At 66.9% G+C, this 55,328-nt stretch carries 57 protein-coding genes and 1 riboswitch (2 of these 58 only partly in view); of the genes, 23 read left to right on the plus strand and 34 right to left on the minus strand.

Translation table 11 applies throughout. The features are described 5' to 3' along the window. The 7 genes from metH to cobO form a co-directional block, all read right to left on the minus strand. A protein-coding gene (gene metH / locus SPMU_RS10025) for a methionine synthase (RefSeq protein WP_088333764.1) crosses the window boundary here: on the minus strand, positions 1-1,109 show its 5' end (the start). The gene continues 1,600 nt to the left of window position 1, outside the view; only the first 1,109 of its 2,709 coding nucleotides appear in the window; the start codon lies at positions 1,107-1,109; its stop codon lies off the left edge, out of view. A 100-nt stretch (positions 1,110-1,209) separates the two neighbouring features. Beyond that, entirely contained in the window at positions 1,210-2,283 is a 1,074-nt protein-coding gene (locus tag SPMU_RS10030; protein ID WP_088334084.1) for a homocysteine S-methyltransferase family protein, read from the minus strand. Between the two features lie 46 nt (positions 2,284-2,329). After that, a complete protein-coding gene (locus SPMU_RS10035; RefSeq protein ID WP_088333765.1) occupies positions 2,330-3,082 on the minus strand; it encodes an ABC transporter ATP-binding protein in 753 nt (250 codons plus the stop codon). Next, entirely contained in the window at positions 3,073-4,041 is a 969-nt protein-coding gene (locus SPMU_RS10040) for a FecCD family ABC transporter permease (RefSeq protein ID WP_088333766.1), read from the minus strand. Before SPMU_RS10040 ends, SPMU_RS10035 begins: the two co-directional genes overlap by 10 nt. Continuing rightward, positions 4,038-4,847: an ABC transporter substrate-binding protein gene (locus SPMU_RS10045; RefSeq protein ID WP_088333767.1), complete on the minus strand. Its 810-nt coding sequence runs from the start codon at positions 4,845-4,847 to the stop codon at positions 4,038-4,040. Before SPMU_RS10045 ends, SPMU_RS10040 begins: the two co-directional genes overlap by 4 nt. A gap of 148 nt (positions 4,848-4,995) precedes the next feature. Then, positions 4,996-6,843 (minus strand): TonB-dependent receptor plug domain-containing protein, encoded by a 1,848-nt coding sequence (locus SPMU_RS10050; protein ID WP_088333768.1) that lies wholly within the window; start codon positions 6,841-6,843, stop codon positions 4,996-4,998. Between the two features lie 120 nt (positions 6,844-6,963). Further along, positions 6,964-7,160: riboswitch (cobalamin riboswitch) on the minus strand. A 20-nt stretch (positions 7,161-7,180) separates the two neighbouring features. Further along, entirely contained in the window at positions 7,181-7,795 is a 615-nt protein-coding gene (cobO, locus tag SPMU_RS10055) for a cob(I)yrinic acid a,c-diamide adenosyltransferase (RefSeq protein WP_088334086.1), read from the minus strand. 119 nt (positions 7,796-7,914) lie between these two features. On the opposite strand from cobO, the gene SPMU_RS17230 reads away from it, so the two are divergent. Together SPMU_RS17230 and SPMU_RS17235 are read left to right on the plus strand one after the other, a co-directional pair. Continuing rightward, on the plus strand, positions 7,915-8,949 hold the full coding sequence (locus SPMU_RS17230; protein ID WP_245833040.1) for a DUF5117 domain-containing protein: 1,035 nt from the start codon (positions 7,915-7,917) through the stop codon (positions 8,947-8,949). Further along, entirely contained in the window at positions 8,895-10,358 is a 1,464-nt protein-coding gene (locus SPMU_RS17235; RefSeq protein WP_245833043.1) for a zinc-dependent metalloprotease, read from the plus strand. Before SPMU_RS17230 ends, SPMU_RS17235 begins: the two co-directional genes overlap by 55 nt. 3 nt (positions 10,359-10,361) lie before the next feature. Here the strand turns inward: SPMU_RS17235 and SPMU_RS10065 are convergent, their stop codons facing one another. Then, positions 10,362-11,027, minus strand: a complete 666-nt coding sequence (locus tag SPMU_RS10065) for a Crp/Fnr family transcriptional regulator (protein ID WP_088333769.1) — start codon at positions 11,025-11,027, stop codon at positions 10,362-10,364. A gap of 65 nt (positions 11,028-11,092) precedes the next feature. Here SPMU_RS10065 and SPMU_RS10070 point away from each other — a divergent pair, with 65 nt between their 5' ends. Further along, complete coding sequence (locus tag SPMU_RS10070; protein ID WP_088333770.1) at positions 11,093-11,941, plus strand: TauD/TfdA dioxygenase family protein; 849 nt, start codon at positions 11,093-11,095, stop codon at positions 11,939-11,941. 17 nt (positions 11,942-11,958) lie between these two features. Here the strand turns inward: SPMU_RS10070 and SPMU_RS10075 are convergent, their stop codons facing one another. Then, positions 11,959-12,360, minus strand: a complete 402-nt coding sequence (locus SPMU_RS10075) for a hypothetical protein (protein WP_088333771.1) — start codon at positions 12,358-12,360, stop codon at positions 11,959-11,961. Positions 12,361-12,478: 118 nt separating this feature from the next. Here SPMU_RS10075 and SPMU_RS10080 point away from each other — a divergent pair, with 118 nt between their 5' ends. Continuing rightward, a complete protein-coding gene (locus SPMU_RS10080) occupies positions 12,479-14,845 on the plus strand; it encodes a hypothetical protein (RefSeq protein WP_245833046.1) in 2,367 nt (788 codons plus the stop codon). 15 nt (positions 14,846-14,860) lie between these two features. On the opposite strand, the gene SPMU_RS16905 is transcribed toward SPMU_RS10080, so the two are convergent. Further along, positions 14,861-15,022 carry a hypothetical protein gene (locus tag SPMU_RS16905; RefSeq protein WP_169715683.1) on the minus strand — a complete coding sequence of 54 codons (162 nt, stop codon included), beginning with the start codon at positions 15,020-15,022 and terminating at the stop codon, positions 14,861-14,863. Between the two features lie 201 nt (positions 15,023-15,223). Here SPMU_RS16905 and SPMU_RS10085 point away from each other — a divergent pair, with 201 nt between their 5' ends. Genes SPMU_RS10085 through aroC form a run of 5 tightly spaced genes read left to right on the plus strand, consistent with a single transcriptional unit; the run spans position 15,224 to position 19,553 of the window. Further along, positions 15,224-16,150 carry a DnaJ C-terminal domain-containing protein gene (locus SPMU_RS10085; protein WP_088333772.1) on the plus strand — a complete coding sequence of 309 codons (927 nt, stop codon included), beginning with the start codon at positions 15,224-15,226 and terminating at the stop codon, positions 16,148-16,150. Between the two features lie 40 nt (positions 16,151-16,190). Next, positions 16,191-17,159: a YihY/virulence factor BrkB family protein gene (locus SPMU_RS10090; protein WP_245833059.1), complete on the plus strand. Its 969-nt coding sequence runs from the start codon at positions 16,191-16,193 to the stop codon at positions 17,157-17,159. Continuing rightward, positions 17,156-17,959, plus strand: a complete 804-nt coding sequence (fabI, locus tag SPMU_RS10095) for an enoyl-ACP reductase FabI (protein ID WP_088333774.1) — start codon at positions 17,156-17,158, stop codon at positions 17,957-17,959. The genes SPMU_RS10090 and fabI overlap by 4 nt, the downstream gene beginning before the upstream one ends. Before the next feature lie 5 nt (positions 17,960-17,964). Beyond that, a complete protein-coding gene (locus SPMU_RS10100; protein WP_088333775.1) occupies positions 17,965-18,489 on the plus strand; it encodes a GNAT family N-acetyltransferase in 525 nt (174 codons plus the stop codon). Beyond that, a complete protein-coding gene (gene aroC, locus SPMU_RS10105) occupies positions 18,486-19,553 on the plus strand; it encodes a chorismate synthase (RefSeq protein ID WP_088333776.1) in 1,068 nt (355 codons plus the stop codon). The genes SPMU_RS10100 and aroC overlap by 4 nt, the downstream gene beginning before the upstream one ends. 102 nt (positions 19,554-19,655) lie before the next feature. Here the strand turns inward: aroC and SPMU_RS10110 are convergent, their stop codons facing one another. Beyond that, positions 19,656-19,961: a hypothetical protein gene (locus SPMU_RS10110; RefSeq protein ID WP_088333777.1), complete on the minus strand. Its 306-nt coding sequence runs from the start codon at positions 19,959-19,961 to the stop codon at positions 19,656-19,658. A gap of 114 nt (positions 19,962-20,075) precedes the next feature. Between SPMU_RS10110 and SPMU_RS10115 the strand changes: the two genes are divergently transcribed. The 3 genes from SPMU_RS10115 to SPMU_RS10125 all read left to right on the plus strand — a co-directional run bounded on the left by SPMU_RS10115 (position 20,076) and on the right by SPMU_RS10125 (position 21,807). Further along, complete coding sequence (locus SPMU_RS10115; protein ID WP_088333778.1) at positions 20,076-20,426, plus strand: hypothetical protein; 351 nt, start codon at positions 20,076-20,078, stop codon at positions 20,424-20,426. Positions 20,427-20,439: 13 nt separating this feature from the next. Beyond that, a complete protein-coding gene (locus tag SPMU_RS10120; protein WP_088333779.1) occupies positions 20,440-20,652 on the plus strand; it encodes a hypothetical protein in 213 nt (70 codons plus the stop codon). 129 nt (positions 20,653-20,781) lie between these two features. Then, a complete protein-coding gene (locus SPMU_RS10125; RefSeq protein ID WP_245833061.1) occupies positions 20,782-21,807 on the plus strand; it encodes a cell wall hydrolase in 1,026 nt (341 codons plus the stop codon). A gap of 17 nt (positions 21,808-21,824) precedes the next feature. On the opposite strand, the gene SPMU_RS10130 is transcribed toward SPMU_RS10125, so the two are convergent. The 3 genes from SPMU_RS10130 to SPMU_RS10140 are packed head-to-tail and all read right to left on the minus strand — an operon-like array spanning position 21,825 to position 23,466. Further along, positions 21,825-22,460 (minus strand): heme exporter protein CcmB, encoded by a 636-nt coding sequence (locus SPMU_RS10130; RefSeq protein WP_088333780.1) that lies wholly within the window; start codon positions 22,458-22,460, stop codon positions 21,825-21,827. Then, positions 22,457-23,059, minus strand: coding sequence for a heme ABC exporter ATP-binding protein CcmA (ccmA, locus tag SPMU_RS10135; protein ID WP_088333781.1), 603 nt, complete (start codon positions 23,057-23,059; stop codon positions 22,457-22,459). The genes SPMU_RS10130 and ccmA overlap by 4 nt, the downstream gene beginning before the upstream one ends. Continuing rightward, positions 23,056-23,466 carry a metallopeptidase family protein gene (locus SPMU_RS10140; RefSeq protein ID WP_245833063.1) on the minus strand — a complete coding sequence of 137 codons (411 nt, stop codon included), beginning with the start codon at positions 23,464-23,466 and terminating at the stop codon, positions 23,056-23,058. Before SPMU_RS10140 ends, ccmA begins: the two co-directional genes overlap by 4 nt. A gap of 59 nt (positions 23,467-23,525) precedes the next feature. On the opposite strand from SPMU_RS10140, the gene SPMU_RS10145 reads away from it, so the two are divergent. Then, on the plus strand, positions 23,526-23,819 hold the full coding sequence (locus tag SPMU_RS10145) for a 4a-hydroxytetrahydrobiopterin dehydratase (protein WP_088333783.1): 294 nt from the start codon (positions 23,526-23,528) through the stop codon (positions 23,817-23,819). Between the two features lie 55 nt (positions 23,820-23,874). Here SPMU_RS10145 and SPMU_RS10150 read toward each other — a convergent pair whose 3' ends face one another. Continuing rightward, positions 23,875-25,095, minus strand: a complete 1,221-nt coding sequence (locus SPMU_RS10150; protein ID WP_088334090.1) for an MFS transporter — start codon at positions 25,093-25,095, stop codon at positions 23,875-23,877. A 163-nt stretch (positions 25,096-25,258) separates the two neighbouring features. Between SPMU_RS10150 and SPMU_RS10155 the strand changes: the two genes are divergently transcribed. Together SPMU_RS10155 and SPMU_RS10160 are read left to right on the plus strand one after the other, a co-directional pair. Further along, positions 25,259-27,040 carry a DEAD/DEAH box helicase gene (locus tag SPMU_RS10155; RefSeq protein ID WP_088333784.1) on the plus strand — a complete coding sequence of 594 codons (1,782 nt, stop codon included), beginning with the start codon at positions 25,259-25,261 and terminating at the stop codon, positions 27,038-27,040. A 169-nt stretch (positions 27,041-27,209) separates the two neighbouring features. After that, positions 27,210-28,214, plus strand: a complete 1,005-nt coding sequence (locus SPMU_RS10160) for a zinc-dependent alcohol dehydrogenase family protein (RefSeq protein ID WP_088333785.1) — start codon at positions 27,210-27,212, stop codon at positions 28,212-28,214. 9 nt (positions 28,215-28,223) lie between these two features. On the opposite strand, the gene SPMU_RS10165 is transcribed toward SPMU_RS10160, so the two are convergent. Next, entirely contained in the window at positions 28,224-29,324 is a 1,101-nt protein-coding gene (locus SPMU_RS10165) for an NAD-dependent epimerase/dehydratase family protein (protein WP_088334092.1), read from the minus strand. Positions 29,325-29,455: 131 nt separating this feature from the next. Between SPMU_RS10165 and SPMU_RS10170 the strand changes: the two genes are divergently transcribed. The 3 genes from SPMU_RS10170 (at position 29,456) to SPMU_RS10180 (ending at position 35,440) form a co-directional block, all read left to right on the plus strand. Beyond that, positions 29,456-32,707: an amidohydrolase family protein gene (locus SPMU_RS10170; RefSeq protein ID WP_088333786.1), complete on the plus strand. Its 3,252-nt coding sequence runs from the start codon at positions 29,456-29,458 to the stop codon at positions 32,705-32,707. An 84-nt stretch (positions 32,708-32,791) separates the two neighbouring features. Next, positions 32,792-34,618 (plus strand): DUF885 domain-containing protein, encoded by a 1,827-nt coding sequence (locus tag SPMU_RS10175; protein ID WP_088333787.1) that lies wholly within the window; start codon positions 32,792-32,794, stop codon positions 34,616-34,618. 141 nt (positions 34,619-34,759) lie between these two features. Further along, positions 34,760-35,440 (plus strand): nitroreductase family protein, encoded by a 681-nt coding sequence (locus tag SPMU_RS10180; RefSeq protein WP_088333788.1) that lies wholly within the window; start codon positions 34,760-34,762, stop codon positions 35,438-35,440. 1,062 nt (positions 35,441-36,502) lie between these two features. Here SPMU_RS10180 and SPMU_RS10185 read toward each other — a convergent pair. Both SPMU_RS10185 and SPMU_RS10190 read right to left on the minus strand, forming a co-directional pair. Then, positions 36,503-37,507 carry an alpha/beta fold hydrolase gene (locus SPMU_RS10185; protein WP_245833065.1) on the minus strand — a complete coding sequence of 335 codons (1,005 nt, stop codon included), beginning with the start codon at positions 37,505-37,507 and terminating at the stop codon, positions 36,503-36,505. Beyond that, the gene (locus SPMU_RS10190) at positions 37,504-38,679 is read right to left on the minus strand and encodes a zinc-binding dehydrogenase (protein ID WP_245833067.1); all 1,176 of its coding nucleotides are present in this window, start codon (positions 38,677-38,679) and stop codon (positions 37,504-37,506) included. Before SPMU_RS10190 ends, SPMU_RS10185 begins: the two co-directional genes overlap by 4 nt. Positions 38,680-38,747: 68 nt before the next feature. Here SPMU_RS10190 and SPMU_RS10195 point away from each other — a divergent pair, with 68 nt between their 5' ends. Continuing rightward, a complete protein-coding gene (locus SPMU_RS10195) occupies positions 38,748-40,271 on the plus strand; it encodes an FAD-dependent oxidoreductase (protein ID WP_088333789.1) in 1,524 nt (507 codons plus the stop codon). 183 nt (positions 40,272-40,454) lie between these two features. Here SPMU_RS10195 and SPMU_RS10200 read toward each other — a convergent pair whose 3' ends face one another. The 3 genes from SPMU_RS10200 to SPMU_RS10210 form a co-directional block, all read right to left on the minus strand. Continuing rightward, entirely contained in the window at positions 40,455-40,844 is a 390-nt protein-coding gene (locus SPMU_RS10200) for a hypothetical protein (protein ID WP_088333790.1), read from the minus strand. A gap of 377 nt (positions 40,845-41,221) precedes the next feature. Beyond that, the gene (locus tag SPMU_RS10205) at positions 41,222-42,067 is read right to left on the minus strand and encodes an SDR family oxidoreductase (protein WP_245833069.1); all 846 of its coding nucleotides are present in this window, start codon (positions 42,065-42,067) and stop codon (positions 41,222-41,224) included. Continuing rightward, entirely contained in the window at positions 42,064-43,281 is a 1,218-nt protein-coding gene (locus SPMU_RS10210; protein ID WP_088333791.1) for an LLM class flavin-dependent oxidoreductase, read from the minus strand. Before SPMU_RS10210 ends, SPMU_RS10205 begins: the two co-directional genes overlap by 4 nt. Positions 43,282-43,436: 155 nt before the next feature. On the opposite strand from SPMU_RS10210, the gene SPMU_RS10215 reads away from it, so the two are divergent. Next, positions 43,437-44,108 (plus strand): TetR/AcrR family transcriptional regulator, encoded by a 672-nt coding sequence (locus SPMU_RS10215; RefSeq protein WP_088334097.1) that lies wholly within the window; start codon positions 43,437-43,439, stop codon positions 44,106-44,108. Between the two features lie 53 nt (positions 44,109-44,161). On the opposite strand, the gene SPMU_RS10220 is transcribed toward SPMU_RS10215, so the two are convergent. The 9 genes from SPMU_RS10220 to SPMU_RS10260 form a co-directional block, all read right to left on the minus strand. Beyond that, positions 44,162-45,484 (minus strand): cystathionine gamma-synthase family protein, encoded by a 1,323-nt coding sequence (locus tag SPMU_RS10220; RefSeq protein WP_088333792.1) that lies wholly within the window; start codon positions 45,482-45,484, stop codon positions 44,162-44,164. Positions 45,485-45,559: 75 nt separating this feature from the next. After that, positions 45,560-45,979: a hypothetical protein gene (locus SPMU_RS10225; RefSeq protein ID WP_140418447.1), complete on the minus strand. Its 420-nt coding sequence runs from the start codon at positions 45,977-45,979 to the stop codon at positions 45,560-45,562. 39 nt (positions 45,980-46,018) lie between these two features. Further along, positions 46,019-46,756: a hydroxyacylglutathione hydrolase gene (gloB, locus tag SPMU_RS10230; RefSeq protein WP_088334098.1), complete on the minus strand. Its 738-nt coding sequence runs from the start codon at positions 46,754-46,756 to the stop codon at positions 46,019-46,021. Further along, positions 46,740-47,156 carry a VOC family protein gene (locus SPMU_RS10235; RefSeq protein ID WP_088333794.1) on the minus strand — a complete coding sequence of 139 codons (417 nt, stop codon included), beginning with the start codon at positions 47,154-47,156 and terminating at the stop codon, positions 46,740-46,742. The genes gloB and SPMU_RS10235 overlap by 17 nt, the downstream gene beginning before the upstream one ends. Beyond that, positions 47,156-47,611: a VOC family protein gene (locus tag SPMU_RS10240; RefSeq protein ID WP_088333795.1), complete on the minus strand. Its 456-nt coding sequence runs from the start codon at positions 47,609-47,611 to the stop codon at positions 47,156-47,158. Before SPMU_RS10240 ends, SPMU_RS10235 begins: the two co-directional genes overlap by 1 nt. Positions 47,612-47,624: 13 nt before the next feature. Beyond that, the gene (locus tag SPMU_RS10245; RefSeq protein WP_088333796.1) at positions 47,625-48,338 is read right to left on the minus strand and encodes a tetratricopeptide repeat protein; all 714 of its coding nucleotides are present in this window, start codon (positions 48,336-48,338) and stop codon (positions 47,625-47,627) included. Then, on the minus strand, positions 48,335-49,051 hold the full coding sequence (locus tag SPMU_RS10250) for an alpha/beta fold hydrolase (RefSeq protein WP_088333797.1): 717 nt from the start codon (positions 49,049-49,051) through the stop codon (positions 48,335-48,337). The genes SPMU_RS10245 and SPMU_RS10250 overlap by 4 nt, the downstream gene beginning before the upstream one ends. Before the next feature lie 62 nt (positions 49,052-49,113). Continuing rightward, positions 49,114-49,368, minus strand: a complete 255-nt coding sequence (locus SPMU_RS10255) for a DUF6356 family protein (protein ID WP_088333798.1) — start codon at positions 49,366-49,368, stop codon at positions 49,114-49,116. A gap of 31 nt (positions 49,369-49,399) precedes the next feature. After that, positions 49,400-50,809: a glutamate ligase domain-containing protein gene (locus SPMU_RS10260; RefSeq protein WP_088333799.1), complete on the minus strand. Its 1,410-nt coding sequence runs from the start codon at positions 50,807-50,809 to the stop codon at positions 49,400-49,402. A gap of 71 nt (positions 50,810-50,880) precedes the next feature. Here SPMU_RS10260 and SPMU_RS10265 point away from each other — a divergent pair, with 71 nt between their 5' ends. Next, positions 50,881-51,702 carry an LD-carboxypeptidase gene (locus tag SPMU_RS10265; RefSeq protein WP_088333800.1) on the plus strand — a complete coding sequence of 274 codons (822 nt, stop codon included), beginning with the start codon at positions 50,881-50,883 and terminating at the stop codon, positions 51,700-51,702. A 239-nt stretch (positions 51,703-51,941) separates the two neighbouring features. Here SPMU_RS10265 and ygfZ read toward each other — a convergent pair whose 3' ends face one another. Next, a complete protein-coding gene (ygfZ, locus tag SPMU_RS10270; RefSeq protein ID WP_088333801.1) occupies positions 51,942-52,652 on the minus strand; it encodes a CAF17-like 4Fe-4S cluster assembly/insertion protein YgfZ in 711 nt (236 codons plus the stop codon). A gap of 50 nt (positions 52,653-52,702) precedes the next feature. Here ygfZ and pyrC point away from each other — a divergent pair, with 50 nt between their 5' ends. Then, positions 52,703-53,740 carry a dihydroorotase gene (gene pyrC / locus SPMU_RS10275; protein ID WP_088333802.1) on the plus strand — a complete coding sequence of 346 codons (1,038 nt, stop codon included), beginning with the start codon at positions 52,703-52,705 and terminating at the stop codon, positions 53,738-53,740. Between the two features lie 161 nt (positions 53,741-53,901). Here the strand turns inward: pyrC and SPMU_RS10280 are convergent, their stop codons facing one another. The 3 genes from SPMU_RS10280 to SPMU_RS10290 form a co-directional block, all read right to left on the minus strand. Continuing rightward, the gene (locus SPMU_RS10280) at positions 53,902-54,195 is read right to left on the minus strand and encodes a hypothetical protein (protein ID WP_088333803.1); all 294 of its coding nucleotides are present in this window, start codon (positions 54,193-54,195) and stop codon (positions 53,902-53,904) included. Positions 54,196-54,214: 19 nt separating this feature from the next. Beyond that, positions 54,215-54,553, minus strand: a complete 339-nt coding sequence (clpS, locus tag SPMU_RS10285) for an ATP-dependent Clp protease adapter ClpS (protein WP_088334100.1) — start codon at positions 54,551-54,553, stop codon at positions 54,215-54,217. A 99-nt stretch (positions 54,554-54,652) separates the two neighbouring features. Beyond that, the gene (locus SPMU_RS10290; protein ID WP_425442169.1) at positions 54,653-55,240 is read right to left on the minus strand and encodes a J domain-containing protein; all 588 of its coding nucleotides are present in this window, start codon (positions 55,238-55,240) and stop codon (positions 54,653-54,655) included. A gap of 39 nt (positions 55,241-55,279) precedes the next feature. Between SPMU_RS10290 and SPMU_RS10295 the strand changes: the two genes are divergently transcribed. Continuing rightward, positions 55,280-55,328: the beginning of a BolA family protein gene (locus SPMU_RS10295; protein WP_211275764.1), read on the plus strand. It continues 242 nt past the right edge of the window; 49 of the gene's 291 nt are visible here — the first part of the coding sequence; it begins with the start codon at positions 55,280-55,282; the stop codon falls past the right edge of the window.

The raw sequence follows: 55,328 nt of genomic DNA on the forward strand, positions 1-55,328 counted from the left end.
CCCGATCCGAAGAGGTCGCCGACGACGTTCATGCCGTCCATCAGCGGGCCCTCGATCACCTCGATCGGCTTCGCCGCCTGCTGCCGCGCTTCCTCGGTGTCCTCGACCACGAAGGCGTCGATGCCGCGCACCAGTGCATGTTCCAGCCGCTTGGCGACCGGCCAGCCGCGCCATTCCATCGCCGCCTTGTCGTCGACGACGGCACCCTTCTGCCCGCGGAACCGCTCGGCAAGGGTGGTCAGCCGCTCGGTCGGCGTCTCGTCAGGCGACCGCGCGGGGCGGTTGAGGATCACATCCTCGCATGCCTCGCGCAATTCAGGGTCGATCTGGTCGTAGACGTCGAGCTGACCGGCGTTGACGATCGCCATGTCGAGGCCCGCAGGAATCGCATGGTAGAGGAATACCGAATGCATCGCGCGGCGCACCGGCTCGTTACCGCGGAAGCTGAACGACAGGTTGGACAAGCCGCCGGAGAAATGGACGTGCGGGCAGCTCGCCTTGATGCGCTTCACCGCATTGATGAAGTCGACGCCGTAATTGTTGTGCTCCTCGATCCCGGTCGCCACTGCGAAGACGTTGGCGTCGAAGATGATGTCCTCGGGCGGAAAGCCAATGCCGGTCAGCAGCTTGTACGCGCGCTGGCAGATCTCGACCTTGCGATCCTCGGTGTCCGCCTGCCCGACTTCGTCGAACGCCATGACGACGACGGCGGCGCCGTATGCCATGCACTTGCGCGCCTCGGCGAGAAACTTCTCCTCGCCCTCCTTCATGCTGATCGAATTGACGATCGGTTTGCCCGAAACGCACTTCAGCCCCGCCTCGATCACCTCCCATTTGGAGCTGTCGATCATCACCGGCACGCGCGCGATGTCGGGCTCGGCGGCGATCCGCTTCAGGAACGTGGTCATTGCCTCGACCGCGTCGAGCAGACCTTCGTCCATGTTGACGTCGATGATCTGCGCGCCGTTTTCGACCTGGTTCAGCGCGACAGTGACGGCGGCGTCATAGTCGCCCGCCATGATCAGCTTCTTGAATGCCGCTGATCCGGTGACGTTGGTACGCTCGCCGATGTTGACGAACTGGGTGGAGGAGGTCGCTTGAGAAGCCATGATACTTGCAAAATCCGTTCGTGCTGCGCGTGTCGAAGCACGTGCCCGGAACTCGCCCTTCGACTAGCGCGGGGCGAGCGGGCGTGGGTGAGGTCGTGGTCTAGGCAGCCATCGTGAACGGCTCGAGCCCCGCAAGGCGCGTGCGAACCGGCGGCACCGGAATGCGGCGCGGGGCGAGGCCGCGCATCGTATCGGCGATCGCCTTGATATGCGCCGGCGTCGATCCGCAGCAGCCGCCGAGCACGTTGACCTGACCTGCGTCGGCCCATTCCTTGACCAGCGACGCCGTCGTCTCGGGCGCCTCGTCATAGGCGCCAAGCTCATTCGGGAGCCCGGCGTTGGGATAGACCATGATCAGCGTGTCGCAAATCTCGCTCAGCGTCTTCACATGCGGGCGAAGCTGCTGCGCGCCGAACGAGCAGTTGAGCCCGATCGTCACTGGCTTGGCATGGCGAACGGCGTGCCAGAACGCCTCCACCGTATGCCCCGACAGGTTGCGCCCGGACAGATCCGTCAGCGTCATCGACAGCATGATCGGCACGTCACGGCCAAACGCCGCCGCGGCCTCCTGCGCTGCCATCACGCCAGCCTTGGCGTTCAGCGTATCGAACACCGTTTCAATCAGGATGAAATCCGCCCCGCCCTCGATCAGTGCGTCGGTCTGCTCCCGATACACCTGCTTCAGGTAATCGAAGTCGATCTCGCGATAGCCGGGGTCGTTGACGTCGGGCGACAGCGACAGCGTCTTGTTGGTCGGGCCGATCGCGCCGGCGACGAAGCGGCGGCGGCCATCACGGGCGGCGAATTCGTCGGCGATGCGGCGCGCCATGGCGGCGCTTTCCATGTTGATCTCGCGCACGAGGTTCTCGGCACCATAATCGGCCTGGCTGATGCGGTTGGCGGAGAAGGTGTTGGTCTCGGCGATGTCCGCGCCCGCCTCGAAATAGGCGCGGTGGATCGATTCGGGCACCTCCGGCTTCGTCAGCGCGAGGATGTCGTTATTGCCCTTTTGATCGTGAGAGAGCCCGAGCGAACCGGCGTAATCCGCCTCGCCGAGCTTCCAGTTCTGGATCTCGGTGCCGAATGCGCCGTCGGTGACGAGAATACGCTCGCTCGCGGCAGCGAGCAGGGCATCGCGGGCGCCCTCGGGCGCAAGTTTGGCGTGGCTGGGCATGACGCGCATGCATATAAAGATATCTTTATATGTTCAAGCCAGCCGCTCAGACGGGTCCGAGCGGGAGAATGATCCTCCTTCCGTCACTACGCACGACCATGTCGACCCGCACGCCATACGCTGCGGCAAGATGGTCCGGCGTCATCACTGCCTCAGCGGGGCCTTGCGCCAGCACCTGCCCGTCCTTCAGCAGCAGGACATCGTCTGCGATGGCCGCCGCGAGCGTCAGGTCGTGCAGCACGATGACCACGCCCATGCCCGCCATCGCGGCGTTGCGCAGCAGTTCCAGTGTTTCGAGCTGGTGCTGCGGGTCGAGGCTGGCAAGCGGTTCGTCTGCGAGCAGCCAGCGCGGCTCACCCGCCAGGACGCGCGCGAGCAGCACCCGCGCGCGCTCGCCGCCCGACAGGTTGCGCGCCGAACGGTCAGCAAGGTCCAGCGTGCGCGTGGCGGCTAGCGCCTGCTCGATGGCGTCCGCGCCTGCATCCCCGTGCGGCAGGCGGCCCAGCGCCACCAGATCGCGGACCTGCATGTTCCAATGCACCACGGCATCCTGCGGAAGGTAGCCGATCGTGCCGGCGCGTTCGCGTGGGGGCAATCGCGCGACATCGCCGCCGTCGATCGTCACGGCTCCGGCCTGGATCGGCACCAGCGCAGCGGCGGCGCGCAGCAGCGTGCTCTTGCCCGCGCCATTGGCGCCGAGCACGACCGTGACACGCCCCGGCTCGAAGGCGGCAGAGACGTCGCGCAGCACCGTTCGGCGACCAAGCTTGACGGTCACGCCGCTGGCGATCAGCCCCATGATCGCCCCCGTTCACCCAGCAGCAGCGCCAGAAAGAAGGGCGCGCCGATCAGCGCCATGGCGACCCCCAACCGCACCTCGCCGGGACCGGGCGCCAGCCGGCATAGCGTATCCGCGCCGAGCACCAGCGCGGCGCCGCCAAGCGCGCTGGGCACCAGCAAGGCGGAAGGCCGCGCACCGACCAGTGGACGCAATAGGTGCGGTACCACCAGCCCGACGAAGCCGATCACCCCCGTCACCGCCACGCCCGCACCAACCGCCAGTCCCGTTCCCGCAATCACCAGCGCCTGCAATCGGCGAAGGTCGATCCCGAGCGAGCGCGCGGCGTCGCTCCCGAGCGTCAGCGCATCGAGCCCGCGCCCCGTCAGCAACAGCAACGCCGCCCCCGCGAGCATAAAGGGGGCGGCATAGCCGAGATCGGCGAAGCTCCGGTCGGTCAGCGCACCCATCAGCCAGTCGAGCACCTCGGCGACGACATAAGGATTGGGCGCGATCGAGATGAGAAACGCGGTGAGCGCCGCGGCGAGGCTGGCCAGCACCGATCCGGCGAGGACGAACGCCGCTGCGCTTTCCGCGCGCCACGTCAGCGCCGCGAGCAGCGCCATCGCGCCGATCGCCGCGCCCATGGCCGCTGCGAACACGCCCCATTGGCTCGCCACGCCAAGCACCAGCGCAGCGACGGCGCCGAGCGCGGCGGCGGAAGAGACGCCCAGCACGCCGGGATCGGCGAGCGGGTTGCGCAGCCAGCCCTGCAGCACCGCACCGGACAGGCCCAGCACGCCGCCCAGCACCGCCGCCAGTAAGGCGCGCGGCAGCCGCAGCTCGGCAATGATCATCCAGCGCGGATCGCCCGACCACCATGCGTCAACCGGCACCCACGCCTTGCCCGCCATCAGCGATCCGACGAATAGCAGCACGGCCAGCATCAGGAGCGCGAGCTTCAGGCGCGAGCGGCTCATGCGCCGAGGCTCCGGCGAATGGCCGCGAGGCGCGCCAGCGCGGCTGGAATGGTCGGCCCGCCACAGTTAACCAGGTTGCGGGGAAACACCGCCTCGCGCGTGGGTGCCCCACTCGCGGCGAGCAGGCTCCGCCGCGTGGCGGCCGTACGCCCACCCTGATCGGGGGAAAGGATCACCGCAGGCGGATCAGCCACGATTGTCTCCACCGGCAAGCGGCCCGTCATCGCCAGCCCGTAATCGGCCGCCGCATCGCGCAGCCCGGCATGAGCCATCATCTCGTGCAGCAACGTGCCATCGCCGTTCGCCAGATCGCCGCCAATGAACAACAACGCGGATGGGCGCCGCCCGCGCCGCTCTGTGGTTTGCAGCGCCTGGGCGATGCGGGCGTCGAGCGCACGGCCGCGATCCGCGGCGCCGACCGCCGCCGCGACCTGCGCGATCTGCGCGCGGCTGGCCGCGATCGTGACGGGTGAATCGAGGTACAAGGTGTTGAGGCCCGCGCGTTCAAAGGCGGCGCGCGTGGCCGGCGGCGTGAAGCTGGTGGCGACGACGAGGTCGGGCGCCAGGGCGATGACCTCCTCCGCCGTGCCGGCGGTGGTGCGGAAGCGTTCCGCGACCTCCAGCGGGATCGAGGAAGCGCGCGGGTTCTGCGAATAATGGCTGATTGCCGCGATCCGCTCGGGCGGGACCAGCGCCAGCAGCAACTGATCCGCGCACGGGTTGAGCGAGACGATCCCGCCTTGGCGCACCGGCTCGCCGGCCGAACAGCCGGCGAGTAGCAGGGCGAGGAGCAGGATCGCGCGCATCGGTTTTGTTCAACTACCTCAACCCAAACCACCACCGTCATGCCGGGTGTGTCCCGAGATCCGCCGCGCCGCGTATTCTCACACCCGCGAGTGTGCGGCTCGGTGGACCCCGGCACAAGGACGGGCTGACGGCATGTTCCCGATGGCGTCAGTCCAGCTTCACCCGGAGCCCGCCAAAGGCGGCGCGGCCGATCGTGCCGTAATTGGCGACGACGCGGTAATCCGCGTCGAACACATTCTCGACACGCCCATAGAGCGACAGCCGATCGTTCAGCGGCAGCTCGGCGCGCAGGTTCGTCAGCGTATAGCCATCCAGCCGCACGGTGTTTGCCGCATTGTCGAAGCTGTCACCTACGGCGAGCACCGTTGCGCCGAGCGCAAGGCCGAAGGGGAAGCGATAATCGGCCGACACGCTGACGCTGTCTTCCGGCCGGCGCGCCAGATCGTTGCCGACGAAGCCGGCGCTGCGGTTCTCGCTGTCGATGTGACTGTACGAGGCGCTGACGGTGAAGCGCTCGACCGGACGCATCGCCAGCCCGATCTCGACACCTTCGGCCTTCGCTCGGCCGATATTGCTGTAGGTGAAGGTGCGCGCATCGAAATCGATCTGGTTGCGCGTGCGCCGGTTGAAGTAGGTTGCGCTCGCGACAAGCTGATCCCCGATCAGTCGCTGCTCGATGCCGGCATCCCAGCTCTTCGCCGTTTCCGGATCAAGGGTCAGCGTGCCGTAGAAGGGGGCATATAGCTGGTACAAGGTCGGCGCCTTGAAGCCCTCGGCATAGCTTGCGCGAAGCGTGGTCCCCGTCGGCAGCGTGTAAGCGGCGTTGGCGGCAAAGGTGGTGCGACCGCCAAATGCATCGTCGTCGTCATGGCGGACACCGCCGGTGACGGCGAGGTCAGCGATCGGCGTCAGGATTACTTCACCCCAAGCGCTGCTCACCCCGCGGCTGAAGCGATCGGTGCCATCGAAAAAGCGCGTGTTTTCGTGCTCCGCGCCAACGACCAAGCGGATCTGGTCGGTCGCCTGAAGGTCGCCCTTGTACGTGTAACGCTCGCTGCGCCCGCGTGACAGGAACTGCGTGTCCGGGCCCCCATCGCGATCATAATTGTCGCGATCGATGTCGGCGATCTGGAACGCCAACACGTTGCGGAAGCGGCCGTCGAGGAAGTCGGCGTTCAGCCCGGCATAGCCGTACAATTCCTGCGCGGTCGAATATTCGCGGGTGTCCGCAAAGGCGAAGTTCGGCGGCGGGAAGCCATCGAGATCGGTGCGGCTGTCGGCCCAGTAGCCGCGCAAGTCGAGGCGGACGTTGGGCGCGAACGCGACTTCCACGCGGCCGCTGGCGCCATATTGGCGATAGCCGTCGCGCTCAGTGCCGCGATCAAAAGCGGAAATGCCGTCGGTGCGCAGATAGCCGCCGGTCAGCGAGCCGGAGACGATCCCGCTGCTGCCCGAAATGCCGCCGCTCGCGAACAGCGTGTCCATGTCGCCATATTCGACATTGCCGCGTGCGCGCAGTTGCTCGGTCGGCCGTTGCGTGATGACGTTGACGACGCCGCCGATCGCCTGGCTGCCCCAGGGCACCGAGTTCGGCCCGCGCAGCACCTCGACGCGCTCGATCGAGGCGGTGAGCAGATTGGCGAAATCGAAGCCGCCGCCCGGCGACGAGGGATCGTTGACGCGCACGCCATCGATCAGCGTCAGCGTCTGATCCCCCTCCGCGCCGCGGATGCGAACGGCGGTGACGGTGCCGAGCCCGCCGTTGCGTGTGACCGTCACACCCGGGGTGGTCTGTAACAGGTCGCTGAGCGCAACCGTCTGCCGCTGCTCGATGGTCTCGCGGTCAATGATCGTTACTGCTTGACCTGTCGTGTCGACGTCCTGCGGCACGCCGCTTGCGGTGACCACGATGTCGCTGCGGCGGTCCAGATCCTGCGCGTGCACTGGTGCAGCGATCACAGCGGCCGGCACAGCCAACCAATAAAAGGTCTTCATTATTCTTGCCCCAACAAAAGGGCTGCGGCCGGCGCACGCATGCACCGCCCGTCAGCCGATCCCTCTTGTCGTTCGCTCGAGGGTTTCGGCCTCGTCCGCCCGGCACACCCCGTCCGCGCGATGGATCGACGTGCGACCGGCAGGTCTCCTGGCTCTCGGGTCAACGTGCCGCCCGGCCTTCCCGGAGCGAACTCCAGTGGCACGAGTGGACGGCACTCACCGATCACAGTTGCGGGGGCAGCGCGGGGCTAGGCTATTCGCCCTTCCCGACTTCCCTTTTCATCCCGTCTCCGGGAACCGTTCGCGGCCGGCCCCTAGGCCCCGGCGGCACCCGTCGTCAATATTCGACGCCCTTTTGCGCATTGAAGCCCGCATTGAAAGGATGTTTCACCTCGCCGAATTCGGTGACGAGATCGGCGATCTCGGTGAGTTCAGGCCGCGCACCGCGCCCCGTGATGCAGATATGCTTGGTGAGCGGCCGGTCCTTGAGGAACGCCAGCGCCTCGGCCGACGGCAGGGTATCGTCGGCCAGCACGATGTTGAGCTCGTCCAGGATCACGAAGTCGATCTCGGGATCGAGGATCAGCTCCTTGGCCCGATCCCACCCGCGCCGCGCCGCCGCAATGTCGCGCGCCCGGTCCTGCGTGTCCCACGTGAACCCCTCGCCCATGCTCTCGAAGCTGACAAGATCCGATGGGTGGTCGGCGAAAAAGTTGCGCTCGCCCGTCTCCCACGTGCCCTTCACGAACTGAAGGATCGCGACGCGCATTCCCCAGCCGATCGAGCGGATCGCCATGCCAAAGGCGGAGGAGGACTTGCCCTTGCCGTTGCCGGTATGGACGATCAGCAAGCCGCGCTCGAGCGTGCGGCGCGCCTGCATCCGGTCGCGCGCCACCTTCATGCGGCGCATCTTCTCGTTGTGACGGGCGTGGTCGTTGGGCTGGTCGGTCATGCCCCGCGCTATCGCCGTGTCGCGCTTGCCGCGCAACAGCGTGACGACTGCCCTCATGGGCTCTCCGCCGCTGGCCAAGCGCAACCGCGCCTCTTAGTGATGGCGCAGGGGGAAATATCATGATCCGCATCACCATGCTGCTCGGCCTTGCGCTTGCCGCCACGCCGCTTCCGGCGAGCGCGCAATCCGCCGCCGCCGCGCTAACTGGAACCGAGCGGCTCGACGGCTTGCTCCCCGTCCATCTCGATCGCGCCGGCGGCCGCATTCTCCTGTCGCTGCCCGCACCGGCCCGCGACGGCCTATCCACCCGCCTGCTTTATTCCACTGCGCTGCGCACCGGCCTCGGCTCCGCTCCCATCGGCCTCGATCGCGCGGCGCCCGGCCCTGCGCAGATGCTGGTCGTGCGCCGCCTGGGCAAGAAGGTCGCGTTCGAGCTCGAGAACCCTCGCTTCCGCGCAACCGGCGGATCGCCCGCCGAACAGGCCGCGGCGACCGACGCCTTTGCCACCTCCACGCTTTGGCTCGGCGATGTCATCCCGTCCGCCGACGGGCGCCTGCTGGTGGACATCGCCCCGTTCCTGGCGCGCGATACCAAGGGAATTGCCGATCAGTTGCGCGACGCCGGCGAGAAGGGCTGGAAGCTCGTCGCCGATCTCAGCGCAGCCGACGTCAACATGGTGAAAGCGTTCCCGCGCAACCTCGTGTTCGAAGCGCGCCAGACCTTTGCCAGCGACACGCCGGGTGCCGAGGTGCGCAACATCGCCCCCGACGCGCGTCAGTTCACGCTTGTCGTCCGCCACATCTTCGCGGCGCTGCCCGAGGCCGGCTACACCAGCCGCAGCTTCGATCCGCGTGGTGGCAGCTTCGCCACCCAGATCCTCGATTTCGGCGCGCCGCTCGGGCGGCAGATCGTGCGCAATCTAGCCAACCGCTTTCGCCTGGAACGCATCGACCCGGATGCGCCCCGATCACGGGTGAAGAAGCCGATCGTCTCCATATCGACAATGCCGCGCCCGAGCCGATCCGAACCGCCCTCCTTGAAGGCGCGTCCTGGTGGAAGCAGGCGTTCGAAGCGGCCGGTTACATCGACGCTTATCGCGTGGAGATCCTGCCTGAGGGCGCCGACCCGCTCGACCTCAACTACAATGTGGTGAACTGGGTGAACCGCGCGACGCGCGGCTGGTCCTATGGCTATGCCGTCACCGATCCGCGCACGGGGGAAATCCTGAAGGGATCGGTGCTGCTCGGCTCGTTGCGGGTGCGGCAGGACATGCTGATCTATGAAGGGCTGGTCGGTGCCGCCGCCACTGGCAAGGGCGGCCCGAACGACCCGCGCGCGGTGGCGTTGGCCCGTATTCGGCAACTCGCGGCGCATGAAGTGGGCCACGCACTCGGCCTGCTCCACAATTTTGCCGGCAGCACGCAGGATCGCGCCTCGGTGATGGACTATCCCGCGCCGCGCATCGGGCTGGTCAATGGCGCGCCTGACCTGTCGGACGCTTATGGTGTCGGGCTTGGCGCGTGGGATATGTATGCGATCGACTGGTTGTACGGGGATCGGCCTGGGAGCGATCCCGATGCAGCGGCGCGTGACAAGGCGGCGGCCGCGCAGCGCCGGGGCCTGCGCTTCGTGGCCGACGAGAACGCCCGGGTCGCTTCCGCCTCGCAGCCCTGGGGCAGCCTGTGGGATGATGGCGCCGATCCGGTCGCCGAACTATCGCGCATGATGACGGTGCGCGAGGCGGCGGTGGCGCGGTTCGGGCCGGAGGCGCTGGCCGCCGACGAACCCGCGTCCAACCTGCGGCGCAAGTTTGTGCCGATCTGGCTGCTCCACCGCTATCAGGTGGAGGCTGCGGCCAAGCTGCTGGGCGGGATCGAATCCGAATATGCCATGGCGGGTGATGGCCATGGCGCAGCCCGGCAGGTCGCCGGATCGGCGCAGGGGGACGCGCTCCGAGTGTTGCTGACTACCCTCGATCCCGCGGCGCTGGATGTGCCCGAGCGGCTGATCCCCTTTCTTTCCGCCGGCTGGTCGGGTGATAGCGACCGGCAGTTCGATATCGAGGTGATGCGCACCGCCGGCAGCACTGCCTTTGACCCGCTGACCGCGGCGCAAGTGTCGGCGCAGATCACGCTGGATGCGCTGCTCGCCCCCGAGCGCCTCGCCCGGTTGGCCGACCAGCACCGGCGCGATCCGGCGGTACCGGGCCCCGGCATGCTCGCGGAACGCCTGCTTGGCCTTGCCAGCGCGCCCGCGGACGGCCCGCGCCTCGCGGCGGTGCGCCGCACGGTGGGTACCCGCATCGTGCTCAGCCTAGCGCGCGCCGCCCGCGCCCCTGCCAGCGGCAGCGCGGCGGTGAGCCAGGTGGATCAGGCGCTCACCGATTGGGTCGCGGCGCAGGCGGGACGCCGCTTCGCCGACGCCGACGACCGCGCCTGGACACTCAGCACGGCGCGCCTGCTGCAGGATCGCGAGGCGTTGGCCGAAGCGCTCAAGGATGAAGCCGCCGCGCCGCGGATTCCGCCGGGCATGCCGATCGGCAGCGACGGTGATGCCGGCTGACGCTCAGCCCCGCGCGATCCGTTCCAGCGCCGCGCGGTCGACCAGCGTGATCGCGCGATAGCCGCGCGTGATCACGCCCGTCTGTTCCAGTGCCGCGAGATGCGCGTTGACCGTCTTGCGCGACAGTCCCGTCATTTCCGCCAGATCGGCCTGGCTCACCGGCGCGCCATCGCCCTCGGCGAACTGAAGGAGGCGCATCGCCACGCGCCCGCGCGGCGTCTGGATCAGCAGATGCGCGGCAAGCCGGGTCATTTGCTCCAACTGCGCGTACACAAGCTCGTTGATCGCGCGCCACACCGCCGGCTCGTGGGCGGCGGCGCGGTCCAGCGCATCGTCCGGGATCATCAGCACACGCGAGGCGGTATTTGCCCGCACCGTCAGGATGCGCGGGCCGCCGCCGACCCGCCGTGCCTGCCCCAGGATTGCTGGCGCCGGCGCCAGGCCGATCAGCACGTCGCGCTCGGTGCCGAGCGCCACCTCCAGCCTGAGCGCGCCCTCGATGACGGCACATAGGCCGGTGCCTTCATCACCCTGGCTGTAGACCCATTGGCCACGCCGCAGCGTGACCATTCGCCCCGCGGCGGCCAGCCTCTCCTGCAAGGCGGCAGGCTGACGCGCGAACCAGCCGTTCCGCGCAAGAACTGCGATCTCATCGGCGCCAATTGTCACCTTGGTGACAATATCGACCGAACGACTCCGGTAAAGCTGCGAACAGACAAAAACAGGAGTGGATCATGGCAACGCAGCTGAAGGATCGCGTCACCACGCACCCGATCGGGGCTCACATCGGCGTGGAGTTTCACGGTGTCGACCTGAACCACATGGACGAGGACACCTTCGCCGCCATGCGCGCCGCGCTTGCCGACCACGGCGTCGTCTTCGTTCGCGACCAGCAACTGACCCCCGAACAGCATATCGCCTTCGCGCGCCGCTGGGGGGATATCGACATCAACAATTATTTCCCCGCAAACGGCGGCCATCCCGAGATCGCGGAGGTCCGCAAGGCGGAGAACCAGCAGACCAATATCGGGGGCGGCTGGCACACCGATCACAGCTATGATCAGGTCCCAGCAATGGGATCGATCCTGCTGGCGCGCGAGACGCCCCCGAGCGGCGGCGACACGCTCTTCGCCAGCATGTCGACGGCATTCGACTCGCTGTCGGAAGGGCTCAAGGCAACGCTGCGCACCATGCGCGCGGTGCATTCGGCGGACCATATCTACAGCACGGACGGCATCTATGCGAAGACCGATCAGGCGGCGGACCTGAAGGGGCACGACGTGCGGACCCGGGCCGTGCACCCCGTCATCATCAAGCATCCGCGCACCGGGCGCGAAATCCTGTACGTGAACCCTGCCTTCACGCTCCATTTCGAAGGCTGGACGCGCGAGGAAAGCATGCCGCTGCTCACCTATCTCTATCAGGTGGGCATGCGCGAGGAGTTCCAGTGCCGCGTGCAATGGGCGCCGGGATCGATCGCCATCTGGGACAATCGCTCAACCTGGCACCACGCGATGAACGATTACCACGGCCATCGCCGGCTGATGCACCGCATCACCATCTCAGGCGAGCCGCTCAGCTGAGCGCGCTCGCCGCTCCGTCAGCTCGCCTTCGCCTTCGCCTTGGCATAAGGCACGAAGTCACCGAGGATGACGGAGCTGCGGATGAAGCGCGATCCGGGATCGATTAGATGCACCATGTCGGCACCGCACAATTGCGTACCGATGTTGCGCGTCAGCAGGATGTCGCGGTCGTCCAGCCGATCGGCGCCTGAACGCGGCTGGTTGACGTACATCCTGCTGCCGACGCGATAGACGATCGCCTTTCCGTCGATGATCTGGCTGGACGTGATACCGCTGAGGCTGATGCAGCGCACGGGCGCACCCGGCACACGATCGCCGATTGCCTTTTCGAACGCCACGTCGGGGGTGTCGCGCGCGGCGACGCTGATGGGCGCGGCCAGCGCGGCGGCCGCAGCAAGCAGGGATAGGATGCGTGTCATGCCACACGCACTATCACCCGCCCGCTGAACCGTCGCTGACTGCCCCTGATGCTGCGCTGGCGATTGCAGGACAGGCAAAGCGGGTTACACGGGGCTTGTGCCGCTTACCCCATCCTTCGTGCGAGCAGCTTTCCGCCGCGCCGCGCTCGCCTGCCTGATCCTCGTCGCCCCTGCCGCCTCGGTGTTGCGCGCGGAAAACAATGCCTTTGATCTTGCCGGCCCGTCGCTGCGCGTGTCGGTCACGCATGGCGATACCACGCTGCCGCTGTCGCAGGTGCCGAACCTGTCGCCCGGGGACAGGATTCGGATCGTCGCCGACCTGCCCGCCGAGCAGAGCGCCCAGTATCGCATGGTGCTCGTCTTCTTGCGCGGTGCCACCAATCCCCCGCCCAAGAACTGGCTGGCCGATGCGCGCACCTGGAAGCCGAAGGAAGCCGCCATCGATGTGCGCGTGCCGGAGGGCGCGCAGCAGGCGCTGGTTTTCCTGGTGCCCGACACTGGCGGCGCGCTGGATGGCGTGGCAAAGGCCGTGCGCGAGCAGCCCGGCGCGTTCGTGCGTGCCTCGCAGGAACTGAACCAGGCGATGCTGGACCGTACCCGGCTCGAAACCTTTCTGGAGCAGGTGCGTCGCCGCGAACCGGCCGATGTTGCGCGCATCTCGCCGCAGCTCGCCGACAGCCTCGCGATCAAGCTCGATTCCGCCTGCCTCTTGCGCCAGCCCGATCCGCGCGCGGCTTGCCTCGCGCAAAGCGGCAACGCGGCGGTGCTGGCCGACAGCCAGACCAGCTCCATCGCGCAGACCCTCGCTGGCGCGCCCGCCAATATCGCGCTTCAGCTCAGCGCCACGCCGCAGGGCGGCTTTGGCTATTACAGCGGCTACATCGGGGTCGTGCGCGATCTCGCCCGGATGCTCGGCGCCTTTCAATCCGCGCAACTGCGTTTCATCCCGGCGTTGAGCGTTCCGCGCGAAGGCCGGATCGAGCTGCTGCTCAACACCGTTCCGTCCTTCCGAAAGCCGCAATCGGTGCTCGTTGCGGCGCTGCCCACGGTGGCGCCACCGACGCTCCCGACGCTCAGCGTGAAGACGGCCGGCCCACTCTGCCTCACCAAGCCCGGATTGATCCTGCCGGTCGGCGGCGCCCCGCTCGTCTTCTCCACCGATTATCCGCGAGCAATGACGCTTCGCGTGCCGACCGCCACGGGAACCATGCTGGACTTGCCGGCCGCTGCAGATCCCGCCGCCGGCGGCTTCGTTGTCGGCGATGTCGGCACGCCCGCGGTGGCGCTTGCGGAGCGAGCCGAGGGACGGCTGCAGGGCTTTTGGGGGTTCCAGCCGTTTGACGGGCCGCGCTTCCGCTTGGTCAGCCCGGCGCGGGACGCGTGGCGGGCGGATGGGGCAACGCTGGTGGTTGGGCGCGAGACGCCGCTCAACCTCGCGGGCGGGGCTGCCGCCTGTGTCGCCGACGTGTGGCTAGAGCGCGGTAGCAAGAAGCGGCCGGTCAGCTGGAGCGCGGAGGCGGATGGCACGCTTGCGCTCAAGGTTCCGCTCGCCGGTATCGAACCGGGACCGGTGGCGCTGCTGGTGCGCAGCCACGGGGTGGATCAGCCACGCCGGCTGGACCTTCGCGCTTATGCCGAGGCGGCTGCCATCACCGGCTTCATGCTGCATGCCGGTGACAGCGTGGGCGCGCTGGCCGGCTCCCGGCTGGACCAGGTCAGCGCGCTCGAGATCGGAGGAATCGCGTTTCGTCCCGGCAAGCTTGCCCGGAACGGCACCGCGGATCGGCTCGAGATGTCGGCGGAAGGCACGGCGGCAGAGCAGCTGAAGCCGGGCGAAGCGTCAGGACAGGCGACGCTGGCCGATGGCCGCACGCTTCGCGTGCCGGTGCGGATCATGCCCGCCCGCCCCGAAGCGACGCTGATCGCCACATCGCTGGAACGCATCGGGCCTGCGCCTGCGATACCGCTGACGCTCGGCGGCGCCGCTTTCGTGCCACACGACACGCAGCTCACCTTCTCCTTGCGCGCCATTGGCGCCTCGCGGTTTGCGTCAAGCGACCGGATCGACGTGGAAGCGGCCGAGACCGCCGCCACTGCGAGCCTTCCGCTGCGGCTGCAGGACGATCGCGTCGCCATCGCCACGCTTCATCCTGCTTCCGCCCTTGGCGATTCCGCCCGTGGGCCGCTGCGCTTCAGGTTGGTGAAGCGAGACGCCGCTGGGGATCGGGCGGGTGACTGGCACCCGCTTGCGACGCTGGTGCGGCTGCCGCAGCTTTCCGCGGTGACATGCGCGCCCGGCAGCGCCACCTGCACCTTCACCGGCAACGGATTGTTCCTGATCAGCAAGGTCAGCGGCAAGGCGGAGACAAGAGTGCCCGATGGTTTCACCGGGCCGTCGCTGCAGGTGTCCCCACCGGCGGACGGTGTTTGGCGGCTGCACTTGCGCGATGCGGCGGACGCCAGCGCGACGGTGGCGGCACCGTAGCGCCGCGAGCGGCGATCAGTGCACCGTTCCGCCCTGGGGCGGCGTCGGCGGCGGGGGCACGCCCTTGCCGTCCAAGGTGATCAGCGCCGCATTGAGATGAAGGCTGGTTTCCGACAAGCCGAGCCCATCCGCCACCTCGAGCGCGTGCCGCACCGCATCAACAAGATGTAGACTCATTTTCCTGCGCATGGCGCGGATTCTGCCGCGGGCGGCCCCGGCCGAAAAGGCGCGAAATTGGTTAATGCGCCATCACGGCTCCTTTCTGCGCCAAGTGGCGGCCAAGGTGCGCGATGCAAGCGTGCGCTGCGCATCCGCGCCGCATTGCACTCCTTCGGCGCCTGCCCCACATAGTCGGGTAATACACCAACTGGGGCAACAATGGCGGATCCATATTCGACGCTCGGCGTGGCGCGGAGCGCCACCGAGGCTGACATCAAAAAGGCGTATCGCAAGCTCGCGAAAGAGCTGCACCCCGACCGCAATCAGGACAATCCGAAAGCGGCCGAGAAATTCAGCCAGGTGACCGCCGCCTATGATCTGCTGAGCGACAAGGACAAGCGCGCACGCTTCGACCGCGGCGAGATCGATGCGGACGGCAACCCCGCGTCGCCGTTCGGCGCCGGCTTTGGCGGTGCGCGACCTGGCGGGGGCGGCTTTCGGAGCCAGGACTTCGGCGGCGCCGAGGGCGTCGACGTGTCGGACATCTTTGAAGGGTTGTTCGGAGGGCGCGCGGGCGGGCCCGGCGGCGGTTTTGCCGGCGGGTTCGGCCGACGCCAGCCACCGCCCAAGGGCGCCAACACGGCCTATCGCCTGCGCGTACCGTTCGTCGATGCCGCCGCCTGCGCCCCCCAGCGCATCACCCTCGCGGATGGCAAGACGATCGATCTGAAGCTGCCGGCCGGCGTCGAAACGGGCACGCAGATGCGGCTACCCGGCAAGGGCGAGCAGGGCCCGGGCGGGCCGGGCGACGCGATCGTGACGATCGACATACAGCCGCACCGCTTCTTTACGCGGGACGGGGATGACGTGCGCCTGAACCTGCCCATTACGCTGACCGAAGCGGTCAAGGGCGGCCCGGTAAAGGTGCCCACCGTTGAAAAGCCGGTGATGCTGACGGTGCCCACGGGCTCCTCCTCGGGCCGCACCTTGCGGCTGAAGGGCAAGGGCTTTCACCGCAAGGACGGGACGCGCGGCGACCAGCTCGTCACGCTGATGGTCGATCTGCCCGCCGGTGACACGGCGCTCGCCAGCTTTGTGGAGGGGTGGTCCGGCGGGGGGAACCCGCGCGCTGACATGGGCGTCTGATCTTTCCACGGTATCAGGGTTGAGCGAAGGGGCAGGGATCTTGAGCGACGAGACGGTCACGCTGACTCCCGAAGGTCGCCGCCATCACGGACACGCGCGGGTGCGCCTCAATCGCCAGCTGGCCAAGGTGAAGCCGGGCAGCTTTGCTTATGAGGTGCTCAAGCGCGCCAGCTTGGGCGTGTACAGCGACGGCTTCATCCACGCCGGCAACCTGGCGTATCTGGCGCTGATGACGGTGTTTCCGTTCTTCATCGTTGCCGCGGCTGTACTGGCAGTCCTCGGGCAGAATGACGAAACACGGCAGGCCGTTGAATCCTTCCTGCACGTCCTCCCCCCGGATGTCGGGAATATCCTGCGCAAGCCGATCGCGGACGTGCTGACAGCACGGACCGGATCGCTGCTGTGGCTGGGCGCGCTCATCGGGCTGTGGACGGTGGGCAGCTTTGTGGAAACGATCCGGGAGATTTTTCGACGCGCCTACGGCACCACGAGTTCGCAATCACTGTGGCGTGCGCGTTTAGGGCTCAGCCTGGGGATCGTGGCGTCGGTGATCGTCGCGCTGCTGTCCTTCCTGGTCCAGGGCATTCTCGTGGCGGTGGAGCAGTTCATTTACCAGCTGCTGCCCTGGGCACGCGACGTTGCAGGCTGGATCGGGATCAGCCGCGCCATCCCCGGCCTTGTCATGTTCGGTGCGCTGTACATGCTGTTCTACTGCGTCACTCCGTCCAAGTATCGCTCCTCATCGGAAACCCGGATCTGGCCAGGTGCGCTGTTCACCGCGGTCTGGTGGGTCGGCATGACGGCCGGGCTCCCGCTGGTCTTGTCCAATCTCGGCGGCTATGACCTCACCTACGGCAGCCTTGCAGGTGTGGTGGTGATGCTGCTGTTCTTTTACCTCATCGGCCTTGGGCTGGTCTTTGGCGCCCATCTCAACGCGGCACTGGCGGAACCCCCGGAGACAGGTCTAGAGGGGGCGCCCGCAAGAATGGAAGCAAAGGCGACGTCGTGAACGCATTGATGGCAGGCAAACGCGGGCTCATCATGGGCCTTGCCAACGACAAGTCGCTCGCCTGGGGCATCGCCAAGAAGCTGTCGGAGGCGGGCGCAGAGCTCGCGTTCAGCTATCAGGGCGAAGCGATGGAGAAGCGCGTGCGCCCGCTCGCCGAGCAACTCGGCACGCCGCATCTGTTCGACTGCGACGTCAGCGACATGGCGGCGCTGGATGCCACTTTCGCGAAGCTGGCCGAAACCTGGCCGACGATCGACTTCGTGGTCCACGCGATCGGCTTTTCCGACAAGACCGAGCTGCGCGGCCGGTTCGTCGACACCAGCCTCGACAATTTCCTTCTGACGATGAACATCAGCGTTTATTCGTTCGTGGCAGTGGCGCAGCGCGCGGCAAAGATGATGCCGAACGGCGGCAGCTTGCTGACGCTGAGCTATTACGGCGCCGAAAAGGTGATCCCGCATTACAATGTGATGGGCCTCGCCAAGGCCGCGCTGGAAACCAGCGTCCAGTATCTCGCCGTCGACCTCGGCCGCGACAATATCCGCGTGAACGCCATCTCGGCGGGCCCGATCAAGACGCTCGCAGCCAGCGGCATCGGCGACTTCCGCCTCATTCTGAAGTGGAACGAGCTGAACGCGCCCTTGAAGCGTAACGTCACCATCGAGGATGTCGGCGGCGCCGGCCTCTACATGCTGAGCGATCTGGCGAGCGGCGTGACCGGCGAGGTTCACCATGTCGACGCTGGCTATAACGTGATCGGCATGAAGGCGGAGGACGCGCCGGACATCGCGCTGGCCTGATCGCGATGGCGATCGCGATCCGCCCGGCAAGCGCGGCCGACGTCGCCGCCATCGACGGCCTGCTGCGTACCAGCTTCGCCCAGCCCGCCGAGGCGGATCTCGTTCGCGAGCTCTGCATCGCTGGCGACATGGTGCTGACGCTCGTCGCCGATGACGAGGATACCGCCACGCTCGCCGGCGCGGTCGTCTTCAGCCGCATGGACGTGACGGTCGGCGGGCAGGCCGTGCCCGCGGTGGCGCTGGCCCCCATCGCCGTCGCTGAGCCCTATCGGCGGCAGGGCGTTGCCGATGCACTGATCCATGCGGCGCACGAGCGATTGGAAGCGGCCGGCGTGGTGCTCAGCTTTGTCCTTGGCGACCCCGAATTCTATACGCGCTTCGGCTACGATCCCGCCGTCGCCCGGAACTTCGATTCTCCCTATGCCGGCGACTATTTCATGGCGCTGCCGCTCCAGGGCGGGCTGGTGCCGTGCGGCGTGCGCGAGGCCGCCCGGCATGCGCCGGCTTTTTCGGTTCTGGGGGCAGCATGAGCTTCAACACCTTTGGCCGCGTGTTCCGCTTCACCACTTGGGGCGAATCGCACGGGCCCGCGCTTGGCGCGGTGGTGGACGGTTGCCCCCCCGGCCTCACGCTGGCGGAAACGGAAATTCAGCCCTGGCTCGACAAACGACGTCCCGGCACCTCGCGCTTCACGACCCAACGTCGCGAGCCGGATCAGGTCCGAATTCTGTCGGGCGTGTTCGAGGGCCGTACCACCGGCACGCCGATCAGCCTGATGATCGAGAATGTCGATCAGCGCTCGAAGGACTATTCGGAAGTCGCGCAAGCCTATCGTCCGGGCCATGCCGACTATGCTTATGACGCCAAATACGGCCTTCGCGATTACCGGGGCGGCGGGCGATCATCGGCGCGCGAGACGGCGGCACGGGTGGCCGCGGGTGCCGTGGCCCGCGCGGTGATCCCGGGCGTCCGCATCCGCGCCTGGGTAGAGGCGATCGGCGGCGACGCGATCGACCCCGCGGCCTTTGACGATGCGCAGATCGACGCCAACCCGTTCTTCTGCCCCGACGCGGCGGCTGCCGCGCGGTGGGAAGAGAAGGTCGATGCCGCGCGCAAGGCCGGGTCTTCGCTCGGCGCGGTGATTGCCTGCGAGGCAACGGGCGTGCCGGCGGGCTGGGGCGCGCCACTCTATGCCAAGCTCGACAGCGAGCTGGCCGCCGCGATCATGTCGATCAACGCCGTGAAGGGTGTGGAGATCGGCGATGGCTTCGCCGCCGCCGCGCTGAGCGGCGAGACGAATGCCGATCCGATGCGCCCGGGCATCGCGGGCCCTGAATTCCTCGCCAACCATGCCGGCGGCATCGCTGGCGGGATTGCGACGGGCCAGCCGATCCGCGTGCGCGCGGCGTTCAAGCCGACCAGCTCGATCCTGACGCCGGTACAGACGATCTCGCGAACGGGAGAGGCAACGGAAATCGCCACCCGCGGCCGTCATGATCCCTGCGTCGGTATTCGCGGTGTTCCGGTGGTGGAAGCAATGGTGGCGCTAGTTCTTGCCGATCAGTTCCTGTTGCATCGCGCACAGCGCGGGTGAACATCCGTTGCCATGCACGTTCTCGCTGAGTGTTTGAGGCAAGACGAGCCTGAACAGGGACGGGCTGGAGAACCTTTCGTTTTACCATGCATTTTACTCTCACTAGTTTCTTGATGTCCTACAGGAGAGTGAAATGAAGACCTTTGGTCTTATCGCTGCCGCAGCATTGGTGATCCCGAGCGCGGCACTTGCCCAGACGACGACCACCCCGTCGCAATCGTCAACGACCGCACCGGCCGGCACTGCGACTGACTCAACATCGTCGACGCAGGACCCGACCACTGGCACGTCCTCCACGACGTCGCGCACCTCCGCACCATCATCGACGCAGCCGCACACCGGCATGAGCCATTCTGGCGCGGACAGCACAACCAGCCCCACGTCGCCATCCACCACGATGCCCACCATTCCGCCCCAGGGCTGATCCCCCCCTCACTACGGAGCGAAGCCCGGCAGCAAAGCTGTCGGGCTTTTGCCGTATCCGAGTGCTTGAGGAGGTTCGCCAGAAAGGAGACTGAAGCCATGCGCTTCGCCATTCTGATCGCGTCGGTCGCCTTTGTCAGCGCGAATGCCACGGCACAGGTCGCCGACCGCCTGTCCCGCGGGACGGAGCGCAATGCGATTGACCGCGCGCTCAACGCCGACAGCCCGCTCACTTCAGCCCGCACGGCGCCGACATATCGGCAGTCTTCAGACGCGGAGGCGGATCGGCTCCGCGCCGAGCAGGCTGCGCGTGATGCAACCGCGCGCCGGGCGCCTCCCGCGACATCGACGCTGATCGACGGTCCTGGTGGTGTTCAGCGACTGGGGTCCGGCGCCACCCCGGCCACGGCACCGCAAACGCCGACCGCGCCGCCTCTTCCCCAGCCCTGAAAGGAAACCAAAGATGCGCCTGGCCACCGCCGTCAGCGCCGCGCTGATCGCCCTTTCCACGGCCGCACTCGCGCAGGTCGCCGACCCATCGGCATCGCAGGAGGGCAATGTTGCGGAGAATGGCAGCAGCAATGCCTCCATGCCCGCGCAAGGCGCCGACATTTCCGACCCCAGCCGCAACATGCTCAGCAATTCGGCCTCACCGCCGCCGACCGAGCCCAAATAAGGGGATCGGCATTAACTCTGTTTTGTCCGATCTTCGGACAGGCCGAAATCTTTCGGCGAAATGGCCGGCCCGATCGATTAGATAGGATCGTGCGCGGCAATCCCGCCGCTCGAGGGGAACGGTTCGGCCATGACGATCGCGCTACATCCCAGCGAGCGTGCAGCGCTTCGCCGGATGAGTCGGCCGGCGCGGCGGCGCGCCTGGCGGCAAGCTGCGGTCATCGCGGCGCCGATCGTCTGCGTCATCGCCGCCCTGGTGCTTGGCGCGCTTGTCCTCTTCAATTGGGGCGCAGCCGCGGCCTCGCGGTCGCCCGGCGCATCGGCAAGCGTCTCGCTATCCGCCGCTCACCCCGATCGATCCGCCTTTGCCTCGCCCGGCGATGGCACAACGGGAACCGCGCCGCTGCCCGCCCTGCCCGCCGCCTTGCGTGGTCTTTCGGGCGCCAGCGCGGCCGGCATCGTTCCCGCCCAGCCGTTCACCACCCGCGGTGCATCCCCCCTGGACCGCGTCCGCGCGCTCGAATGCCTCGCCGCGGCGATCTATTACGAAGCCGCCTCGGAGCCGGACGAGGGCCAGCGGGCCGTGGCGCAGGTCGTGCTGAACCGGGTGCGCCACCCCGCGTTCCCGGCAACCGTCTGCGGCGTCGTGTACCAGGGCGCCGAGCGGGCAAGCGGTTGCCAGTTCAGCTTCGCCTGCGACGGCGCGATGGCGCGCGTGCCGTCCGCCAAGGGCTGGGCACGGGCTGCGCGCACCGCTGCATCGGCGCTCGCCGGCTATGTCTTCGCGCCGGTCGGGCTTGCCACGCATTATCATACCTACGCGGTCACGCCGTCCTGGAACCGGTCGCTGGTGATGACGGACGTGGTGGGCGCGCATTTCTTCCATCGCTGGAAGGGTGTGTGGGGCACCGCCGCTGCCTTTCATCAGCCCTATTCCGGGCGCGAACCGCTTCCCGGACCGCCCGTGCGGCCCGCCGAACCGCTGATCGCGCTGGAACGCGCCGTGGCCGTTGCGCCGCCGATCGCCGCCAACAGCGGGATGCAACCGCGGCTTCTGGAGAGCGGCGCCCCGCTGCCGTCGGCTCCAGCGGCAGACCCCGCGCCGGACTCGCAGATCCTTGATCGCTGGAAGGACAGCGGCAAGCCCCTGCGCTGATCCGCCCGGCGCAGCGGCTATTCCATGCCGATGCGGATCGCCGCTGCACTGACGAATGGCGCACCGGCCAATAACAGCAGGCTGACCGCGCCCAGCAGCTTCAGCCCACCCATGCCGCCCTCGATCGCACCGGCGCCGAAGATCAGCAGCGGGATCGCCAGCGGTAGCAGCACCAGTCCCGCAATCGCCCCCGCCCCGCGCAGCCCGGCTGTCAGCGCGCCGGTCGCAACCGCCAGCGCCGCCAGCCCCGGCGTGCCGATCGCCAGTCCGGCCAGCACCGCCACGATTGTCTTCCCAGGCAGGCCGAGCAGCGCCGCCGACAGCAGCGCCGCCCCCATCACCGGCGGGGCAAAGGCCAGCCAATGGCCGGCGATCTTCGCCGCGGCCACGATCGGCAATGGGTGGCCGCGCACTGCCAGCTGATCGAACACGCCCGTCTCTAGGTCGGGCCCGATGAGCCGCTCCACCGGGAGCAGCGCCGCCAGCAGCGCCGCCGCCCAGATCACGCCGCCGCCCACCCGCGCCAGCAGCTTCGCATCCGGCCCGATCGCGAAGGGGAACAGGATCGCCACCAGCAGGAAAAAGCCGAGCGTCAGCGTCGCTCCCCCGCCGGTATAGCCGCGGCGAAGATCACGCAGGATCAGCGCGATCATGCCGCCTCGGCCCGAAACGCAGCAAGGTCGATCGTGGCAGCGCCGGGCAGGTCGAGCGGCTGATGCGTCGCCACCACCGCGATCCCGCCGCGCGCACGATGCCGCGCCAGCACTTGTTCGAGCAGCACGACCGAGGCACCGTCCAGGCCGGTCGCCGGCTCATCGAGCAGCCACAGGTCAGCGCGGCTCGCGATCACGCGCGCCAGCGCTGCGCGCCTGCGCTGCCCCGTCGACAACAATCGCACCGGCACATCGGCAAGGTCCTGCAATGCCACATCGGCCAGCGCGCCCGCTACCCGCGCATCCGGATCCGCCAGCCCGTCGAGCTTTGCCCAGAAAGCCAGCGCCGCGCTCAGCACGCGTTCGCCGTCAAGCGCACTCGCCTCGCCCAGCAGCGCGATCCGCCCCTCCACCTGCACGTCGCCAGCGAACGGCGGCAGCAGGCCGGCGATCATGCGCAACAGGCTCGATTTGCCGCAGCCGTTCGCGCCCGTCACCACGAGCGCCCCGCGTGCCGTCACCGCCAGCGTCACGCCTGCGAACAACAGCCTCCCGCCGCGCCGGCACGCCACGTCGCTCAGCGTCAGCGACGCGCTCAATCGGCCACTGCGTCCTCTAGCGCGTGCATATCATCGTCGCTCAGGCCGAAATGGTGGCCGATCTCGTGAATGGTGACATGCGCGACGAGATCGTCGAGCCGCACGCCCGTTTCGCACCATTCGGCCAGGATCGCCTGACGATACAGATGGATGCGATCGGGCACAGCACCCGAGTCGAACGCCGATTTGTCGCCGATCGGCCGGCCATGATAGACGCCGGTCAGCTCCAGCGGATGCTCCAGCCCGACACTGGCGAGCGTTTCGGCATCCGCCTCCTCCTCGACCAGCAGCACCACATTGCCGAGGTGCGCGCGGAACGCGTCGGGCAAGCGCTGGATCACCTGCCGCGCATGGCGCTCGATTGCCGCCAGCGAGGGCGGTTCGCCGGGAAGGTCTTGTCCGCTCATCGCTACCGCCATAGGCGTTGCGCCTCCCACGCGACAAGCATGTCGGAAGGATACGGATTGTGGTCGATCAACTGAGCGAAGCCGAACGCGCCGATGCGCTCGATAGCCTGCCCGATTGGGATTACAACGAAGGGCGCGATGCGATCACCCGCACGGTCGTGTTCACCGATTTCGCCGAAGCGTTCGGCTTCATGACGCAGGTCGCGCTGATCGCCGAGCGCGCTGATCATCATCCCGAATGGACCAATGTCTGGAACCGGGTGGAAATCACGCTGACCACCCATGACGCCGGCGGCCTGTCCGAACGCGATGTGGAGCTTGCCGCCGCGATCGACGCGATTCTCGACGGCTGACGCGCACCCGTCGCCGGGCGAACCCCGGCGATGGAGCGGGGCTTCCCCTCCCAACTCAGCTGCGGCTGCGCACCCCGATCATCGCCAGCCCGCCGGCCAGGGTCAGGAAGGCGAGCACCATCATCACCGCCCCGAAATCCTCGGGCGTGGCGAGCGCCCAGGTCAGCAGCGGCCCAAGCAGCGCCGGCAGGGTGTTGGCGAGATTGAGGAGGCCCAGATCGCGTCCCCGGTTCGCCGGGCTGGGAAGCAACTGCATCGCAAAGGCCGCGTGCAGGGCGAGGAACACGGCCGAGCCGATGGCGTACACGGCAAAGCAAATCGCCGCCCAGCGCCAGTCGTTGGCGAGCGCCATGCCGAGCAGCCCGGCGGCGGCGAACAGCGCGCCAGCCAGAAGCACCGGCTTGCGCCGCCCGAGCCGATCCGATGCTCGCCCCGCGAGCAAGGCGACCGGCAGCGACAATATGTACGCGATCGTCAGCAGGTTGCCGACCCGCGGCGCGAGTTCGCCCGCTCCCGTCGTCGGCACGATGCTCTGAAAGTAATACAGCAGGTACAGCGACAAAGCGTTGCCCGCGACCTGCACCAGCAATCGTGCGCCCCACGCCGTGACCAGGTCGCGCCGCGGCATCGCTGCCCCTTGCGCAGGCAGAGGAGCAGCGGGCGCCATGCGCGCCGGGGTGAGCAGCAACGGCAGGCAAGCGGCGATCACGACGGCCGCCAGGATCGTCAGGCGCAAGCCTTCGCCCGCCCAAACCAGCCCGACCAGCACCGCAGAAACCGCCGACGCGATCGGCACGGCCGCAGACAGCAGCCCGCCTGCGACGCCCTTCTGCGTATCCGGCACCTCATCCGCCATGATCGCCATCAATGGCCCCAGCAGCGCATTCACCGATATCTGGAACAGCACGATGGCCGCCATGATCGTCGCCGCAGAACTCGCCAGCGCCACGGCCAGGAACGAACAACATGTTCCCGCCAGTCCGATCACCATCCATCGGCGCCGCCCGCCGCCACGCCGGACGGAACGATCGCTCAGCCAGCCGAACAGGACATTGGATATGCTCGCCGCCAGCGCGCCGCCGATCACGATGGCGCTGAACAGGCCGATGCGCTCCGGCCCGGCAAGTTGCGCGACCTTCAGTGGCAACAGCAATGTCAGCAGCGGCAGATAGGCGATGACCCCGCCGGCATAGGCCAGAGCATAGGCCAGCAGGAACAGCCAGGATCGTCGGCCAGCACCTTGTGGCTCCGTGGAGGTAGCGGTGGCTTGTGTCATGGCAAGGGCACCGCTTGTGCGCCGGCCCATGCCCGCGTGCAATGCGCGCCGGTCTGTGGTACAGCGGCGGCGCTTCTTCTGATGCAAGCGGGCAACGGTCGGCTTACCTTCAACCATTAGCAGGGTTGCAGTGCGCGCCAGATGAGCCATCTAAGGGCCGATAATGACATTTGATACTTTACCCGCGCCGCTTGCCGGTGCGCTCGCCGAGCGTGGTTACGAGGCGCCTACGCCTGTTCAGGCCGCCGTTATAGAACCAGCCGCTGCGGGCCGCGACCTCATCGTTTCGGCCCGGACTGGCTCGGGCAAGACCGTCGCGTTCGGCATGGCCATGGCCGCCGAGCTGCTGGGCGAGGACGATCGCATCCTCCCTTCGCGTGAACCGCATGCGCTGGTGATCGCGCCGACGCGCGAACTTGCGCTGCAGGTCAGCCGCGAGCTCATCTGGCTGTATGGCCCCACGGGCGCGCGGATCGTCACCTGCGTCGGCGGCATGGATGCCAGCAAGGAGCGGCGCAACCTCAACCACGGCGCGCATATCGTCGTCGGCACGCCGGGCCGCCTGCGCGATCACCTGGAGCGTGGCGCTCTTGAGCTGTCGGCGCTGAAGGTCGCCGTGCTCGACGAAGCGGACGAGATGCTCGACATGGGCTTCCGCGAGGATCTCGAGGAAATCCTCGACGGTACGCCTGACACCCGCCGCACGCTTCTGTTCTCGGCCACCATGCCAAAGCCGATCGTCCAGCTTGCCAAGCGCTACCAGAAGGACGCGCTGCGCATCTCCACGGTGGAGGAAGATCGGGGCCATGGCGACATCAGCTATCAGGCGGTCGCGGTCAGCCCGTCGGACATCGAACATGCGGTGATCAACCTGCTCCGCCTGCATGAAGCGGAAACGGCGATCCTGTTCTGCGCCACCCGCGACAACGTGCGCCACCTTCACGCCAGCCTGGTCGAGCGTGGCTTTGCCGCTGTGGCGCTGTCGGGCGAGCACAGCCAGAATGAGCGCAACGCGGCGCTTCAGGCGCTGCGCGATCGCCGCGCCCGCGTGTGCGTCGCGACCGACGTCGCGGCGCGCGGCATCGACTTGCCAAGCCTCAGCCTCGTTGTTCACGTCGAACTGCCGCGTGACGGCGAGACGCTTCAGCACCGCTCGGGCCGCACCGGCCGCGCGGGTAAGAAGGGCACCGCCGTCCTGATCGTCCCCTATCAGCGCCGCCGCTGGGCCGAATCGATGCTGCGCAACGCCAAAATCCCGGTCGAATGGATGTCGGCGCCGACGCCGGAAGACGTGCGCGCCAAGGATCGTGACCGCTTGCTTTCGCAGCTGCTCGCCCCCGTCGAAGTGGACGAGGAAGACCGCGCGCTCGCCGAAAAGGTGATTGCCGAAAAGAGCCCGGAGGAGATCGCGGCTGCCCTTGTTCGCGCCTATCGCGCGGCCATGCCCGAGCCCGAAGAGATCATCGCGGCGACGCCCGAAGCGCACCGCGCCGCCCAGCGAGAAAAGCACCGCCCCGGCTTTGATGACGTGCTGTGGTTCCGCATGAACCTCGGCCGGCGCCAGAATGCCGATCCGCGCTGGATCCTGCCGCTGATCTGCCGCCGCGGCAATCTGACCAAGAACGACGTCGGCGCGATCCGCATCGGGCCGAACGAAACCGCCTTCCAGGTTCCGCGCGCGCTGGCGAACAAGTTCATGGCGGCGGTGGCGAAGTCCGCGACGGCGGACGACGACGTGCTGATCGAGCCGTCCGACCAGCCGTCGGGCACTGTTCCCCCGCCCCCCGGCACGCGCCAATATTCGCCCCGCGCGAGTGGTCCGCGCACCGATGGCCCGCGCGCAAACGGGCCCCGTCCTGCCGGCCCGCGCACTGCTGGCGCTCGTCCGCGCGGCGATGGCCCGGCACGGGGCGGCCCGCGCCGCGGCAACACCGATCGCCACTGATCGGCCGGCGCACTAGCTTGTCTCTATCTCACGCCACCCTGCCTGTCGCTGCCGGCCGGGTGGCGGGGAAAGCCCTGCTTTAATCCGTTCGACTTAATTGTCGTTGCGCCGCCCGCGCGTGCCATCTACGCCTCTCCTCAACGGCCATTAGCGCCTTGGGAGAGTTTCGATGCGCACCATTCAATTGCAGAAGCCCGGCGGGCTTGACCGGCTCCAGGTAACCGACACCGAACGCCGCGCGCCCCGTCGCGGCGAGATCGTCGTGCGCGTCGGCGCCAGCTCGCTGAACTTCCACGATTATGCCGTCGTCATGGGCATGATCCCGACGCCGGACGGCCGCGTTCCCATGTCGGACGGCGCGGGCGAGGTGATCGAGGTCGGCGAGGACGTCACCGAGTTCGCGGTCGGCGACAAGGTCGTCTCCACCTTCTTCCCGCATTGGATGGATGGCGAGCCCGAGCGCGAAGTGATGGGCGACGTCCCCGGCGACATGGCGGACGGCTTCGCGCGCGAATATGTCACCAACGCCGCCACCGCCTTTACCCGCGCGCCCACCGGCTTTTCCGACGCGGAGGCAGCGACGCTCACCTGCGCCGGCCTCACCGCATGGCGCGCGCTTGTCGTCAACGGCCAGGTCAGGGCGGGCGATACCGTGCTGGTCCAGGGCACCGGCGGCGTCTCGATCTTCGCGCTTCAGTTCGCCAAGGCCGCGGGTGCCACGGTTATCGCCACCTCCTCGTCGGACGAGAAGCTGGAGCGACTGCGCGCCATGGGCGCCGATCACCTCATCAACTACAAGACGCAGGAAAATTGGGGCGAGGTCGCGCGCGGCATGACAGGCGGGCGCGGCGTCGACCACGTGGTCGAGATCGGCGGCTCGGGCACCATGCCCCAGTCGATCGTCGCCACGCGCACCGGCGGCCATATCGCGCTGATCGGCGTGCTCGCCGGCATCGGCGGCCATGTGCCCACCGTCATGGTGATGCACAACAACCAGCGCATCATCGGCCTGACCGTCGGCGCGCGCCGGCACCAGCAGGACATGATCCGCGCGATCGAGGCGAACGGCATCCGCCCTGTGATCGACCGCCACTTCCCGCTCGAGCAGATCGCCGACGCTTTCCGCCATCAGGAATCGGGCAAGCATTTCGGCAAGATCGTCTTAGACATTTAGGACCCGCGCTCAGCCGGGTGGCAGAATGATCCGTCGCTCGGCCAGCCGCGCTAGCCATTTGGCGAACATCTCCTCCGTATCGATGCACCCGCCAAAGCCCGCCTGCCGCAGCTTGATCGTGCTCACCAGCACGGGTGCGCGCGCCGCCTCGGCCGGAGCATGCACGCCAAACAGCAGGTCGGCATAATGATGCGACTCGCCCAGCAAGGCCGGCAGCGCGGTTGCGCGCAGATCATGCCGGCGGACCAGATCGTCCCACACGGCCTCATGTTCGTGCAGGTACGCGACCAGCGAGAACGGCTCGCCGAACGCCGGCTCCATCTGCATCGCGCGGGCGATCGCTGGCCACGTATCGGCCCAGGTGAAGACATCGCCATTGGTGATGTTGAACGTCTCGTCCCGCGCCGCTTCGGCCCCGTTCGCCCAAAGCAAAGCGTCCGCGATCAGGTCCGCGTCCACCGCCTCGGACACGCCGCCGCGCCGCCCCGGGTAGGTCAGCGGCCGCCCCAGTTCGCGCTGGATCGCGGCATAGGCGCCCAGCACCGGCACGATGTTCATCGCCACGCCCGTCGAGCCGCCGAACACCACCTGCGGCCGCCAGATCGTCAGCGCCCAATCAGCGCCCGCCCGCCGCGCCCGCAGCCAATCCTCCTGCAACCAGTAGAAATTGGCATGGGGGTCGCGTGGCGAACGCTCGCGCGCCGGCACCGCGATCTGGTGAAGATGGGCGCCATAAGCCTTGGTGCCCTGAAACACGCTGACGTGGCGCAGCCCCGTCGCAACCTCGAGCAACGGCTCCATCAGGTTGCGCATCATGGCCAGATTGGTGTCCATCTGGTCCTGTTCGAACCAGCCGGCATAGAGCCCCGGCTTTTCGTACAGCGCGGCATAAACGACATGCGTCACGCCGGCGAAGGCATCCGCCGCCGCCCGGCAAGCATCCGCGTCCAACAGGTCCAAAGGCAGATGCTGAAAGCGCGTCCCGGCCGCCACATCGGGCGCGCGGCGCGAGACGGCGATCACGTGCCAGCCATCCGCGGCGAAGCGCGCCACCGCCGATTGGCCGATCACCCCGCTCGCCCCCGCGATCAGAACGGTCCGCTCGCGCATCGCACCCCCTCCTCGTCCCGCCGCCCCGCGCCCGTCTTCGGTTACGTCGGCGTTCATTCACCGTACGGCATTGCCAGTTCGCCGTGCAGCCGGATAGTAGGGCAATCATCTTGTCTTTTCCGGGGGATTTCATGAAGTTTTACGCGGCGTCGCTCGTCTCCTTGGCCGCGCTTGTTGCGCACGGCGCTTCCGCGCAGACCACCGGCGGCACCCCGGCCGCCAAGCCGAAGTGGGACGTGAACGCCCCCCCTGGCGCGACCATTCGCCAGGTGCCGATCCGCGTCAACGAAGGCAGCTGGATGGACGTGGACGTCAGCCCGGACGGCCGCACGCTCGCCTTCACCCTGCTCGGCGACATCTACACCATGCCGATCAGCGGCGGCACGCCGACGCGCATTGCCGAGGGCCTCGCTTATGAAGTGCAGCCGCGCTTCTCGCCCGATGGCCGACGCATCGCCTTCACCTCCGATCGCGGCGGCGGTGACAATATCTGGGTGATGAACACCGACGGCAGCGACAAGCGCCAGGTGACCAAGGAGGACTTCCGCCTCCTGAACCAGCCGAGCTGGAGCAAGGACGGCCGCTTCATCGTCGCCAAGAAGCATTTCACCACGGGGCGTTCATTGGGCACCGGCGAGGTGTGGATGTACCATGTTTCGGGCGGCGCCGGCGTGCCGCTGGTGAAGCGCCCGAACGAGGCGCACCAGAAGGAACTGGGCGAGCCGATCTACGCCGCCGATGGCAAGTCGGTGTTCTATACGAAGAATGTCACCCCCGGCCCGATCTTCGAATATGCGCAGGATTCGAACACCGGCCTGTTCGACATCGAGCGTTACGATCTCGCCAGCGGTGAGGTGACCAAGGCCGTCACCGGCGCGGGCGGCTCGGTCCGCCCCACGCCCTCCCCCGATGGCAAGAAGATCGCCTTCGTCCGCCGCGAGGCGACCCGGTCGAAGCTGTACGTCAAGGATCTCGCCTCCGGCGAAGAGCGCAAGATCTACGACGATCTCGATCAGGACGTGCAGGAAACCTGGGCGGTCACTGGCGTGTACCCGAACATGGCGTGGCTGCCGGACAACAGCGGCCTCGTCTTCTGGGCCAAGGGCAAGATCCGCCGCGTCAACGCTGACGGCAGCAATGCGCGCGAAATCCCCTTCACCATCGACGACACGCGCGGGCTGATCGACGGCCCGCACCCGCAGATCGCGGTCGCGCCCGATCGCTTCACCACCGCCATGCCGCGCTTCGCCAGCGTCTCGCCCGATGGCCGCCAGGTGGTGTTCGAAACGCTCGGCAAATTGTGGGTGAAGCCCGTCGTCGGCGGCGCGGCCCGCCGCCTGACGCGCGGCGATGACGGGTTCGAGCTGTTCCCCAGCTGGTCGCGTGACAGCAAGAACCTTGTGTTCGTCAGCTGGACCGATGATGGCCTCGGCCGCCTGCGCGTCATCGGCGCAAACTGCGGCGCCGCGCGCGACGTGATCGGCCAGCCCGGCCATTACGCCCGCCCACGCTTCTCGCCCGACGGCAAGACGATCGTGTTTGAGCGCACGGGCGCCGGCGGCCTCACCAGCCCGAAATGGGCAGAAGACGCCGGTGTCTATCGTGTCGCCACCACCGGCGGTGCGGCCTCGCTGGTAGCGCGCGGCGCCGCCTCCCCGCAGTTCGGCACCGCCAACGACCGCCTGTTCATGCTCGAAGACGAGCGCAAGGACGGCAAATCGACGCGCCAACTCGTCAGCACCGATCTGTCCGGGCAGGACAAGCGCGTCCACGCCAATGGCGAACTGGCGACCGACTATGTCGTCTCGCCCACCGGCGAATATGTCGCCTTCCGCCAGAATTACGCAGCCTATGTCGTGCCGCTGATGCCGGGCAGCCAGACGATCGCGCTGTCACCGGATACCAAGGCGCTTCCCGTGACGCGGGTCAGCGCCGGCGGCGCGGACTATATGAACTGGTCCACCGACGGCACGCGCCTGCACTGGAGCCTCGGGCCGACGCTCTACACCGTCGAGACGGCCAATCTGTTCGCCGCCGCGCCGCGCGCGGATGGCACGCCGTCCTTCGTGCCGCCGACCACCGGCGTCAGCCTCGCGATGGAGCAGGCTGCGGCAAAGCCGACCGGCACCGTCGCGATCACCGGCGCACGCCTCGTCACCATGGCAGGCACGGACGGTGGCATCATCGACGATGGCGTGGTGGTGATCCGCGGCGACCGCATCGTCGCGGTCGGCCCGCGTGCCTCCACCGCGATCCCCGCCGGCGCCACCACCGTCGACGCCGCCGGCAAGACGATCATCCCCGGCCTGATCGATGCGCACGCCCATGGTCCTGCCGGCAGCGACGAGCTGGTGCCGCAGCGCAATTGGTCGATGATGCAGAACCTCGCGCTCGGCACCACGACGATCCACGATCCGTCGAACCGCGCGAGCGAGATCTTCACCGCGTCCGAATATCAGCGCGCCGGCATGATCCTCGCGCCCCGCATCTTCTCCACCGGCGAGGTCGTGTACGGCGCCAAGGCGGCGGACGTGTACGCGCAGATCGACACGCTGGACGATGCGCTGGCGCATGTGCGCCGCTTGAAGGCGCAAGGCGGCCGCAGCGTGAAGAACTACAACCAGCCGCGCCGCGAGCAGCGCCAGCAGGTGACGGAAGCCTCCCGGCGCGAGAACATGCAGGTCGTTGCTGAGGGCGGCTCGCTCTACGGGCTGGACGTGACGCATATCGCGGACGGCAATTCCACCGTCGAACACAACATCCCGCTGGAAACGTTCTACGAGGATATCCAGCAATTCTTCGCCGCCTCGAAAACCAATTACACGCCGACGCTGGTCGTCACCTTCGGTGGCCTCGCCGGCGATCCCTATTGGCGCCAGCACACCGACGTCTTCGCCAATCCGCTGCTCCAGGCGCACACGCCGCCGACCAAGCTGCGTGCGGACAATGCTCGCCGCCTGATGGCGCCGGAAGGTGACTATATGGACGACGACAGCGCGCGTGAGGCGCACAAGCTCGCCAAGCGCGGCGTGCTCGTCTCGATCGGCGCGCATGGCCAGCAGGCCGGCATCGGCGCGCATTGGGAATTGTGGTCGTTCGTGCGCGGCGGGATGACCCCGCTGGAGGCGCTGCGTGCCGGCACGATCGTCCCGGCGCAGTCGCTCGGCATGGCGCAGGACATCGGCTCGCTCGAGGTCGGAAAGCTGGCCGATCTGGTGGTGCTCGATGCCGATCCCACGGCCGACATCCGCAACAGCGACAAGGTCGCGCAGGTGATGCTCGGCGGTCGGCTGTATGATGCAAAGACGCTGAACGAAGTGGCGACCGGCAGTGCCAAGCGCGGCGCCTATTTTTGGGAAACCAGCGCCACCAACGCGAAGTGATTTCAGCCACTCTCACATGAACCCCTTCCCCGTTCGTCTCGACCAACGTCGTGACGAACGGGCTGTCCCCAGGAGTAAATACCCATGGATCGTCGCACCTTCCTCGGCAGCACGGGCGCTGCTGCCATGGCGACCGCGGTTCCGGCCGCCGCACAAAAGGTGGCCGCCGCCCGCGCCAATCCGAACGATGCGAAGCTGCGCACGCTGCTTGATCGCTTCTTCTACGATCGCATCGGCGAGAACCCCGAAGGCGCCACCGCGCTTGGCCTCGACAATGGCGAGCGCGCGCACCTCAAGTCGAAGCTGAACGACGGCTCGGCCGCCGGCGCGCAACAGGATCTCGCCCGCTCGAAGCGCGAGCTGGCCGAGCTGCGGCGGATCAATCCCGCCTCGCTCTCCCCCGCCGCCCGTATCGACTATGAAGTCGTCTCCTATCAGCTCCAGCGCAGCGTCGCCGGCGGCGAGCAGTTCACCTATGGCGCCAGCATGGGTCGCTTTGCGCCGTATATCCTGACGCAGCTGACCGGCGCCTATCGCGAAGTGCCCGACTTCCTCGATGCCCAGCATCGCATCACCAATGCCGCTGACGCCGATGCGTATGTCGCGCGCGTCGCCGCCTTCGCCACCGCGATCGACCAGGACACCGAGCGGCAGCGCGCCGATGCCGCGCGCGGCGTTTTCGCGCCCGATTACATCCTCGATACGACGCTTAAGCTGATGGGCGGCCTGCGTGATCAGCCCGCCGCTTCGACCGTCCCCGTCACGGCGCTGGCGACCAAGCTGAAAGCCGCGAACCTGCCCGACGCCCGCGTCGCCCAGGCGACCAAGATCATGAACGATCAGGTCTTCCCCGCGCTCGATAGCCAGCGCGCGCTGATCACCGAGCTGCGCGGCCGTGCCTCGCACGACGCGGGCGCCTGGCGCCTGCCCGATGGCGAGGCTTATTATGCCGCCGCCGTCGAGGCCGCGACCACCGTCGCCATGCCGGGCGAGGAGGTCCATCGCCTCGGCCTCGCGCAGGTGGCGGAGATCAGCGCCCGGATCGATGCCATCCTGAAGGCGCAGGGCATGACGAAGGGCACCGTCGGCGAGCGCCTCGTCGCGCTGAACCAGCGCCCCGATCAGGTCTATCCGAACACCGACGCCGGCAAGGAAGAGCTGATCGCCGCGCTGAACGCGCAGGTCATCGCCATGCAGAAGCGCCTGCCCGAGCAGTTCGCCTTCATCCCCAAGGCCCCGGTCGAGGTCCGCCGCGTGCCCAAGTCGATCGAGGCCGGCGCGCCCGGCGGCTATTACCAGAACGCCTCACTCGATGGCTCGCGCCCCGGCATCTACTACATCAACCTGCGCGACAGCTTTGATCGCCCGAAGTTCGGCCTCGCGACCCTGTCCTATCACGAAGCGGTGCCGGGCCATCACCTTCAGGTGATGACCGCATTGGAATCGCAGGACATCCCGCTCATCCGCCGCCGCGGCGGGTTCAGCGGCTATACCGAGGGTTGGGCACTCTACACCGAGCAGCTGGCGGACGAAATGGGCATGTACGAGGGCAATCCGCTCGGCCAGGTCGGCTATCTCCAGTCGCTGCTGTTCCGCGCGACCCGCCTCGTCGTCGACTCCGGCCTCCATCACAAGCGCTGGAGCCGCGAGCAGGCGACCGATTACTTCATCGCCACCACCGGCATCGCGCGCGGCCGCAGCCAGAACGAGATCGATCGCTACACCGTCTGGCCGGGCCAGGCGACGAGCTACAAGATCGGCCACACCGTCTGGGTGCGCCTGCGCGATGCGGTGAAGAAGAAGCAGGGCGCCGCCTTCGACCCGCGCAAATTCCACGCGGTGCTGCTCGATGGCGCGATGCCGCTCACCATCCTTGAGCGCATGGTGACCGAGCGCATGCTGAAGGCATAACCGCCCGATCCGTCATCCCCACGCAGGCGGGGATCCATACACGCTGTCGTCACGGCTCCGTCGCCAGGCCAGCATCAATGGATCCCCGCCTTCGCGGGGATGACGGTTTCAGCTAAAAGGACGGCAACGGGAGAGGCACGCATGCAGACCTATGACGACATCGTGAACGGCCGCCGCAGCATCCGCGGGTTCAAGCCCGATCCCGTTCCCCGCGCGGTGATCGAGGAAATTCTCGCGCTCGCCATGCGCACGCCGTCCTCGCTCAACACTCAGCCGTGGAACTTCACCGTCCTCACCGGCGAACCGCTCGACCGCATCCGCCAGGGCAATACCGAGCGCAACCTCGCCGGCGTGCCCCACTCACGCGAATTCCGCCTCGGCGATGACTATGGCGGCGTTCACCGCGAGCGGCAGATCGAGATCGCCAAGCAACTCTTCGGCGCAATGGACATCGCGCGCGAGGACAAGGCGAAGCGCCACGATTGGGTGCTGCGCGGCTTTCGCCAATTCGACGCCCCCGTCTCGATCGTCGTCACCTATGATCGCGTGCTGCTGGGCAGCGACATCGCGCCGTTCGACTGCGGCGCCGTCACCACCGCGCTCGTCAACGCCGCCTGGTCGCGCGGCCTCGGCTGCGTCATCAACAGCCAGGGCATCATGCAATCGCCCGTCGTGCGCGAACACGCCGGCATCCCTGACGATCAGGTCATCCAGACCTGCGTCGCCATGGGCTGGCCCGACGAAAGCTTCCCCGCCAACGCGGTGGTGTCACGCCGCAAACCGGTGAGCGAAGCAGCGCGTTTCGTGGGGTTTGCGGAATAGGCAAAGCGCCGCCGAAAGCCGGGTTCAAGCGCGAGCGGGAATGGCAGCTCTTGGGAGGAAAGCGGACGTTGCAGCATGCTGTCCATGCTTGCAGAACAGATCGCGATTAGACGGGAGAGGCGGGGTGCAGCCGACACTTAGGATGGAGCAGTCCGGGCATGAGTCGGATACTCTCTTTCGGCCTGCAGCAGCCAGCGGCTTTCATGCCTCTGCCGAGGATTAGACGTTGACGAAACAAGTCGGAGCCACGTTGCGACCTTCGAGCCGGGCGCGAATGATGCGGCGCTTGGCAGGCTGCATCCTGTTAACACTGCTCATCACCTCCTGTGGAGACACGGACGCCGAACTCGCTGGGGTATGCGAGCGCCGGGCACGCGTCGAGATTCATCTGCCCGGCGCGTGGCGCGCGTACCTAGCGCAAGTTACTGCCGAGCGACGGGCAGCGGGCGGCGATCCGGGTCAACGGGCCTTCTGGCCGACCGCAGACTTTCGCTTGAGATCACAATGGGCGGAGGGAAATACCCCGGAGCCGCAAATCGGTCGTATTTTCGACAACGATTATTTGGTGAGGCAGCGCGCCACCGGCACACTGGTTGCTACAGTGCGAAACGTTTCGCTGCATTCGCCCGGCTTCGGCGCGGTCCGGTCACTTTCGTGCCTGTACAATCACACTGCCCTCTATGCCGAGGCGTGGAGAAATCCTTCGAAGGACTGACGCATAATGGGTTACCAACCAACCCGCCTGCACGCGCGCGATTATGTAACAGCCGCATAAATGGGACGTCCGTAATAGGGCGTTTGCAGACTACCCGCTATCCATCCCTGCGCCGTCCAAAAAAGGCACGGCCCGCATCGACAGCCATCCATCTGCCGATACGAGCCATACCCGCACACTCGCCGAAACGAGCCGAACCCGCCGGAAACTACCGCGTGGAGTGCCGCGGCTTTGCTCCGGCAGCTTCATCCGAACCAGTGGAGTTCCGCTCCTCCCCCGGCTCAGTCCAGGAAACGCGACATACTCAGCCCGTCACTTTGGGCCCCAAGAACACAACCCGCTGCGGCTCAGCGCGGGAACCTCTTGTTCAACCAGCCAAGCAGCGCCCGGTTCACCTCATCGGGAAATTCCTGCTGCGTCCAATGGCCGGATTTTTCCACCAGCACCCGCTCCAGATCGGGGACATGACGCTCCATCCCCTCCGTCATCGCGGGGCTCAGCACCACGTCATTCTCCGCCATCACCATCAGCGACGGCACCTCGACCCGCTCGACCAGATCGGCCGATGCCTGCCAGTTACGGGTGAAGTTGCGATACCAGTTGATCCCGCCGGTGAAGCCCGTCGCCGCGAACGTCTCCGCAAAGGCGGCGATCTCGTCGTCGGAGAGGAACTGCTGCGGATCGTTCGCCGGATCATAGAGCTTCAGCCCCTCGCCCAGCGCCAGCGTGCGCATCTCGGCCGGCAATTGCTCATATTCCTTCAGCGTCATCTGCGGCTTGCGCATGAAATAGCGCATGGAGCGTTCGGGATCGTCCGCCAGCGCCGCATCGGCCTCGCCCGGTTTCTGGAACCAGACGATGTACATGTCGTCGCCATAGACATGGCGCATCGCGGCGATCGGTTCATTTTCGCCGCGCGGCAGGAACGGCGTGTTGACCCCGATGACGCCCGCGCACCGCTCGGGGTAGCGCAGCGCGAACTGCCACACGACCATCCCGCCCCAATCGTGCCCGCAGGGGATCGCCCGCTCGATGCCGAGCGCATCCATCATCCCGGCGATGTCCGCGGTCAGATGCTCCAGGTCATAATCCTCGACCCGCTCGGGCCGGCTGGTCAGACCATAGCCGCGCTGGTCGGGTGCGATCGCCCAGCGCCCCGCCCGCTCGAAGGCATCGAGCTGGTGCCGCCAGGAAAAAGCCAGCTCGGGAAAGCCGTGGCAGAAGATCACGGGCACGCCCTCGCCCTTCGGCCCGACTTCGTAATAGGCCATGCGAATGCCGTTCGTTTCCACGAACTGCACCGGCGGCATCGCCGCGGCCAGCGCGCGCGGCGCTTCCGTCACCAGGCTCACGCCTTCAGCTCCGGACGGACGACGACCTTGCACTGCTGTTCGGGATCGGCGAGCGCGGCAAAGGCGGCGGGCACCCCGTCGAGCCCGACCTCGTCGGTGATCGCCGGCAGCACGTCGATCTTGCCGTTCGCGATATTGCCCAATGTCGCGGCAAATTCCTCGGCGGTGTAGCCAAGCACGAATCGGAAATCGATCTGCTTGTTGATGCACAGGAACGGCTCGATTTTGTCCGTTTCCATGCACACGCCCGCCACGATCACCTGCGTGCTCACCGGCACCGATTCGATGATGTTCTGCAGCACGCCCGGCACGCCGACGCATTCAAATACGATCGCGCGCTTGCCCTTCTGACCCGTCATCATTGCCGCCATCCGTTCGGACGAGGTGCGCGGCACGCCCAATTCGCTCCATTTGGTATGCGGCGACTCCTTGGCCGGATCGACGATGACGTCGGCGCCCATCTTTTCCGCCACGGCGCGGCGCGCCGGCGAGAAATCCGCCGCCACCACCGGCCCCAGCCCGCGCGATTTCAGCCCCGCGATCACCGCGAGGCCCACCGGGCCGCAGCCAATGACGAGGTTCACCGTATCCGGCCCCGCCGCGGACATCGCGACGGCATGTTCGCCCACCGCAAACGGCTCGGTCATCGCCGCCTGCACGTCACTGAGCCCGTTAGGCACTTCGAGCAGCATCGCCTCGCTCAGCACCATCTGTTCGCTGTAGCCGCCCGGGTAATTGTTCGAATACCCGATCGCTTCATAGCCTTCGGGCTTCATGGCGATCGGCATGGAAACGACGCGCGTCCCCGCCTTCAGCCGCTTGGCCGATCCGGGCCCGTGATCCAGGATCTCGGCGGAAAATTCATGGCCGAAGATCATGTCCTTGGATGGATCGGTGCGCGGCGTCTCACCGGTGCGCGCGCCAAGCTCCAACATGTTCTCGAACGAATGAACCGCGTGCAGGTCCGATCCGCAGATCCCGCAAGCCAGCGTCTTCACCAGCACTTCGCCGTGGCCGGGCACCGGATCGGGCACCTCGTCGCAGATCAATTGCTTGTTGCGTCTCACCACGGCTCGCATCGCAGCCCCTCCCATGTCGATCGTCCAGCGTGGTCGCCGGATCATGGCCGCATGGTGCCGCGCGCCGACGCTGCGCGCAAGCGGCATATTCATAACGTGTTCGGATTTCTTGCGGGCGATCGCTTTTCGGATTATGTGTGGCGCAAACGTCGGAGATAGCAATGTCAGGCAGCAATGTTTCAGGCACGTCGGGCGAACAGGTGATCGTCGTCGGCGCCGGCATCGCGGGCCTGTGCACCGCGCTTCGCCTCGGCGGCGGATCGCGCCAGGTCACGCTTCTGGAGCGGGACGATCCGCCGCCGGAGGGCGGGCCGGACGTCGCTTTCGATCAATGGCAGCGCCGCGGCGTTGGCCAGCTGCGCCAGAGCCACGCCTTTCTCGCCCGCCTCCGCAACATCATCCGCGACGAGCATCCCGGGCTGCTGCAGGATCTCTACGCCGCAGGCTGCCGCGACATCACCTTTCAGGACATGCTGCCGCCCAAGCTCCAGGGGCGCTACGTGCCGGCGCCCGGGGATGCCGATCTCACCATCCTAACCAGCCGGCGTACGACGCTGGAGCTGGTGATCCGCCGCTATGTCGAGCAGTTGCCCGGCGTCACCATCCGCAGCGGCGTGAAAGTGCGCAGCCCCATCACGCACCGGGATGGCGCCGGCACGACCGTGGTGACAGGCGTCGTGGCAGACACGGCAGCCGGGCGGGAGGAGATCACCGCCGACGTGGTGGTCGATGCCGGTGGCAAGGCCGCAAGCCTTATCGAGCAGCTGATCAAGGCCGGCGCCCCGATCGTGGAAACAGCGGAAACGGCGGGTGTGCTGTATTTCACCCGCCACTATCGCCTGCGCGATGGCCGGGAGGAGCCGCCGCGCGGCGACGTGCCGCCCTCGGGCGATCTCGGCTATCTCAAATTCGGCGTCTTCCCGGCGGACAACCGCCGTTTCTCGATCACGCTGTGCGTGCCGGAAATCGAGCATGAGCTGCGCAAGGCGGTGATGGACGGCGATACGTTTCAGCGGATCTGCATGGCCATGCCCGGCATGGCGCCCTGGGTCGATCCTGCCACGTCGGAGCCGGTTGGCAAGGTGATCGGCATGGGCGATCTGCACAGCCGCTGGCGCAGCCTGATGGCGCAGGGCAAGCCAGCGGTGCTCGGCTTCTTCGCGATCGGCGACGCCTTGGTGCGCACCAACCCGCTTTATGGTCGCGGCTGCTCGCTCGCCGCCGTCAGCGCCGGGGTGCTCCGCCGCGCGCTCGACAGCACGCGCGATCCAGCCGCGCGGCTCGGCATCTACGATCGCGGCATCCTGGCGGAGGTAAAGCCTTTTTACGATCTCATGCTGAAGCAGGATCGCTCCGCCATCCGCCGCGCGCGCGCCACGCTGACGCCCGATCACCGCCCGCGCCTGAAAGCCCGGCTCGCCAAGAGCTTCATCGACGACGGGATCACCATCGCCGCACGTTCGGACATCCAGCTGATGCGCGCGATGATGCGCGGCTTCCACATGCTCGAACATCCCGAGGCATGGCTGAAGCGGCCGCAGAATCTCAGCAAGGTGCTCGGCTATTGGGCGCGCGGACGCCGCCTCAACGCCCATGCCTATGCGCCGCAGCCCGGACCGGACCGCCCGGAGCTGATGGCAACCATCGGCCTCGATGCACGGGCCGATCTGCTGCAGGCGGCGTGAGCCGGCGGTGGAGCAGTGTTGGCGAGCGGCGCGCTGCCTTGACCTAAGGGACACAAGGCGAGGCGAACTTCATCGTCTGCGCTACCCGTGGGCGGTCCAGGTCGAGCCCTCACCGCTAGAAATCGGGTCGTGATAGGAAGTGTGGCCGGCCAGCTACTGGCCGAGGCCGAACCAAGCCGGTTCTTACCGGAACAGACCCGGCAAGGCTCCGTCATCATCTCCGGGAAGGCCGTCCAATGTCTCACGCGCGCGGCTCAGCCAGGCTTCCAGCGCGTGCAGCGCCTTGGCCGTCAGGGTCAGCGGAGCGCTCAGATTTCCATCGCCATCGCCGATGATCAGCTGCTCACGCGTCAGATATTCGATCCAACGCCGCCCCGTCGCGCTCGACCCGCCAATCTGCTCCAGCGCGGCAAGCCCGGTCAGCCGTTCGCCCAGCGAGTCCGCGATGAACAGGGCGAGCAGAAGCTCATAGGCGATCTCACCGCCAAACAGTTCCGCCGGCAACGCACGCCGACGATCCCGCCGCACCACCAGGATCGCTCGCGCAAGCTCGGCAAGTGTGTCATCCGCCACGGCTTTCCTTCCTGAAAAAGCTTGAAGAAAAGCCGATTGAACGCCCTCGCCTGTTTGACCCGATTGTGATTTGTGGCGACATCAACAAACAACGTTCGGCAGAGCCGCCGAGCCCCGCAAAATATCGGTCAGCGCGCGATAATTGTTTTCACCGTCTTTCCAAGGCGAGAATCAAGGCGATTGCTGAAGAACAAGCCGGCATCACTTGCCCGGTGTCACTCCGTTTCACCAAAACTTGCCTTCTCCAAACCTCCTCTTTTTCCAAAGCCAGGCATGCAAACCGGGCGGCACGGGCCAAAGCGGGCTCACCAGGCGGCAGGTCAGAAAAGCTGCGCGGTCATGACGAGCCGCCGCACACATGCGGCCGCCCGTCCTGCTCAGCCCGCCGTAGCGCCGACCGGAAGCGGCGTAGCCGCGGCGACCTGCGCGTCGATGGTCGCGAACAGTCGGCCTTGCGCCATTTCGTCGCGGGTCTGCTCGGGATGAAGCGTCGCCATATGATCCAGCGCAACCAGTTCGCGCGGCACAAACCAGTGGAGGCGATCGGAGTGGTAGGCTTCCCAAACCGTCTCCGCCACGTCGCGCGGTGGAATTGCGCGGAAAACGCCGCTTTTCGGCGCTGCCGCTGCCACACCTTCGGGCAGGATCGGCGTATCAATCAGCGCCGGCAATACATCGGACACCCGAACACCATAAGGCTTCAGCTCGATCGCCAGCGCCTCCGTCAGCCCCTTCACCGCATGTTTGGTCGCCGAATAGACGGCGATCATCGGCATGCCATAGGTCGCCGACGACGATGACGTGGTGAAGCACATCGATCCGGGCGTCGCCTTCAGCAGCGGGATGGCCAGGTGAATGCCGGTTAACACGCCGATGAAGTTCACGTTCACCACGGCAAGCACGTCCGCCCATGGCTGATCTTCGAACGGGCCGCCGCGGCCGATTCCGGCGTTGTTGTACAGGATATCGAGCCGGCCGCCGCTTGCCGCTGCGAACCGGTCCAAGGCCGCCCCATAGGCGTCGCGGTCGGTCACATCCAGTCGCTGAACCAAGCAGTTCCCGCTGCCCAGTTCCTGCTCCAGCTCGGCTAGCCCGGCCTCGTTGACGTCGGCCCCGCCGATAAACCAGCCCTGCCCCGCAAAGAGCCGAGCGGTTTCCAGCCCCATACCGGAGGCCGCGCCGGTGATGAAGATCGCCTTGCGGCCGTTTGCGGCGGCGCTCACTCGGCTGCCTCCGCCTTCTTGTCGATGCCCATCGCGGCAAGGATCTCGGGACGGATGTTCTCCGTCCCTTTCTTCTGGATATGCTCCGCGAGCCGCGCGCCGACCGCCGCTTGCGCCTCACCGATGAAGCGCGGCCGGTTGGTGGCAGCCCATTCGATCGACGACTGGCGATTGGCATTCATGCCGTTCACTTCCGGCATCACATAGCGGGCGATCATCTCATAGGACTTCTTCTTGTTCTCCCACTCGGCCCAATTGGTATCCAGAAGGAGGAAAGCGCCGAAGCCGCCGGACTGCTCCCGCAGCCGCTCGATCTGCTTTACTGCGTCTTCCGGCGTCCCCACCACTGCCATGCCGGAATCGACGATCGCGTCCACCGGATCGGAGCCATCGGTCGGCGCGAGCGGCAGCGCGGCGACTTCGCGGAAATAATACAGCCACTTGTCCAGGCCCTCGCGCACCTGCGCACGCGCTTCCTCGCGCGTTGCTGCGACGTGCATCGGGCCGACGAGCCGCCACTGGCTGCGGTCGACCTTGGTCCCGCTCTCGGCCGCTTGCTGCTCGGCGATCGCCCAGTTCGAGGTGAGCGCGTTGAACCCGCCGGTCTGGGTCGCGCCGATCGATAGCAACCCCAGGCCGTGACGCCCAGCGGCGGTGGCGCCCGATGGCGACACCTGGCTAGCCACACTGATCTCGACCGAGGGCCGGCTGTACGGCAGCATCTGCAATCGCGCCTTGTTCAGTTCGAACCAGTCGGTCTTCTTCGTGACCTGCTCGCCGCGCAGCAGCGGCACCAGCACGTCCAAAGCCTCGTCCATGCGATCACGCTGACGCGATACCGGGATTCCCATCATGAAGGCGTCGGATGGCAGCGCGCCCGGCCCGACCCCGAACATCACCCGCCCGCGCGTGATATGGTCGAGTTGGTTGATGCGGTCCGCCAGCATCAGGGGATGATGGTAGGGAAGCGAGGAGACGCCCGTGCCAAGGCGAATATGGCGCGTCCGCTCAGCAACGGTGGCGATGAACAGCTCCGGGCTGGCGATCAGTTCATAACCGGCGGAGTGATGCTCACCGATCCAGGCTTCATCGAAGCCCAGCTTGTCCATATGCACCACCAGATCGAGATCCCGCTCCAGCGCCAGCGTCGGATTCTCGTTGAGCGGATGAAAGGGTGCGATGAAGGCGCCGAAACGGATTTTGTCCTCGGCCATGCTATCTCTCCTCGGTTCATCTTTGTGACCGATGCTACGCCGCCCATGTCCACCTGACCAGCCACTTTCAGAACACGTTATGGTATTTTAAGGCGCGCCGGCGTTGCAGCTTGCGGTTGCGCCGCCTACTGCGGGGCGATGCGAAGGATATTGGCATGAGCCGGCGTGAGGACGCCAAGGCAGAACGTCGTCGTCGGATCATCGCCGCCGCCCGCGACCTGATCAAGGAAACGGGCGACACCGGGCTCTCGATGCGCGCCATTGCGGCCCGGGCCGGCGTGTCACTGACGACGCCTTACAATCTGTTCGGATCGAAACGCGCCATCGTGATCGCCCTGCTGGAGGACGTCCGCGAATTCCACGAGCGATTCTCGCAACTTCACCGTGTCGGCGCCACTGATCGAATCTTCCAGGCCGTATCGATCTCGCTCGCGTATCTTGCTGAAGATCCTGAGTTTTACCGCACCTTGTGGACCGAAGCCTTGCGCTTCGACAGCAAGGAACTCCGGGGCGAATTGCAGACGCCGCAGCGCTACGGTTTCTGGTGGGCGCTGCTGAACGAGGCGAAAAGCGAAGGCGCGCTGCTAGCCGAGCTGGAGATCGATCCCCTCCTGCGCGCGCTCGACTCCGTCTATGTCGCGGCGATGCTGGCTTGGGTATTGGGCGGCATCGAGGTTCAGGAACTCGAGGCGCATGTCGGCTATGGCTATGCCGTCACGTTGCGCGGCGCAGCGAGCGATGCGGCAGCGGGAAAATTGGAACGCCGCCTAGTCAGCTATCAGAAGGAATTGCTGCGGCACCGGGCAAACGCCGTCGCCGCAGCATGACCTGTATGCCGCCGCGCCGACATTGCCCGGCGCGACGGCATCATGCGCTTGGCCTAGCCGCCGATTGCATCAAGCGCCTGGCTGAAGTCGGCGATCAGATCGTCTGCATCTTCCACGCCGATGGAGATGCGCACCAGATTGTCGGTGATGCCCAGCGCCGCCTTGCGCGCGTCCGGCACGGACAGGTGGGTCATGGCGGCCGGATGGCTCGCCAGCGTCTCGGTGCCGCCGAGGCTCACCGCCAGTTTGGCGATCTTCAGCGCGTCGAGGAAGGCAAAGGCCTCCGCCTCTCCACCCTTGAGGTACAGAGAGAAGGTGGAACCGGCGCCGTTGCAGTGGCGACGGTAGATATCCGCCTGCCGCGCGTCCTGGCCACCCTCAAGGAAGCCGAGGTAGCCGACCTTCTCCACCGCTGAATGATCGCGCAGGAAGGCGCAGACCTTGGCCGCATTCTCCCCCGCGCGACTCATGCGCAGCTCCAGCGTCTCCAGGCTCCGCAGGAGCATCCACGCCGTGTTCGGGTCGCAGATCGTGCCGATCGTGTTCCGCATCAGCCGGATCGTGTCCATGTGCGCTTTCGACCCCAGCACGCCGCCAGCGACTAGATCACTGTGTCCGCCGGCGTATTTCGTCAGGCTGTACACGACCAGGTCTGCCCCATGGCGCAGCGGCTTGTGCCACAGCGGGCCGAGGAAGGTATTGTCGATCGCAATCGGTGGCTTGTTCGCACCAGTAAAGATCGCGTCGCGGCTTGCCGACACCGCCTCCACATCGACCAGCGCGTTGGTCGGATTGGCCGGGCTTTCGAGATAGATCAGCGCGACATTGCCCGACGCCGCCTTTGACAGCACCGCATCGATCTCCTCGCGCGTCGCGCCCGCTGGGAAGTCGAGCCAGTGCACGCCGAAGCGGCCGAGAATACGCGCGATCAGCGTTTCGGTGGCGGCATAAAGCGGGCCGGAGTGGACGATCGTGTCACCCGGCTTGACCATCGACAGGAACAAGGTCGCGATCGCCGACATACCGCTCGAGAAGGCAAGCGCGTCTTCCGCATCCTCCCAGATGGACAGGCGATCTTCCAATATCTCCTGGTTCGGCCCGTTGAAACGGGAATAAACCAGCCCCTCCGCGCCGCCCGGCCGCTTACCGGTCACCCCTTCGAAATGCCGCTTGCCGGCCGCGGCATTGGGAAACACGAAGGTGGAGGTTAGGAAGATCGGCGGCTTCAGCGCCCCCTCGGAGAGAGCGGGGTCATAGCCATGACCCATCATCAGCGTGGCTGGCTTCAGCTTACGCCCGCCGATCTCGTCCACCGCTGGCTTTGGCGATACGCGGGCCTCAACGCCGGTGAGATCGGCCTCAGTTTCCTTGGTCATGTTCTGGCTCCGCTGGGATTTGGGGCGCGCTCGGCGCTATCCCCCTCACCTAACAGCAACTGCCCGATCTGGCGATCAGCCCGCCGTGTAGGGCGTGAACGGACCAATGGCGCAGCTACCCGTTTCAAAACGCGCCGCACGGTCTACCGTTGTCGCGATGTCACCGCGACAAAGCCGCGGGCCGAACTGACGCGTCACCAAGGCATCGCCCCGCGCGACATTTTCGCACCCGCCCGCCGTTTCGCTGACGAAGATGCGGTTGCGGCTCTCGCGATAGACCAGCTTGTTGCCGACGGCACGTAGCGAGACGTTGCGGAAACGCGTGTCGATGCAATCAACCGCTGCCTGAGGTTTCAGGCGCGACAGCTCCTTTTCGATCTGCATCTGCTCGCGCGCATAGGGCCCGGGCTTGCGATCACCAGCCGCATTGGCGGTGGACATGGCGGCAGCTCCCGCGGCGGCAGCGAGCGCAAAGGAAATCAATATCGTACCCATCATCGTCACTCCTGCCCGCCGCCTAGGCGCATAACGCTCCTAGCCGCGGAAACTATCCTTGGCCGCGCGCCGTTCGCCCAATTGCTCGGCACTTGCCGCGCGCAAGAACGGGTTGGTGGCAAGTTCCTCGCCGATGGAGGTGGGGATCGTCGCCTCGCCAGCGGCGCGTGCGGCATCAACGCGCGCCATTCGCTCCCGGATGGCTTGGTTCTCGGGCTCGGCAACCAAGGCGTACCGGCCGTTCGACTGCGTATATTCGTGCCCGCAGAAGACCCGCGTTTCCTCGGGCAGTTCCGCGTACCGGCGCATGTTGCCGAACATATCGGCGGGTGTGCCTTCGAAGAGCCGGCCACAGCCCATGGCGAACAGCGTGTCGCCCGTGAAAATCACGGCATCATCGGCAAAGTGATACGCGACATGCCCCTGCGTATGGCCGGGCACCGTCATCACGGCGGCACGATGCTGGCCAAGCGACACGCTGTCGCCCTCCGCCACGCCCTGGTCGATCGCGCCGATCTTGGCCCTTTCCGCTTCCGGCCCAAGCACTTTCGCTCCAGTCGCGGCGACGATTGCGGCGTTGCCGCCGACATGGTCCGGGTGCCAGTGCGTGTTCCAGATCTCGTTGATGGTCCAGCCACGCGCAGCGGCGGCATCAAGCAACGGCTGCGCCTCGCCCGGGTCGATCACCATGGTCGCGCCGCTGTCCGGATCATGGACCAGCCAGCTGTAATTGTCGCTAAGCACGGGCACGCGAACGATCTCAAGTGCCGATGGCATCATAGCCCCTTTCATTGAACTCGATCAGGCAAAAGCCGTGACCAAAGGGATCCGCAAAGGTGGCGATCCGCCCGTAAGGTGCATCGCGTACACCGGTTTCGTCCACCGCTCCGGCAGCGATGGCCACCGAACGGGCAAAATCAAGATCGTCGACCGCTACGTCCAGGTGCACCGGCGTCCAGTGGCGGCGATAGTCGCGAACGCCGATCGATCCGGCGCCTGCCGGACTGCCGCCGTCCGCTTGGAGCAGATAGAGCGGCGCTTCCAAACCGAGCAACTCGACGGCATGATCACCAATCCGGCGGCCGACCGTCAGCCCAAAAACCGCGCAGTAGAAATGCTCGGCCCGCGCGAGATCGGGAACATCAAGGTTCACGATCAATCGCGCGGGCGCGGGCATTACCAGCTACCGGTGTTCGGCATCGAGGCCCAGGGCTCCTGAGGGGGCTTGGGGCCGTTGAGCTGAAGGAGCTCGATGGAGATGCCGTCCGGCGTCTTCACGAATGCCATGTAACCGTCCCTCGGCGGACGATGGACAGTATAGCCCGCGTCGAGCACCGCCTGGCACGTCGCATAGATATCGTCGCAATCATAAGCGAGATGCCCGAAGTTGCGACCGCCGGTATATTCCTCCGGCGCGCTGCCGTCCTCGGGCGGCCAATTATAGGTCAGTTCAACCTCGGCATGGGCGCGCTCGCCCGGGCCGCGCATATCCTCAGGCGTGGCGAGGAAGATCAGCGTGAAGCGGCCTGCCTCGCTATCCATGCGGCGGACTTCCTTCAGCCCAAGCACTTCAAAAAAGGCAATTGTCTTTTCCGGATCGGTGACCCGGATCATGGTATGGAGATAGCGCATCGATCCTCCGGTTTTACTTCTGTTCGCCAGCAGCGAACTGGCTCAACGCACGAGCCGCGGATTGGCCCGCAGGTCGATCGGGCGCTAGTCGGGCAGCCTCCGTCCAGCCAGCCTTGGCGCCGGCTTCGTCGCCGCTCGCGGCCGCAATGTTGCCAGCTTCCAATTGCACCTGCGCATCGTCAGCTGACCGGCGCAGCGCCTGAGCTATGTCCGCCTTCGCGCGTGCCAGATCGCCGGTGCGCCGCGCCAACGTTGCCGAAAGCAGCCACGCCAGCGGATCGTCCGCCGCATCTTTGAGCCCCAGATCGAGATCGCCCCGCGCCGGCTTGGTCTCGCCCAGCGCCACCAGCGCACGGGCTCGATCAAGCGCCGCTTCGCCGCGATCCAGGCCCTTCAGCGTTCCGGCAGCCAGCGCTGCGTCGAGCGCCGCACGCGCCTTGGCCGGCTCCTGCCCTGCCAGCCACGCATTGCCCGCCTGCGCCCAATAGCGCGCGGAGAGGCCATCCCGCGCCAACTCAGACGCACGCGCCGCCTCTTCAAAGGCCGGCGCTGCCTCGACAAACCTGTCCTGCCCCGCCAGCGCGATCCCCAAGCACACACGCCCACCAACGCTGCGATCGGCAATGGCGCGCCGTTCCGCCGCGACGGGGTCACTCGCAGCCAACGTGGTGCAGCTTTCCGCCGGCGGCGGAGCAGCCGCCTGTAACGCCAGACCCAGCAGGATCATCGCAGCACATCCTCCACGCTGCGGATCAGCAAGGCGACGTCCTCGTCGCGCGACAAGCGGTGGTAGCCATTCTTCACCAGCGTCACCTGTACATCGTCCGAGCGGATGAGCTCTGCGAGGCGCACCGATTGCGCCCATGGAACGTCCGGATCACGCTGTCCGTGGATCAGCCGCACCGGGCAGTCGAGCGCAACGGGCCCGTGCATCAGGCGGCTGGCTTCGCCCGCCTGCCAGAAGCGGCGCGTGTAAACCGTCGGCTGCGGCCCATAGGGGTTCGGGCGCTCAAGCCGCCCGTGCTGCAGGATGTAGAGCTTCTCTTCCTGGCTGAAGCCCCAGTCGGTGAAATCGGGCGCCGCCGCGATCCCCACCAAGGCCGCGACGCGGTCGGGCCGGGCAAGTGCCGCGAGGAGCATGATCCAGCCGCCCATGGAAGAGCCGACCAGCACCACCGGCCCCTCTACGGCATGGTCGATCATGGCCAGCGCATCGTCGCGCCAGTCGGTGAGGGATTGCTCCTCGAACGCTCCCTCGCTGGCGCCGCAGCCGGCATAATCGAACCGAAGGAAAGCGCGACCAGCTTCTCTCGCCCACTTCTCCAGCGCCAGCGCCTTGGTGCCGGTCATGTCCGAAGCATAGCCTGGGAGAAAGACGATTGTCGGGCCGCTGCCCTGGGTGAGATGATAAGCGAGACGCGGGCGCTGCGGGGAAGTCATGTGCCGCGATGTAGCGACGGGCAGGCGCGAGCGAAAGGCAGCGTTCTCCGCCCCGCGCGCCGTCAGATCACATATTCGACCGTCTTCTGCTGCGTTTCCGCGTCGCGCTTCGCCGTGCGCTTGGCGACCATCTCCGCGTGGAGCTCCGCGATGGTGCGGCTGCCGGTGGTCTTGCAGGCAAAGGGCAGTACAGCGTGAACCAGCGCGCCCATGCCACCGATCATCATCCGGGTACCGAACCGCCCAGCGACACCGAAATGCTCGACGTAGCTCTCACCAACGGACGCGGGATGGTCGAGAAACAGGCGACGCAGCATCGATTCTTCCTGATGAATTCGTTGTTGTCGATCAGGCGACACTATCACGTGCGCCGAGTTGTGCCACCATGTCAGCGGCGAGCAGCGGCAGGGTGTCGTCGCGTGCGCCCATCACCACGATACGGTCACCGGGCCGGGCGTTGGCCACCAGATGCGCGGCCGCCGCGGCGCGCTCCGGAATGTGCCGGGCATTGCCGCCGCCGATCAGGAAGTCGTTGACGATATCGCCGCTCGTCACCTCGCGGTTTACGGTGCCGCCCTGGTACACCGGGTCTGGAAGGACGAGCAGATCGTCCGCCCTTAGCCCTTGGGCAAAGGTATCAACCAGTTCTTTTCGCATGCTTTTCAGCGGGCCGTAGCCATGCGGCTGGAACAGCACGAGGAGCCGGCCGGCGAAGGCGTGGAGCGTGGCAAGGGTGGCGGCGATCTTGTCCGGGTTGTGCCCGAAATCATCGATCACTGCGACGCCGCCCGCCTCCCCGATCAGGTCGAAGCGGCGCTTCAGGCCAGTGTAGCGGGCGATCGCAGCCCCTGCCGCGTCGAACGGCACGCCTGCGGCAAGCGCCGCGCCGATCGCCGCCAGCGCGTTCGCGACATTGTGTTTCCCGGGGACGTTCAGCCTCATCCGTGCGTCACGCAGGGTGAAAGAAACGGCAAACGGCTCTTCCACAATATCTGTTGGGGTTAGATCGGCCTCGCCGTTCAGCGCAAAGGTGGTGACCCGATCGCGCGGCAGGCGCATCGCCAGCGCGGCGGCGTCAGGGTTGCCCGCATTGACGATCGCGTGGCCCGCCTTGGCGATAAAGTCGCCGAACAGCACGTTCAGCTCTTCCAGCGTTTTGTGATCGAGGCTGACGTTGTTCAGCACCGCGACCCGCGGTGCATAAAGCGCAATCGAGCCATCGCTTTCGTCGACTTCGCTGACGTAAGGATCGCCGGCACCGACCAGCGCGCTGGCGAAGGGACGGTCGGCGCCGGCGAAGTCCTTCATGACAGCACCGTTCATGACAGTGGGGTCGAGCCCGGCATCGTGGAGGATGCGCGCGATCATGCCGGTGACGGTGGACTTGCCGCTGGTGCCCGCCACGCCGATCGGCAGGCCGCTGGCGTTGAAGAGCGCCGCGTTCAGTTCAGCACGACTCATGCGCCGGCAACCCAGCCGGTTGGCCGCGACGATATCCGCCACTGTCGCCTCGACCGCGGCGGAGGCGACGACGATCTGGTCCGGCGACACGATGCCGCTGCCGTCCTGCGGAAAGAGGCGGACGCCCTTGGCTTCAAGGTCGGCGAACTTGGCCGGCACCCGCCCCTGATCAAGCCCGCGATCGGAGCCGGCGACGCTGGCCCCGCGCCCCGCGAGGATCATCGCGAGCGGCATCATGCCGGAGCCGCCGACGCCCACGAAAAAGAAGGATTGTCCTGCGATGTTGCCGTCCTGCATGGCCGCGCGCTATCGCCGCGCGCAGCAACGGGCAAGGCGAAGGCGGCGACACGGATGAAGATCGGGCCCTCATGAAGATCGGAATCGTCGCGCCGGCGAACACGGCCAATCCGCAGATGGTGGCGCCGCTGACCGCTTATGCCGCGCTCGCCTATCCCGAGGTCGATCTGATCTTCCACCCGCAATGCTGGGAAAGCGACGGCCATTTCGCTGGGCCGGACGCTCGACGCGCGGCGGCTTTCCTGGAGTTCGCCAACGATCCCGCGTTTGACGCGATCTGGTTCGCGCGCGGCGGCTATGGCTCGAACCGCATTCTCGCGCAGGTCATGCCGCAGCTGAACGATGCGGCGCGGCGCAAGAAATATGTCGGCTATTCCGACATGGGCTTCATGCTGGGTGCGCTCTATGCTCGGCGCATCGGGCGCGTGGCGCATGGCCCGATGCCGACCGACATCCTGCGCAGCTCGGGCGGCGGCGACGCCACGGTGGCGCGCGCGCTCGGCTGGATTGCGCGCGGTGAGCGCCAGGGGCTGGAGCCGGGCCTTGGCAAGCGCCCGGCGGCGGCGTTCAACCTCGCCATTCTCGGATCGCTGATCGGCACGCCGTGGTTGCCCGACCTCACCGATCACGAAGTGCTGATCGAGGAAGTGTCCGAGCCGATGTACAATATCGACCGACTGCTCTTCACCATGGCGAACGCCACGCAGCTGCGCGGGATCGCCGGCGTGCGGCTTGGGGCAGTGACGGGGGTGAAGGACAACACGCCGCCGTGGGGCGAGACGCTGTCTGCCATGATGCAGCGCTGGTGCCGCGACATGGGGGTGCCGTTTCTGGGGCAAGCGGAGATCGGGCACACGCAGACCAACCGGGTGGTGCCGTTCGGGATGGCGTGAGGCGCTTTCCCGACCCTGTTCGTGCTGAGCCTGTCGAGGCAAATGTTCGCCCCGGGTGGCTCGCGTGGGGCACGCCCTGGACAGGCCCAGGGCGAAAGGTGAATAGGGTTCTCAGTCTTCGTCATTCCCGCGAAGGCGGGAATCCATAACCTCTGACGTCAGTTGCTCTCGCGAGACCTGCGCGTATGGATCCCCGCCTCCGCGAGGATGACGTCAGAGTCGCGGGAGTGACGGGGCTTTTACCCCGCCAGCGCCTCTGCCAGCCATGTCGGCGTCAGCGCATTGCCCAGATCCTCGACGCGGCGATGCTCCACCATCAGGCCAAGCTCGGGATAGGTCGCGCGGGTGCGGTTCCCCGGCTCGCCGAGCGGGGCCACGACCAGCCGCCGGTTCACCTTGGAGCGGTAATTCATCCGCGCCGTATTCTCCTGGCCGACATAGCAGCCCTTGGTGAAGCTGACGCCGTTCAGCTCGCGCGCATTGCATTCCAGCCACAAAGTCTCGGCGTTGCCGAGCTCCGCCATTCCTTCCGTCACCCCCAGTGATAGGCGGTGCGCCACCCACCCCTCCGCGGTCGCATTCGCGGGCGCGAACCAGCGCCGCCCCAGCGCGGCGAGTCGCGGATCGGGCACGCCCGCGTCGCCATCGCGCGACCAGTGCACCGCCAGCGTATCGTCCCGCGCGATCGTGATCGCGCGGCGCAGGCGGTAGAGCGTCAGCCGCTTGGCCAGCGCGTCCGCCTGTTCGGCCTCGCAATCGAGCAACAGATCATCGCCATCCGCCCATATGATGAAGTCGAACAGCGCCTTGCCTTGCGGCGACAGCAGCGCCGCCCACACCGGCAGCCGGCCGGCAACGTCGTTCGTCACCAGCCCTTGCAGGAAGCCGCGCACGTCCTCCCCCGAAAGGCGGATAAGGGCGCGGTCTGCTAGAGTGGTAGCGTCGGTCATGCCGACAAGCTAGGGCGTCGCGCGCGCATTCCAAGCATCGCAGGACCCGCATGACTGACCGCATCACCATCCGCCGCCCCGACGACTGGCACGTCCACCTGCGCGACGGCGCGATGCTGGAACTGGTCGCGCGCCACACCGCGCGCCAGTTCGCCCGCGCGATCATCATGCCGAACCTGACACCGCCCGTGACGACCGCGGAGGCTGCGCGCGCCTATCGCGACCGTATCCTCGCCGCATTGCCAGCGGACGCAGGCTTCACGCCGCTGATGACCTGCTACCTGACCGATCAGGCGGATGCCGACGCGATCGCCGGGGCGCATGCCGAGGGCGTGTTCACCGCGTGCAAGCTCTATCCCGCGCACGCCACCACCAATTCCGCGCATGGCGTGACCGACATCTTCGCGCTCGCCCCCGTGCTGGAGCGGATGCAGGCGATCGGCATGCCCTTGCTGATCCACGGCGAGGTGACCGACAAGTCAATCGACATCTTCGATCGCGAAGCGGTGTTCATCGATCGCATCCTGCGCCGACTGGTCAGCGACTTCCCCGCGCTGAAGATCGTGCTGGAGCACATCACCACCGCCGAGGCGGCGCAATATGTCGCGGAAGCACCGGCCAATGTCGCGGCGACGATCACGCCGCAGCATTTGCTGATCAACCGCAACGCGATCTTCGATGGCGGCATCCGCCCGCACGCTTATTGCCTGCCGGTCGCCAAGCGCGAGACGCATCGGCTGGCGGTGCGCAAGGCGGCGGTGTCGGGCTCGCCGAAGTTCTTCCTGGGCACCGACAGCGCGCCGCATGTGGTGGAGGCGAAGGAATCCTCCTGCGGCTGTGCCGGCATCTTCAATGCGCCGTTCGCGCTGGAGAGCTATCTCCGCGTGTTCGACGAGGATGGCGCGCTGGCGCATTTCGAGGCGTTCACCAGCGAGAATGGCGCGCGCTTCTACGGCCTGCCGCTGAACGACGGCACGGTGACGCTGGAGCGCGTCGAGACGCGCGTGCCGGATCGGATCGGCGACGATGCGCTCTCGGTGGTGCCGTTCCATGCCGGCGAGACGCTCGGTTGGCGGATGGTAGGCTGAGCGGCGAAACGCCCGCCAACAAGCAACCGTCATCCCGGACGTGATCCGGGATCCAACCATCCGCGGGTGCTGCCGCTAGAGCCCCTAGCCCCCGCCCTCGCGGCACCATGGATCCCGGAGCAAGTTCAGGGGCCACGGAGTATCGGGTGTGTCGCCGCGCCTCAGCGCAGGCGATGAACCAACGCGATCACATATTCGTAGGCGGAACGGTCCTCGGCGGCGAAGCGCGCGGTCAGCGCCGCCGCATCGCCCTCCACCGTGCGCGAGCGGAACAGCGCGAGTTGGAACGCCTTGCGCTCCGCGGCACAGGCCTGTTCCGTCTGGAGCGCGACCGTGGCCGGGGTGCCGCTACTCGCCATGGCGACCTGCGTGAAATCCTCGAGGCAGGCATACCAGGCGTCGCGCTCCGGCAGGGCAGGCGCCGCTACGGCAAGCGATAGCGCAATCGCGATCATAGCGGCCGCCAAACGGCGTTCAGGCCTTTTCGAGCGTGCATTGCAGGGGATGCTGGTTGGCGCGGGCGAAGTCCATCACTTGCCCGACCTTCGTTTCTGCCACTTCGTAGCTGAACACGCCGCACACGCCGACACCCTTTTGGTGAACGTGCAGCATGACCCGAGTCGCTTCCTCCGCGTTCATGCGAAAGAAGCGCTGCAGGCACAGCACCACGAACTCCATCGGCGTATAATCGTCGTTGAGCATCAGCACGCGATAGGGGGTCGGCTCCTTCACCTTGGCGCGGGTGCGAGTTGCCACGCCAACGCCGGTGCCGCCGCCGTCCTCGCGGCCGCCATCGTCCCGTCGTTCCGCCATGTCGATCTGAAAGCTGATCATTGTCACCGCCTGAAATATGGCATGCCGTGTTTCGAGGGCAAGGCCCGAGCGCCGCCCGCGCATAGTCTGTTGGGGCGTTCAGGCGAAGGCCGGCGCCTGCCGCAATTGTTGATACGCGGCAATCACCTTCTGCAACATGCCCTCATAGCTGCGATCCCCGCCGTTGCGATCGGGGTGATATTTGCGCACCAATTCGCTGTAGCGCTTGCGCAGCGCGGAGCGATCCGCGTCGGGCGCCAGGCCCAGGACCTTGAGGCTCGCACGGTCCTGCCCCGACAAGGGCTTGCCGTCGGTCCGTTCGGGCGCGACCTCGCGGCGGAACCGCGCGCCGATCGCGTCGAGCGGATCGGAGAAGTCGGCCCAGCGCGGACCCTGGTCGCCGCCGCCGGCGCGCGCAAAGGCACGCGTCTCGCGCTCCCAGCCGGCCATCGGCCGCTGCGCGCGGTTGATCTCCTCCGCCGTCATCCCGTCAAAGAAATTGTAGCGTGAATTGAACGCGCGCACGTGATCGAGGCAGAACCACCGGTAGCGGCCCGGCCCGTCACCGCCGGGGCCCTCCAGTGGCGGCGCGCGAAACTCGCCCGCCGCATCGCAACCGGGTGCCTCGCACGGCCGGTCGCCCTCGATCCTCCCGTGAAAACGCGCGTTCGGCCGGTCCTTCGCCAAAATCAGAACATCCCTGGAAAAACGGACTATATAGGCGCGATGACCACGCCTTCCACCGGCCCCGTAGAGCAGGCCATTACCGCCCGCC

Origin of the sequence: Sphingomonas mucosissima, assembly GCF_002197665.1 — a bacterium.
Taxonomy (GTDB): Bacteria; Pseudomonadota; Alphaproteobacteria; order Sphingomonadales; family Sphingomonadaceae; genus Sphingomonas; species Sphingomonas mucosissima.

Excerpts from the sequence above, each read along its gene's own strand:
- SPMU_RS10030 (WP_088334084.1), bottom strand. The coding sequence starts at position 2,283 with ATGCCCAGCCACGCCAAACTTGCGCCCGAGGGCGCCCGCGATGCCCTG.
- SPMU_RS10035 (WP_088333765.1), bottom strand. The coding sequence starts at position 3,082 with ATGGGGCTGATCGCCAGCGGCGTGACCGTCAAGCTTGGTCGCCGAACG.
- SPMU_RS10040 (WP_088333766.1), bottom strand. The coding sequence starts at position 4,041 with ATGAGCCGCTCGCGCCTGAAGCTCGCGCTCCTGATGCTGGCCGTGCTG.
- SPMU_RS10045 (WP_088333767.1), bottom strand. The coding sequence starts at position 4,847 with ATGCGCGCGATCCTGCTCCTCGCCCTGCTACTCGCCGGCTGTTCGGCC.
- SPMU_RS10050 (WP_088333768.1), bottom strand. The coding sequence starts at position 6,843 with ATGAAGACCTTTTATTGGTTGGCTGTGCCGGCCGCTGTGATCGCTGCA.
- cobO (WP_088334086.1), bottom strand. The coding sequence starts at position 7,795 with ATGACCGACCAGCCCAACGACCACGCCCGTCACAACGAGAAGATGCGC.
- SPMU_RS17230 (WP_245833040.1), top strand. The coding sequence starts at position 7,915 with ATGATCCGCATCACCATGCTGCTCGGCCTTGCGCTTGCCGCCACGCCG.
- SPMU_RS10070 (WP_088333770.1), top strand. The coding sequence starts at position 11,093 with ATGGCAACGCAGCTGAAGGATCGCGTCACCACGCACCCGATCGGGGCT.
- SPMU_RS10075 (WP_088333771.1), bottom strand. The coding sequence starts at position 12,360 with ATGACACGCATCCTATCCCTGCTTGCTGCGGCCGCCGCGCTGGCCGCG.
- SPMU_RS16905 (WP_169715683.1), bottom strand. The coding sequence starts at position 15,022 with ATGAGTCTACATCTTGTTGATGCGGTGCGGCACGCGCTCGAGGTGGCG.
- SPMU_RS10085 (WP_088333772.1), top strand. The coding sequence starts at position 15,224 with ATGGCGGATCCATATTCGACGCTCGGCGTGGCGCGGAGCGCCACCGAG.
- SPMU_RS10100 (WP_088333775.1), top strand. The coding sequence starts at position 17,965 with ATGGCGATCGCGATCCGCCCGGCAAGCGCGGCCGACGTCGCCGCCATC.
- aroC (WP_088333776.1), top strand. The coding sequence starts at position 18,486 with ATGAGCTTCAACACCTTTGGCCGCGTGTTCCGCTTCACCACTTGGGGC.
- SPMU_RS10110 (WP_088333777.1), bottom strand. The coding sequence starts at position 19,961 with ATGGTGGGCATCGTGGTGGATGGCGACGTGGGGCTGGTTGTGCTGTCC.
- SPMU_RS10115 (WP_088333778.1), top strand. The coding sequence starts at position 20,076 with ATGCGCTTCGCCATTCTGATCGCGTCGGTCGCCTTTGTCAGCGCGAAT.
- SPMU_RS10120 (WP_088333779.1), top strand. The coding sequence starts at position 20,440 with ATGCGCCTGGCCACCGCCGTCAGCGCCGCGCTGATCGCCCTTTCCACG.
- SPMU_RS10125 (WP_245833061.1), top strand. The coding sequence starts at position 20,782 with ATGACGATCGCGCTACATCCCAGCGAGCGTGCAGCGCTTCGCCGGATG.
- SPMU_RS10130 (WP_088333780.1), bottom strand. The coding sequence starts at position 22,460 with ATGATCGCGCTGATCCTGCGTGATCTTCGCCGCGGCTATACCGGCGGG.
- SPMU_RS10140 (WP_245833063.1), bottom strand. The coding sequence starts at position 23,466 with ATGAGCGGACAAGACCTTCCCGGCGAACCGCCCTCGCTGGCGGCAATC.
- SPMU_RS10150 (WP_088334090.1), bottom strand. The coding sequence starts at position 25,095 with ATGACACAAGCCACCGCTACCTCCACGGAGCCACAAGGTGCTGGCCGA.
- SPMU_RS10155 (WP_088333784.1), top strand. The coding sequence starts at position 25,259 with ATGACATTTGATACTTTACCCGCGCCGCTTGCCGGTGCGCTCGCCGAG.
- SPMU_RS10160 (WP_088333785.1), top strand. The coding sequence starts at position 27,210 with ATGCGCACCATTCAATTGCAGAAGCCCGGCGGGCTTGACCGGCTCCAG.
- SPMU_RS10165 (WP_088334092.1), bottom strand. The coding sequence starts at position 29,324 with ATGCGCGAGCGGACCGTTCTGATCGCGGGGGCGAGCGGGGTGATCGGC.
- SPMU_RS10170 (WP_088333786.1), top strand. The coding sequence starts at position 29,456 with ATGAAGTTTTACGCGGCGTCGCTCGTCTCCTTGGCCGCGCTTGTTGCG.
- SPMU_RS10175 (WP_088333787.1), top strand. The coding sequence starts at position 32,792 with ATGGATCGTCGCACCTTCCTCGGCAGCACGGGCGCTGCTGCCATGGCG.
- SPMU_RS10180 (WP_088333788.1), top strand. The coding sequence starts at position 34,760 with ATGCAGACCTATGACGACATCGTGAACGGCCGCCGCAGCATCCGCGGG.
- SPMU_RS10190 (WP_245833067.1), bottom strand. The coding sequence starts at position 38,679 with ATGAATATGCCGCTTGCGCGCAGCGTCGGCGCGCGGCACCATGCGGCC.
- SPMU_RS10195 (WP_088333789.1), top strand. The coding sequence starts at position 38,748 with ATGTCAGGCAGCAATGTTTCAGGCACGTCGGGCGAACAGGTGATCGTC.
- SPMU_RS10210 (WP_088333791.1), bottom strand. The coding sequence starts at position 43,281 with ATGGCCGAGGACAAAATCCGTTTCGGCGCCTTCATCGCACCCTTTCAT.
- SPMU_RS10215 (WP_088334097.1), top strand. The coding sequence starts at position 43,437 with ATGAGCCGGCGTGAGGACGCCAAGGCAGAACGTCGTCGTCGGATCATC.
- SPMU_RS10220 (WP_088333792.1), bottom strand. The coding sequence starts at position 45,484 with ATGACCAAGGAAACTGAGGCCGATCTCACCGGCGTTGAGGCCCGCGTA.
- SPMU_RS10225 (WP_140418447.1), bottom strand. The coding sequence starts at position 45,979 with ATGGGTACGATATTGATTTCCTTTGCGCTCGCTGCCGCCGCGGGAGCT.
- gloB (WP_088334098.1), bottom strand. The coding sequence starts at position 46,756 with ATGCCATCGGCACTTGAGATCGTTCGCGTGCCCGTGCTTAGCGACAAT.
- SPMU_RS10235 (WP_088333794.1), bottom strand. The coding sequence starts at position 47,156 with ATGCCCGCGCCCGCGCGATTGATCGTGAACCTTGATGTTCCCGATCTC.
- SPMU_RS10240 (WP_088333795.1), bottom strand. The coding sequence starts at position 47,611 with ATGCGCTATCTCCATACCATGATCCGGGTCACCGATCCGGAAAAGACA.
- SPMU_RS10245 (WP_088333796.1), bottom strand. The coding sequence starts at position 48,338 with ATGATCCTGCTGGGTCTGGCGTTACAGGCGGCTGCTCCGCCGCCGGCG.
- SPMU_RS10250 (WP_088333797.1), bottom strand. The coding sequence starts at position 49,051 with ATGACTTCCCCGCAGCGCCCGCGTCTCGCTTATCATCTCACCCAGGGC.
- SPMU_RS10255 (WP_088333798.1), bottom strand. The coding sequence starts at position 49,368 with ATGCTGCGTCGCCTGTTTCTCGACCATCCCGCGTCCGTTGGTGAGAGC.
- SPMU_RS10260 (WP_088333799.1), bottom strand. The coding sequence starts at position 50,809 with ATGCAGGACGGCAACATCGCAGGACAATCCTTCTTTTTCGTGGGCGTC.
- SPMU_RS10265 (WP_088333800.1), top strand. The coding sequence starts at position 50,881 with ATGAAGATCGGAATCGTCGCGCCGGCGAACACGGCCAATCCGCAGATG.
- ygfZ (WP_088333801.1), bottom strand. The coding sequence starts at position 52,652 with ATGACCGACGCTACCACTCTAGCAGACCGCGCCCTTATCCGCCTTTCG.
- pyrC (WP_088333802.1), top strand. The coding sequence starts at position 52,703 with ATGACTGACCGCATCACCATCCGCCGCCCCGACGACTGGCACGTCCAC.
- SPMU_RS10280 (WP_088333803.1), bottom strand. The coding sequence starts at position 54,195 with ATGATCGCGATTGCGCTATCGCTTGCCGTAGCGGCGCCTGCCCTGCCG.
- clpS (WP_088334100.1), bottom strand. The coding sequence starts at position 54,553 with ATGGCGGAACGACGGGACGATGGCGGCCGCGAGGACGGCGGCGGCACC.